The 56581-nt window shown below is 68.0% G+C and carries 56 protein-coding genes (2 of these 56 cut by a window edge); 31 read left to right on the forward strand and 25 right to left on the reverse strand.

Going from position 1 to position 56581, the window contains the following annotated elements:
- A protein-coding gene (locus ACZYVJ_RS24530; RefSeq protein WP_463833723.1) for an LLM class F420-dependent oxidoreductase crosses the window boundary here: on the reverse strand, positions 1–457 show its 5' portion. Its footprint begins 461 nt before the window's first position; 457 of the gene's 918 nt are visible here — the first part of the coding sequence; its start codon is at positions 455–457; the stop codon falls past the left edge of the window.
- Positions 458–594: 137 nt separating this feature from the next.
- Here ACZYVJ_RS24530 and ppc point away from each other — a divergent pair, with 137 nt between their 5' ends.
- The 3 genes from ppc to ACZYVJ_RS24545 all read left to right on the forward strand — a co-directional run bounded on the left by ppc (position 595) and on the right by ACZYVJ_RS24545 (position 5363).
- Entirely contained in the window at positions 595–3402 is a 2808-nt protein-coding gene (gene ppc, locus ACZYVJ_RS24535; protein ID WP_463833724.1) for a phosphoenolpyruvate carboxylase, read from the forward strand.
- Positions 3403–3477: 75 nt separating this feature from the next.
- Positions 3478–4269: a bestrophin-like domain gene (locus tag ACZYVJ_RS24540; protein WP_463833725.1), complete on the forward strand. Its 792-nt coding sequence runs from the start codon at positions 3478–3480 to the stop codon at positions 4267–4269.
- A gap of 107 nt (positions 4270–4376) precedes the next feature.
- Positions 4377–5363 (forward strand): aldo/keto reductase, encoded by a 987-nt coding sequence (locus ACZYVJ_RS24545; protein WP_463833726.1) that lies wholly within the window; start codon positions 4377–4379, stop codon positions 5361–5363.
- Between the two features lies 1 nt (position 5364).
- On the opposite strand, the gene ACZYVJ_RS24550 is transcribed toward ACZYVJ_RS24545, so the two are convergent.
- The 7 genes from ACZYVJ_RS24550 to tkt form a co-directional block, all read right to left on the reverse strand.
- Positions 5365–6294, reverse strand: coding sequence for a histone deacetylase family protein (locus ACZYVJ_RS24550; protein ID WP_463833727.1), 930 nt, complete (start codon positions 6292–6294; stop codon positions 5365–5367).
- 19 nt (positions 6295–6313) lie between these two features.
- Positions 6314–6712 (reverse strand): ATPase, encoded by a 399-nt coding sequence (locus tag ACZYVJ_RS24555; protein ID WP_463833728.1) that lies wholly within the window; start codon positions 6710–6712, stop codon positions 6314–6316.
- A gap of 88 nt (positions 6713–6800) precedes the next feature.
- Entirely contained in the window at positions 6801–7556 is a 756-nt protein-coding gene (gene pgl, locus ACZYVJ_RS24560; protein WP_463833729.1) for a 6-phosphogluconolactonase, read from the reverse strand.
- Positions 7553–8464, reverse strand: coding sequence for a glucose-6-phosphate dehydrogenase assembly protein OpcA (opcA, locus tag ACZYVJ_RS24565; RefSeq protein WP_463833730.1), 912 nt, complete (start codon positions 8462–8464; stop codon positions 7553–7555). Before opcA ends, pgl begins: the two co-directional genes overlap by 4 nt.
- Before the next feature lie 43 nt (positions 8465–8507).
- A complete protein-coding gene (gene zwf / locus ACZYVJ_RS24570; RefSeq protein WP_463833731.1) occupies positions 8508–10052 on the reverse strand; it encodes a glucose-6-phosphate dehydrogenase in 1545 nt (514 codons plus the stop codon).
- Positions 10049–11170, reverse strand: coding sequence for a transaldolase (gene tal, locus ACZYVJ_RS24575; protein WP_463833732.1), 1122 nt, complete (start codon positions 11168–11170; stop codon positions 10049–10051). The genes zwf and tal overlap by 4 nt, the downstream gene beginning before the upstream one ends.
- A gap of 16 nt (positions 11171–11186) precedes the next feature.
- Positions 11187–13286, reverse strand: coding sequence for a transketolase (tkt, locus tag ACZYVJ_RS24580; RefSeq protein ID WP_463833733.1), 2100 nt, complete (start codon positions 13284–13286; stop codon positions 11187–11189).
- Between the two features lie 254 nt (positions 13287–13540).
- Between tkt and ACZYVJ_RS24585 the strand changes: the two genes are divergently transcribed.
- The gene (locus tag ACZYVJ_RS24585; RefSeq protein ID WP_463833734.1) at positions 13541–14467 is read left to right on the forward strand and encodes a heme o synthase; all 927 of its coding nucleotides are present in this window, start codon (positions 13541–13543) and stop codon (positions 14465–14467) included.
- Positions 14468–14650: 183 nt separating this feature from the next.
- Here the strand turns inward: ACZYVJ_RS24585 and ACZYVJ_RS24590 are convergent, their stop codons facing one another.
- A complete protein-coding gene (locus ACZYVJ_RS24590) occupies positions 14651–15625 on the reverse strand; it encodes a quinone oxidoreductase family protein (RefSeq protein ID WP_463833735.1) in 975 nt (324 codons plus the stop codon).
- Positions 15626–15644: 19 nt separating this feature from the next.
- Between ACZYVJ_RS24590 and ACZYVJ_RS24595 the strand changes: the two genes are divergently transcribed.
- Positions 15645–16310: a hypothetical protein gene (locus ACZYVJ_RS24595; protein ID WP_463833736.1), complete on the forward strand. Its 666-nt coding sequence runs from the start codon at positions 15645–15647 to the stop codon at positions 16308–16310.
- Here ACZYVJ_RS24595 and ACZYVJ_RS24600 read toward each other — a convergent pair.
- From ACZYVJ_RS24600 to mptB, 4 genes are all read right to left on the reverse strand, one after another.
- Positions 16260–17201 (reverse strand): COX15/CtaA family protein, encoded by a 942-nt coding sequence (locus ACZYVJ_RS24600; RefSeq protein WP_463833868.1) that lies wholly within the window; start codon positions 17199–17201, stop codon positions 16260–16262. The genes ACZYVJ_RS24595 and ACZYVJ_RS24600 overlap by 51 nt on opposite strands.
- Positions 17202–17271: 70 nt before the next feature.
- Positions 17272–17982: an ABC transporter permease gene (locus ACZYVJ_RS24605; RefSeq protein WP_463833870.1), complete on the reverse strand. Its 711-nt coding sequence runs from the start codon at positions 17980–17982 to the stop codon at positions 17272–17274.
- A gap of 77 nt (positions 17983–18059) precedes the next feature.
- A complete protein-coding gene (locus ACZYVJ_RS24610) occupies positions 18060–19031 on the reverse strand; it encodes an ABC transporter ATP-binding protein (protein ID WP_463833737.1) in 972 nt (323 codons plus the stop codon).
- The gene (gene mptB, locus ACZYVJ_RS24615) at positions 19028–20734 is read right to left on the reverse strand and encodes a polyprenol phosphomannose-dependent alpha 1,6 mannosyltransferase MptB (RefSeq protein WP_463833738.1); all 1707 of its coding nucleotides are present in this window, start codon (positions 20732–20734) and stop codon (positions 19028–19030) included. The genes ACZYVJ_RS24610 and mptB overlap by 4 nt, the downstream gene beginning before the upstream one ends.
- 80 nt (positions 20735–20814) lie before the next feature.
- Between mptB and ACZYVJ_RS24620 the strand changes: the two genes are divergently transcribed.
- The 7 genes from ACZYVJ_RS24620 to ACZYVJ_RS24650 are packed head-to-tail and all read left to right on the forward strand — an operon-like array spanning position 20815 to position 27145.
- Positions 20815–21636: a helix-turn-helix transcriptional regulator gene (locus ACZYVJ_RS24620; protein WP_463833739.1), complete on the forward strand. Its 822-nt coding sequence runs from the start codon at positions 20815–20817 to the stop codon at positions 21634–21636.
- Positions 21633–23081: a Fe-S cluster assembly protein SufB gene (gene sufB / locus ACZYVJ_RS24625; protein ID WP_463833740.1), complete on the forward strand. Its 1449-nt coding sequence runs from the start codon at positions 21633–21635 to the stop codon at positions 23079–23081. Before ACZYVJ_RS24620 ends, sufB begins: the two co-directional genes overlap by 4 nt.
- Positions 23078–24283, forward strand: a complete 1206-nt coding sequence (gene sufD, locus ACZYVJ_RS24630; protein ID WP_463833741.1) for a Fe-S cluster assembly protein SufD — start codon at positions 23078–23080, stop codon at positions 24281–24283. Before sufB ends, sufD begins: the two co-directional genes overlap by 4 nt.
- Complete coding sequence (gene sufC, locus ACZYVJ_RS24635) at positions 24280–25062, forward strand: Fe-S cluster assembly ATPase SufC (protein ID WP_463833742.1); 783 nt, start codon at positions 24280–24282, stop codon at positions 25060–25062. Before sufD ends, sufC begins: the two co-directional genes overlap by 4 nt.
- A gap of 1 nt (position 25063) precedes the next feature.
- Positions 25064–26326: a cysteine desulfurase gene (locus ACZYVJ_RS24640; RefSeq protein ID WP_463833743.1), complete on the forward strand. Its 1263-nt coding sequence runs from the start codon at positions 25064–25066 to the stop codon at positions 26324–26326.
- A complete protein-coding gene (gene sufU / locus ACZYVJ_RS24645; RefSeq protein WP_075233623.1) occupies positions 26323–26823 on the forward strand; it encodes a Fe-S cluster assembly sulfur transfer protein SufU in 501 nt (166 codons plus the stop codon). The genes ACZYVJ_RS24640 and sufU overlap by 4 nt, the downstream gene beginning before the upstream one ends.
- Positions 26798–27145 (forward strand): metal-sulfur cluster assembly factor, encoded by a 348-nt coding sequence (locus tag ACZYVJ_RS24650; RefSeq protein ID WP_463833744.1) that lies wholly within the window; start codon positions 26798–26800, stop codon positions 27143–27145. Before sufU ends, ACZYVJ_RS24650 begins: the two co-directional genes overlap by 26 nt.
- A 34-nt stretch (positions 27146–27179) precedes the next feature.
- Here ACZYVJ_RS24650 and ACZYVJ_RS24655 read toward each other — a convergent pair whose 3' ends face one another.
- The 3 genes from ACZYVJ_RS24655 to ACZYVJ_RS24665 form a co-directional block, all read right to left on the reverse strand.
- Positions 27180–27923 carry a DUF5666 domain-containing protein gene (locus ACZYVJ_RS24655; protein WP_463833871.1) on the reverse strand — a complete coding sequence of 248 codons (744 nt, stop codon included), beginning with the start codon at positions 27921–27923 and terminating at the stop codon, positions 27180–27182.
- Positions 27924–28069: 146 nt separating this feature from the next.
- Entirely contained in the window at positions 28070–28846 is a 777-nt protein-coding gene (locus ACZYVJ_RS24660) for a DUF5666 domain-containing protein (RefSeq protein WP_463833745.1), read from the reverse strand.
- A gap of 81 nt (positions 28847–28927) precedes the next feature.
- A complete protein-coding gene (locus ACZYVJ_RS24665; RefSeq protein ID WP_463833746.1) occupies positions 28928–30754 on the reverse strand; it encodes an acyl-CoA dehydrogenase in 1827 nt (608 codons plus the stop codon).
- Positions 30755–30906: 152 nt separating this feature from the next.
- Between ACZYVJ_RS24665 and trxA the strand changes: the two genes are divergently transcribed.
- The 4 genes from trxA (at position 30907) to ACZYVJ_RS24685 (ending at position 34088) form a co-directional block, all read left to right on the forward strand.
- The gene (gene trxA, locus ACZYVJ_RS24670) at positions 30907–31260 is read left to right on the forward strand and encodes a thioredoxin (RefSeq protein ID WP_044485223.1); all 354 of its coding nucleotides are present in this window, start codon (positions 30907–30909) and stop codon (positions 31258–31260) included.
- A 55-nt stretch (positions 31261–31315) separates the two neighbouring features.
- Positions 31316–32125, forward strand: a complete 810-nt coding sequence (locus tag ACZYVJ_RS24675) for an enoyl-CoA hydratase (RefSeq protein WP_463833747.1) — start codon at positions 31316–31318, stop codon at positions 32123–32125.
- 26 nt (positions 32126–32151) lie between these two features.
- Entirely contained in the window at positions 32152–33789 is a 1638-nt protein-coding gene (locus ACZYVJ_RS24680) for an ABC-F family ATP-binding cassette domain-containing protein (RefSeq protein WP_463833748.1), read from the forward strand.
- A 101-nt stretch (positions 33790–33890) separates the two neighbouring features.
- Positions 33891–34088: a helix-turn-helix domain-containing protein gene (locus tag ACZYVJ_RS24685; protein ID WP_463833872.1), complete on the forward strand. Its 198-nt coding sequence runs from the start codon at positions 33891–33893 to the stop codon at positions 34086–34088.
- A 38-nt stretch (positions 34089–34126) separates the two neighbouring features.
- On the opposite strand, the gene ACZYVJ_RS24690 is transcribed toward ACZYVJ_RS24685, so the two are convergent.
- Both ACZYVJ_RS24690 and ACZYVJ_RS24695 read right to left on the reverse strand, forming a co-directional pair.
- Positions 34127–34717, reverse strand: coding sequence for a TetR/AcrR family transcriptional regulator (locus ACZYVJ_RS24690; RefSeq protein WP_463833749.1), 591 nt, complete (start codon positions 34715–34717; stop codon positions 34127–34129).
- Between the two features lie 24 nt (positions 34718–34741).
- Positions 34742–37573 (reverse strand): aconitate hydratase, encoded by a 2832-nt coding sequence (locus ACZYVJ_RS24695; RefSeq protein ID WP_463833750.1) that lies wholly within the window; start codon positions 37571–37573, stop codon positions 34742–34744.
- A 201-nt stretch (positions 37574–37774) separates the two neighbouring features.
- Here ACZYVJ_RS24695 and ACZYVJ_RS24700 point away from each other — a divergent pair, with 201 nt between their 5' ends.
- The 6 genes from ACZYVJ_RS24700 to ACZYVJ_RS24725 all read left to right on the forward strand — a co-directional run bounded on the left by ACZYVJ_RS24700 (position 37775) and on the right by ACZYVJ_RS24725 (position 44005).
- Positions 37775–38362, forward strand: coding sequence for an Rv1476 family membrane protein (locus tag ACZYVJ_RS24700; RefSeq protein WP_463833751.1), 588 nt, complete (start codon positions 37775–37777; stop codon positions 38360–38362).
- A 239-nt stretch (positions 38363–38601) separates the two neighbouring features.
- Positions 38602–40050 (forward strand): NlpC/P60 family peptidoglycan endopeptidase RipA, encoded by a 1449-nt coding sequence (gene ripA / locus ACZYVJ_RS24705; protein WP_463833752.1) that lies wholly within the window; start codon positions 38602–38604, stop codon positions 40048–40050.
- 25 nt (positions 40051–40075) lie between these two features.
- Positions 40076–40810 (forward strand): NlpC/P60 family peptidoglycan endopeptidase RipB, encoded by a 735-nt coding sequence (gene ripB, locus ACZYVJ_RS24710; RefSeq protein WP_463833874.1) that lies wholly within the window; start codon positions 40076–40078, stop codon positions 40808–40810.
- A 110-nt stretch (positions 40811–40920) separates the two neighbouring features.
- Positions 40921–42051 (forward strand): chaperone MoxR1, encoded by a 1131-nt coding sequence (gene moxR1 / locus ACZYVJ_RS24715; protein ID WP_463833753.1) that lies wholly within the window; start codon positions 40921–40923, stop codon positions 42049–42051.
- Positions 42052–42089: 38 nt separating this feature from the next.
- Positions 42090–43001, forward strand: coding sequence for a DUF58 domain-containing protein (locus ACZYVJ_RS24720; protein ID WP_463833754.1), 912 nt, complete (start codon positions 42090–42092; stop codon positions 42999–43001).
- Positions 42998–44005, forward strand: coding sequence for a VWA domain-containing protein (locus ACZYVJ_RS24725; protein ID WP_463833755.1), 1008 nt, complete (start codon positions 42998–43000; stop codon positions 44003–44005). Before ACZYVJ_RS24720 ends, ACZYVJ_RS24725 begins: the two co-directional genes overlap by 4 nt.
- A 102-nt stretch (positions 44006–44107) precedes the next feature.
- Here the strand turns inward: ACZYVJ_RS24725 and ACZYVJ_RS24730 are convergent, their stop codons facing one another.
- A complete protein-coding gene (locus ACZYVJ_RS24730; RefSeq protein ID WP_463833875.1) occupies positions 44108–44947 on the reverse strand; it encodes a hypothetical protein in 840 nt (279 codons plus the stop codon).
- 158 nt (positions 44948–45105) lie between these two features.
- Between ACZYVJ_RS24730 and fabG1 the strand changes: the two genes are divergently transcribed.
- From fabG1 to ACZYVJ_RS24745, 3 genes are read left to right on the forward strand one after another with little or no spacing between them, the layout of a single operon-like run.
- On the forward strand, positions 45106–45861 hold the full coding sequence (gene fabG1 / locus ACZYVJ_RS24735; RefSeq protein ID WP_463833756.1) for a 3-oxoacyl-ACP reductase FabG1: 756 nt from the start codon (positions 45106–45108) through the stop codon (positions 45859–45861).
- Between the two features lie 34 nt (positions 45862–45895).
- Positions 45896–46705 (forward strand): NADH-dependent enoyl-ACP reductase InhA, encoded by an 810-nt coding sequence (gene inhA / locus ACZYVJ_RS24740; protein WP_463833757.1) that lies wholly within the window; start codon positions 45896–45898, stop codon positions 46703–46705.
- A 6-nt stretch (positions 46706–46711) separates the two neighbouring features.
- Positions 46712–47749, forward strand: coding sequence for a ferrochelatase (locus ACZYVJ_RS24745; protein ID WP_463833758.1), 1038 nt, complete (start codon positions 46712–46714; stop codon positions 47747–47749).
- On the opposite strand, the gene ACZYVJ_RS24750 is transcribed toward ACZYVJ_RS24745, so the two are convergent.
- Positions 47746–48690 (reverse strand): hypothetical protein, encoded by a 945-nt coding sequence (locus ACZYVJ_RS24750; protein WP_463833759.1) that lies wholly within the window; start codon positions 48688–48690, stop codon positions 47746–47748. The genes ACZYVJ_RS24745 and ACZYVJ_RS24750 overlap by 4 nt on opposite strands.
- A gap of 57 nt (positions 48691–48747) precedes the next feature.
- Between ACZYVJ_RS24750 and ACZYVJ_RS24755 the strand changes: the two genes are divergently transcribed.
- The 3 genes from ACZYVJ_RS24755 to ACZYVJ_RS24765 are packed head-to-tail and all read left to right on the forward strand — an operon-like array spanning position 48748 to position 50718.
- Complete coding sequence (locus ACZYVJ_RS24755; RefSeq protein ID WP_463833760.1) at positions 48748–49185, forward strand: NfeD family protein; 438 nt, start codon at positions 48748–48750, stop codon at positions 49183–49185.
- A 33-nt stretch (positions 49186–49218) separates the two neighbouring features.
- Positions 49219–50352, forward strand: a complete 1134-nt coding sequence (locus ACZYVJ_RS24760) for an SPFH domain-containing protein (RefSeq protein ID WP_067132702.1) — start codon at positions 49219–49221, stop codon at positions 50350–50352.
- Positions 50353–50361: 9 nt separating this feature from the next.
- On the forward strand, positions 50362–50718 hold the full coding sequence (locus tag ACZYVJ_RS24765) for a DoxX family protein (protein WP_463833761.1): 357 nt from the start codon (positions 50362–50364) through the stop codon (positions 50716–50718).
- On the opposite strand, the gene ACZYVJ_RS24770 is transcribed toward ACZYVJ_RS24765, so the two are convergent.
- Both ACZYVJ_RS24770 and ACZYVJ_RS24775 read right to left on the reverse strand, forming a co-directional pair.
- On the reverse strand, positions 50715–51131 hold the full coding sequence (locus ACZYVJ_RS24770; RefSeq protein ID WP_463833876.1) for a nitroreductase family deazaflavin-dependent oxidoreductase: 417 nt from the start codon (positions 51129–51131) through the stop codon (positions 50715–50717). The genes ACZYVJ_RS24765 and ACZYVJ_RS24770 overlap by 4 nt on opposite strands.
- Before the next feature lie 158 nt (positions 51132–51289).
- Positions 51290–51685 carry a hypothetical protein gene (locus ACZYVJ_RS24775; protein WP_463833762.1) on the reverse strand — a complete coding sequence of 132 codons (396 nt, stop codon included), beginning with the start codon at positions 51683–51685 and terminating at the stop codon, positions 51290–51292.
- A 141-nt stretch (positions 51686–51826) separates the two neighbouring features.
- On the opposite strand from ACZYVJ_RS24775, the gene ACZYVJ_RS24780 reads away from it, so the two are divergent.
- The gene (locus tag ACZYVJ_RS24780; protein WP_463833763.1) at positions 51827–52537 is read left to right on the forward strand and encodes a response regulator transcription factor; all 711 of its coding nucleotides are present in this window, start codon (positions 51827–51829) and stop codon (positions 52535–52537) included.
- Complete coding sequence (locus ACZYVJ_RS24785; RefSeq protein WP_463833764.1) at positions 52534–54012, forward strand: sensor histidine kinase; 1479 nt, start codon at positions 52534–52536, stop codon at positions 54010–54012. The genes ACZYVJ_RS24780 and ACZYVJ_RS24785 overlap by 4 nt, the downstream gene beginning before the upstream one ends.
- A 63-nt stretch (positions 54013–54075) precedes the next feature.
- On the opposite strand, the gene ACZYVJ_RS24790 is transcribed toward ACZYVJ_RS24785, so the two are convergent.
- The 3 genes from ACZYVJ_RS24790 to ACZYVJ_RS24800 all read right to left on the reverse strand — a co-directional run bounded on the left by ACZYVJ_RS24790 (position 54076) and on the right by ACZYVJ_RS24800 (position 56310).
- Entirely contained in the window at positions 54076–54318 is a 243-nt protein-coding gene (locus tag ACZYVJ_RS24790) for a hypothetical protein (RefSeq protein ID WP_463833765.1), read from the reverse strand.
- A gap of 181 nt (positions 54319–54499) precedes the next feature.
- Positions 54500–55477 (reverse strand): S1 family peptidase, encoded by a 978-nt coding sequence (locus ACZYVJ_RS24795; RefSeq protein ID WP_463833766.1) that lies wholly within the window; start codon positions 55475–55477, stop codon positions 54500–54502.
- A gap of 65 nt (positions 55478–55542) precedes the next feature.
- A complete protein-coding gene (locus ACZYVJ_RS24800; protein WP_463833767.1) occupies positions 55543–56310 on the reverse strand; it encodes a TVP38/TMEM64 family protein in 768 nt (255 codons plus the stop codon).
- A 180-nt stretch (positions 56311–56490) separates the two neighbouring features.
- Between ACZYVJ_RS24800 and mutA the strand changes: the two genes are divergently transcribed.
- Positions 56491–56581, forward strand: partial view of a methylmalonyl-CoA mutase small subunit gene (gene mutA / locus ACZYVJ_RS24805; RefSeq protein ID WP_463833768.1) — the start only. It continues 1787 nt past the right edge of the window; only the first 91 of its 1878 coding nucleotides appear in the window; its start codon is at positions 56491–56493; the stop codon falls past the right edge of the window.

Here is a 56581-nt window from a genome sequence, read left to right on the forward strand (position 1 = left end):
CGGGCACCTGCACCGGCCAGCTCGGGCTGGCGCTGAGTTCGCTGCCGTGAAAGTCGACGCCGCCGGTGTTGAACACCGACGCCAGTATCGTCAGGTGCTCGCGCAGCCGGGTGATGGTGTTGGGCCATTCGGTGCCGAACGCGGGACCTTCCACTTGGCGGGCACCCAGTCCCAGCCCCAGACTGAAGTTTCCGTGCGCGGCGGCCTGCGCCGTTTGCGCCAATGAGGCGATGATCAACGGGTGCCGGGGGTTGATCGGCACCACCGAGGTGCCCACGCCGAGCCCGGGCACGGCGGCTCCGACGACCGCGGCGAGCGCGATGGCGTCGTAATTCTGCTGCTGGGGCAGCCACACCTGCGCCACCCCGAGCTCGTGGGCGCGTTTGGCTTGGGCTATCACGTCATCGACCAGATTGGGGGCGTCAGGACGGGCCATGAGAATTATTCCGGCGGACATGTTGCCAACCAACACGCTCAGCCGGCCGATCATTCCTGTCAAATCACGGTGATCTGACCCACTGGGCGCCATGGTGATTCGCGGCTGCGGGTGATCCCGACGGGCGGACGCCGACATCCGCGTCGATACTGGGTCCCATGGCTGAGGCATCCGAGGGCACGCTGGAACCGATCGGCGCCGTGCAGCGCACCCTGGTGGGTCGTGAGGCGACCGAACCGATGCGGGCCGACATCAGGCTGCTGGGCGCGATCCTGGGCGACACGGTCCGCGAGCAGAACGGGCACGAGGTGTTCGAGCTCGTCGAGCGCGCCCGGGTGGAGTCGTTCCGGGTGCGCCGCTCCGAGATCGACCGCGCCGAGCTGGCGCGGATGTTCGATGGCATCGACATCCACCAGGCCATCCCGGTCATCCGGGCATTCAGCCACTTCGCCCTGCTGGCCAACGTGGCCGAAGACATCCACCGGGAGCGCCGCCGGGCGATTCACGTCGCCGCCGGCGAAGCGCCGCAGGACAGCAGCCTGGCCGCGACCTACGCCAAACTCGATCGGGCGCAACTGGATTCGGCCACCGTCGCCGACGCGCTGAAGGGCGCGGTGGTGGCCCCGGTGATCACCGCGCACCCGACCGAGACCCGCCGGCGCACCGTATTCGTCACCCAGCACCGGATCACCGAGCTGATGCGGCTGCACGCCGAGGGGCACGAGGAGACCGACGACGGCCGCAACATCGAACTCGAGCTGCGCCGCCAGGTCCTCACGCTGTGGCAGACCGCGCTGATCCGGTTGTCCCGGCTGCAGATCACCGACGAGATCGAGGTGGGGCTGCGCTACTACGCCGCCGCGTTCTTCAGGGTGGTCCCGCAGGTCAACGCCGGGGTGCGCGACGCGCTGCGGACCCGCTGGCCCGACGCCGACCTGCTCAACCAGCCGATCCTGCAGCCCGGGTCCTGGATCGGCGGTGACCGCGACGGCAATCCGAACGTGACGGCCGACGTGGTGCGCCAGGCCACCGGCAACGCCGCGTTCACCGCGCTGGCGCACTACCTGGCCGAGCTGACCGCCCTGGAACAGGACCTGTCGATGTCGGCGCGCCTGGTCGCGGTCACCCCCGAGCTGACCGAGCTGGCCGAGGGCTGTGGCGAGAAGGCCCGCGCCGACGAGCCGTACCGGCGCGCGGTGCGGGTGATCCGCGCCCGGCTCACCGCGACGGGCGCCGAGATCCTGGACCGCCGGCCGCAGCACGAGCTGGACCTGGGGTTGACACCGTATGCCGGCCCGGCCGAGCTGCAGGCCGACCTGGACACCATCGATGCGTCGCTGCGCGCCCACGGCAGCACGCTGCTGGCCGACGACCGCCTGGCGCTGCTGCGAGAAGGCGTGCGGGTCTTCGGCTTTCATCTGTGCGGCCTGGACATGCGGCAAAACTCCGACGTGCACGAGGAAGTGGTCGCCGAGCTGCTGGCGTGGGCGGGGGTGCATCCGGATTACGGTTCGCTGCCCGAAGACGAGCGGGTCGAGCTGTTGGCCGGCGAGCTGGCCACCCGCCGACCGCTGGTCGGCGACCGCGCAGAACTGTCCGAGCTGGCGCACAAAGAGCTGGGCGTGGTGCGCGCGGCCGCGCACGCCATCGAGCGCTACGGACCGTCCGCCGTACCCAATTACGTGATCTCCATGTGCCGTTCGGTCTCCGACGTCCTGGAGGCCGCGATCCTGCTCAAGGAGGCGGGCCTGATCGACGCGTCCGGGGATGCGCCGTACTGCCCGGTGGGAATCTCGCCGCTGTTCGAGACCATCGACGATCTGCACAACGGCGCGACGATCCTGCACGCGATGCTTGAACTCCCGATCTACCGCGCGCTGGTGGCCGCGCGCAACGACAGCCAGGAAGTGATGCTGGGCTATTCCGATTCCAACAAGGACGGCGGATATCTGGCCTCCAGCTGGGCGGTGTACCGTGCGGAGCTGGCCCTGGTCGAGGTGGCGCGCAAGACCGGAATCCGGTTGCGGCTCTTTCACGGCCGCGGCGGCACCGTCGGCCGCGGCGGCGGCCCGAGCTACGAAGCCATCCTGGCGCAGCCGCCCGGGGCGGTGAATGGCTCGCTGCGGCTCACCGAGCAGGGCGAGGTGATCGCCGCGAAATACGCCGAACCGCAAGCGGCGCAACGCAACCTGGAGAGCCTGCTGGCCGCCACCCTGGAATCGACGCTGCTGGATGTGGAGGGATTGGGCGACGCCGCGGAGCCGGCGTATGCGGTGCTCGACGAGGTGGCCGTGCTGGCGCAGCGTGCCTATGCCGAATTGGTGCACGACACACCGGGTTTCGTCGACTACTTCATGGCCTCCACGCCGGTCAGCGAGATCGGTTCGCTGAACATCGGCAGCCGGCCGACCTCCCGCAAGCCCACCCAGTCCATCTCGGACCTGCGCGCCATCCCGTGGGTGCTGGCGTGGAGTCAGTCGCGGGTGATGCTGCCCGGCTGGTATGGCACCGGGTCGGCATTCGAGCAGTGGATCGCGGCGGGCCCGGAAAGCGAAAGCGAGCGGGTGGACATCCTGCACGACTTGTACCGGCGCTGGCCGTTTTTCCGCAGCGTGCTGTCGAATCTGGCCCAGGTGCTGGCCAAGAGCGACCTCGGCCTGGCGGCGCGCTACGCCGAACTGGTGGACGACGAGGAGTTGCGGCACCGGGTCTTCGACAAGATCGTCGACGAGCACCGGCGCACCATCGCCATGCACAAGCTCATCACCGGTCAGGACAACCTGCTGGCCGACAACCCGGCGCTGGCGCGTTCGGTGTTCAACCGTTTCCCGTACCTCGAGCCGCTGAATCACCTGCAGGTGGAGTTGCTCCGCCGCTACCGGTCCGGCGATGACGACGAGCTGGTGCAGCGCGGCATCTTGCTGACGATGAACGGGCTGGCCAGCGCGCTGCGAAACAGCGGGTGATAACCCCACGAATCGGTCACCGGCCCGACCGGTCGCGAATACCCTGAATCGACGCGGCGTCGACCAAGGAGAGCAGTGAGCGGATCCGGACTACCCCAGTGGCTACTTCTGGTTGCGGTGATCGCCGTCGCGATCGCGATCGCGGTGGGCTTCATCTGGGTCGGGAATCGTCTCCTGCCGGCGGAGCGCTATGGGAAAGAACCGAATTCGGCGATCGCCTCGTTCCTTACCGTCGTTGGATTCATCTACGGCGCCCTGCTGGGTTTCACCGTGGTGGCCACCTGGGAACACTTCTCGTCCACCCAGGTCGTCGTGTCCGGCGAGGCGTCGGCGCTGACGACCATGTATCGGCAAACCGTCGCCATGCCCGAACCGGAGCGCACCGAAGTGCAGGAGCTGTTGCGCAAGTACGCGAGCGCGGTGGCGGGCCCGGAGTGGAACAGGCAGAACAACGACGGCGCGCGCGCCGCGATCACCCGGATGTATCGCACCGTCGGGCGCCAGCAGCCCAATGTCGCGGCGAAGCCGGTCAATCAGCAATTTCTCAACCAGTTGAGCGTGCTGGCGTCCGACCGTAACGAGCGCATCGTCGGCACCAAGCCCCGGATAACCGGCCTGATGTGGACCGGCTTGATCTTCGGTGCGGTTGTGCTGGTTGCGTTTACGGGTTTCCTGCGGATGGGCAGCATCGTCGGCCACGTCATCGTGTCCAGCACGGTCGCGGTTCTGCTGGGTCTGCTGCTGTGCGTCGTGTACCAGCTCGACCACTCGTATGCGACGGAACAGCGCATCACGTCCGGGCCGTTCCAGCACGCGCTGGACATCTTCGATTCGGTCGACAACGACAGCCGCTACTTCCCGCGCTGAGCACTGACGTTGCGGGCCGCGGTACCGGCCTGGTTATGGTTGAGTTCGGGGGCTCGGCCGCACCGGCGGCATACGCAGTGGACGTCTATGCAACGGGGAGGGTTGGCGTGAAGACCATCACATTCGGCAAGACAGGGCTCGAGGTTTCCCGGTTGGCGTTCGGTACCTGGGAGTTTTGCAGTGACTGGGGCCATGCCGACGAGGAGGCCGCGATCGCCATGATCCGGAGCGCCCGCGAGCTCGGCATCAACTTCTTCGACACCGCACAGCAATACGGGTTCGGCGCGTCCGAACGCCTGCTGGGCAAGGCCCTTCGCGACGACCTCAAGAACTCCCGGGACGAGGTGGTGATCGCCACCAAGGGCGGCCTGCGTGCCACCGACAACGGCCTGGTGCGCGACGGCAGCCGCAAATGGTTGCGGGAAGGCGTGGAGTCCAGCCTGAACGCGCTGGGCATCGACCACATCGACGTCTACCTGGTGCACTGGCCGGACCCTGACACCCCGGCAGCCGACACCGCCGGGGCGCTCGCAGAACTGGTGTCGGAGGGCAAGATTCGCCACGTGGGTGTGTCGAACTACGAAACCGCGCAGGTGCGTGAGTTCTCCGAGACGCTTCCGGTGGAAGTGGTGCAGCCGCCCTACCACCTGTTTCGGCGTGATATCGAAGACGAGCTGCTGCCGTATGCGCGCGAGCACGAGATCGGGGTGATGGTGTACGGGCCGCTGGCGCACGGTCTGCTGACCGGCACGATGAAGGCTGACACTAGTTTCGCCGCCCAGGACTGGCGCGGCAAGAGCGACATCTTCAGCGGCGACGGCTACCTGCGCAACCTGGAAGTTGTTGCGCGCCTTGAGGGTCTGGCCGCCGGCCTCGGCGTGACGGTCAGCCAGCTGGCCATCGCGCGGGCCATCGCGCAGCCGGGTGTGCACGTCGCCATCGTCGGGGCCCAGCGCCTGCAATACCTGCAGGAAAGCTCCCGCGCGGCCGACGTCACCTTGTCCGAGGGCGACCTGGTGGCCATCGACGAAATCCTGGGGGCGGCGACACCGGTCGGCGGCCCCTACCCCGAGATGCACCAGAAGGCGAGCTAACTCAGCCCTTAAGCAGCTCGCCGACATGCGCGGTGACCGAATCGGTCAGGCCCTGCAGGTCGTAACCGCCTTCGAGCACCGCCACCAACCGGCCGCCGCACAGCTTTTCGGCTGTCGTCATCAATTCCCTGGTGACCCAGGCGAAGTCGGTGGCCGTCATGGTCAGCGAGCCGAGCGGATCGCGTTCGTGGGCGTCGAAACCCGCCGACACGATGATCAGCTCGGGTGAAAACGCCTGCAGCGCAGGCACTATCCGGTCCTGGAAGGCCGCACGCAATTCGGCGCCGCCGTCACCGGGTGCCAGCGGCGAATTGAAGATGTTGCCGACGCCGGTTTCTCGCACCGCACCGGTCCCGGGGAACAGCGGCATCTGATGCGTGGACGCATAGAGCACACTCGGGTCGGAGTAGAAGATCTGCTGGGTGCCGTTGCCGTGATGGACGTCGAAATCGACGATGGCGACCCGCAGCAGCCCGTGTTTTCGCTGTGCGTGACGCGCGCCGATGCTGATGTTGTTGAACAGGCAGAAGCCCATCGCCCGCTCGGTCTCGGCATGATGGCCCGGCGGGCGGCACGCGACGAACGCGTTCTGCGCGTCACCGGCAAGCACCCGGTCCACGGCCTGCAGCGTGGCGCCCACCCCGCGCAGCGCCGCCTCCCAGGTCGAGGGGTCCATCATGGTGTCACCGCCGTCGAGGTACACGTAACCGGCGTCGGGCCGCGCGGATTCCAGGGCGTCCACGTAGCGGTTGGAGTGCACGTAGCGCGTCGCGGCGAGATCGGCGGGCTCGGGCTCCTCGCGCACCAGCGCGTCGAACTGCGGCCGGCTCAGCGCCGCCTCCACCGCGCGGTAGCGGTCCGGCCGCTCCGGATGACCGGGAGCCGTCCGATGGGCGGCGAAGGCGGGGTGGTGCAGCAGCAACGTGGCCATCGAGGGTCCTGCCGAGGCGCTACTGGAAGGTCCGGTTGCGCAGCCTGTCCACGAAGCCGCGCACCGCGTGTTCGGTCATTGCCAGCGGCGAGATCATGGTCTCGCCCACCCGCACCATGTCGTCGACCCGCGCGACGATGGCTTCCACCGGCTCGACCAGCACGATCAGCCGCTTGGCCAGGTCGTCCAGGCTGGTCATGGTGCCGTCGAGGTGATCCAAGCCCGCCTCCAGGCGCTCGACGGTGGCGTTCAGGGCGGAGAGTGAACTGCTGAGCTCCTTCATGGTGGTGCTCAGACCGTCGAGGACGTCTTCGACCTGCTCCACCGTCTTGTCGGCGTTCAGCGCGGCCTGGGTGAGCGTCTTGATCCGGCTTCGCTCTTGCCCCCCGCGCACGGTTCTATCTGCCATGTCCGTCATTATGACCCGGCCGGCGCGGGCGGGAGCCCGAAGGCATGCACGACTATCGAAAGCGCCAGCGGATGCGCTAGCGCATTTCAGGGCTGAGTCACGCTACGCCCGACGGGTTCGACGGCAGCTTGGCCGCGGCGTCCTCGTCGAGCAGCCACAGCGTGGTGTCCAGTCCGACCGCCCCGGCGGCCGGCACCGAGACCGGCGCAGCGCCCCCGATGGCGGCGGCCACCGCGTCGGCCTTGCCGCCGCCGGTCACCAGCAGCCAGACCTCGCGCGACCGCGCGATGGCGGGCAGCGTCAAGGTGATTCGTTGCGGTGGCGGCTTGGGGGAGTCGTCGACCGACACCACCATGCGGGTGGTTTCGAGCACGGCCGGGGTGTCGGGGAACAGCGAGTTGATGTGGCCCTCGGGCCCCATGCCCAGTAGGTGCACGTCGAAATTCGGAACGGGCTCGCCGGGTGCGGCGTTGGCGGCCAGCAGCTGCTCGTAGGCCAGCGCCGCCGCCGCGAGGTCGCTGCCGAACTCGCCGTCGCTTGCGGGCATCGGGTGCACCTGGCTGGACGGGATGTCGACGTGCGAGAGCAACGCGGCCCGGGCCTGCTTGTCATTGCGTTCGTCGTCGTCCTCGGGGACGTAGCGTTCATCGCCCCAGAACAGATGCACCTTCGACCAGTCGATGTCGCGTCCCACCAACGACTGCAACAACCCGATGCCGTTGCTGCCGCCGGTCAGCACGATGAGCGCTGCGCCCCGCGCCGCCACGGCGTTCGCGATGGTGTCGGTCAGCCGCGTCGCGGCGGCGTCGACCATGGTCTGGCTATCCGGGAAAATTTCGATGCTGGTGCTCACACGTATTGCACTTTCTCGATGCCTTCGAGCGCTGATTGGTATATCTCGTCGGGATCCAGTCGGCGCAGGTCTTCGGCGAGGCACTCACCGGTTTCCCTGCGCGCCAAGGGGAGTAGGGCGTCCGGCCGGGACGTCCGGCTCAACGTGGCCGTCCTCCCTTCCTGCGGGCGGCTCAAGACGATGGTCTCGCTCTTGCGCACCAGTTCGACCTTGAGCTCGCCGACCGCTCGGCGCACCGGGCCGTCGATCCGGCTGGCCAGCCACCCCGCCAGGACGTCCAGAGCGGGCTCGGTTGCTAGACCGGATACCAGCGCCGACTCGATCGGTTCGTGCGGCGTCAGGTCGACTGCGGAGGTGAGCAGCGCGCGCCAGTAGGTGATGCGCGCCCAGGCGAGGTCGGTGTCACCCGCGGTGTATCCGGGCAGCCGGCTCTTGATGGCCGCCAACGGGTCGACCCCGTTCGTCGCGTCGGTGACGCGCCGAATCGCCAACCGGCCCAACGGATCTTGCGCCGGGACCGCCGGCGCGACATCGGGCCACCAGACCACCACCGGGATGTCGGGCAACAAGAAGGGGGTGACCACGCTGGCGGCGTGCCCGGCCAGCGCCCCGGACAGCCGTAGGACCACGACTTCGCTGGCGCCGGTGTCGCCGCCTGCGCGCAGCTGCGCGTCCAGGCGTGGCTTGTCCGCGAACGGGTTGCCCCTCATCGTCACGATGATCCGGCTGGGGTGTTCATGGCTGGCGTCGTTGGCCGCCTGCAGCGACTCTTCGAAGATCTCCTCGCTGTCCGGCGCGATGATCAGGGTCAGCACCCGGCCCATCGCGACGGCACCGACGTTTTCCCGCAGTTCGTCGAGTTTCTTGTTGACCGCCGTGGTGGTGGCGTCCGGCATATCAACGATCACGGGCGTCGCTCCTCCTCATCGCTGCGCTCTGCATCGTCACGGATCACGGGCGTCGCCATTCCCGCCCGGTGCGGCGCAGCATCTCGAACGCGGCGTCCGGACCCCAGGTGCCCGACTCGTATGGTTCGGGTTTGCCACCGGCTGCCCAGTTGTTGAGTACGGGATCGAGTATGTCCCAAGCCAATTCGACCTCTTCATTGACCGGAAACAGGGACGGCTCGCCCAGCAGCACGTCGAGGATCAACTGTTCGTAAGCTTCCGGCGACTCCTCGGCGAACGCCGAGCCGTAGGAGAAGTCCATGTTGACGTCGCGGACTTCCATCGCGGTGCCCGGCACCTTGGACCCGAACCGCAACGTGACGCCTTCGTCGGGCTGCACCCGGATCACCATGGCGTTGGCGCCGAGCTCGTCGGTCATGGTCGCGTCGAACGGCAGATGCGGCGCCCGCTTGAAGATCAGCGCGATCTCGGTCACCCTGCGGCCCAGGCGTTTTCCGGTACGCAGGTAGAAGGGAACACCGGCCCAGCGGCGGGTGTCCACCTCGAGCGTGATGGCGGCGAACGTTTCGGTGGTCGAGTCCTTGGCGAACCCCTCCTCGTCGAGCAGCCCGACGACTTTCTCGCCGCCCTGCCAGCCCGCGGCGTACTGGCCGCGGCTGGTGGTCTGGTCGAGGGGCTCGGCGAGGTGGGTGGCCGAGAGCACCTTGATCTTCTCGGCCTGCAACGCCGACGGGCTGAAGCTGACCGGCTCCTCCATCGCGGTCAGGGCCAGCAGCTGCATCAGGTGGTTCTGGATGACGTCGCGCGCGGCACCGATGCCGTCGTAGTAGCCGGCCCGGCCGCCCAGACCGATGTCCTCGGCCATGGTGATCTGCACGTGGTCGACGTAGTGCGCGTTCCAGATCGGATCGAACAACTGGTTGGCGAACCGCAGCGCCAAGATGTTGCGGACGGTCTCCTTGCCGAGGTAGTGGTCGATCCGGAACACCGCCTCCTCCGGAAAGACCGCGTTGACGGCCTTGTTCAGGGCCTGCGCGCTCTCCAGGTCGTGACCGAAGGGCTTCTCGATGACCACCCGGCTCCACCGTTCGCCCTGCGGGCGCGCCAGACCCGACTTGTGCAACTGCTCACACACCACCGGGAAGGACTTGGGCGGGATCGCCAGATAGAAGGCGTGATTGCCGCCGGTGCCGCGTTCGGCATCCAGCTTGTCCAAGGTCTCGGCCAGTCGGCCGAACGCCTCATCGTCGTCGAAAGCGCCTGGCACGAAACGGAATCCCTCGGCCAGCCGATCCCAATTCTCCTGCCGAAACGGAGTTCGGCAGTGTTCCTTGACGGCTTCGTGCACCACCTTGCCGAAATCCTGCGTGCTCCAATCCCGTCGGGCGAAGCCCACCAGGGAGAAGCTGGGCGGCAGCAGACCGCGATTGGCCAGGTCGTAGATCGCCGGCATGACCTTCTTGCGGGCCAGGTCGCCCGTCACGCCGAAGATCACCATCCCGCACGGTCCCGCGATCCGCGGGAGCCGCTTATCGCGCTTGTCCCGTAACGGGTTATGCCATTGTTGCGCGGTGCGGGCTGGGCTCATTTGGAGCTGGAACCCAGCTGCTTCTGCGTTTCCTCCAGCAGCTCGGTCCAGGAATCCACGAACTTCTCCACGCCCTCGTTCTCCAGCACCTTGAATACGTCGGTCAGATCGACGCCGACCCCCGAGAGCTTGTCGAACACTTCCTGGGCGGCATCGGCGGTGCCGGTGACCGTGTCACCCTTGATCTCGCCATGATCGGCGACGGCGTCAATGGTCTTCTCCGGCATGGTGTTCACCGTGTTGGGCGCCACCAGCTCCGTGACATAGAGGGTGTCTGAGTAGTCGGGGTTCTTGACGCCCGTCGACGCCCACAGCGGACGCTGGACGCGGGCCCCGTCGGCCTTGAGCGCCGCAAAGCGATCGCCACCCTCGAACACCTCCTGGTAGGCCGCATACGCCAGGCGGGCGTTGGCGACTCCGGCCTGGCCGGCCAGCGCCTTTGCGTCGTCCGAGCCGATCTTCTCCAACCGCTTGTCCACCTCGGTGTCCACCCGGGACACGAAAAACGATGCGACGGAATGGATCTTGGACAGGTCGTGGCCGGCCTCGCGAGCCTTCTCCAGGCCGGCCAGGTAGGCGTCCATCACCTGGCGGTGCCGTTCGACGGAGAAGATCAGCGTGACGTTGACCGAAATACCTTCGGCCAGAACGGCGGTGATGGCCGGGATGCCCGCCTTGGTGGCCGGGATCTTGATGAACAGGTTCGGCCGGTCGACGATCTTCCACAGCTCGACGGCCTGCGCGACGGTCTTGTCGGTCTCGGCCGCCAGGCGCGGGTCGACCTCGATGGACACCCGCCCGTCCACCCCGTCGGAAGCCTCCCACTCACGTTTCAAGACATCGCAGGCGTTGCGGACGTCGTCGGTGGTGACGGTGCGGATTGTGGCGTCCACATCGGCGCCGCGCTCGGCCAGCTCGGCGATCTGGTCGTCGTAGGAATCGCCCTCCGCCAACGCTTTCTGGAAGATCGACGGGTTGGTGGTCACGCCGACGACGCTCTTGGTGTCGATCAGCTCCTGCAGGTTGCCCGACTGCAGCCGCTGTCGCGACAGGTCGTCAAGCCACACCGATACGCCGGCGGCGGACAGCGCCGCCAGATTCGGGTTCTGAGCGGTCATCTGAATTACCCTTTCCTCAGTTATCCACTACTTCTTCCGCGGCGGCCGCGACGGCTTCGGCGGTGAAGCCGAATTCACGGAATAAGGTCTTATAGTCGGCGGATTCGCCGTAGTGCTCGATCGAGACGATCTTGCCGGTGTCACCGACCAGCTTGTGCCAGCTCTGCGCGACGCCGGCCTCGACGGCCACCCTGGCCGACACGGTCGGGGGCAGCACGCTGTCGCGGTAGTCGTCGGGCTGGGACTCGAACCATTCGACGCACGGCATGGAGACCACCCGTGCGACGATGTCCTTGTCCGCCAACAACTTCTGCGCCTCGACCGCGAGCTGGAGCTCCGAGCCGGTGGCGATCAGCACCACGTCGGGGTCTTGACCCGCGTCCTCGCCGCCCGAGCCCAGGATGTAGCCGCCCCGGGCGACGCCGTCGGCGCTGGTGCCCTCGAGCACCGGCAGACCCTGGCGAGTCAGGCACAGGCCGACCGGGCCGCTGCCGTTGCCGCGGGCCAGGACAGTGCGCCAGGCATAGGCCGTCTCGTTGGCATCGCCCGGGCGAACCACCGAGAGATTCGGAATGGCCCGCAACGCCGCGAGGTGCTCGATCGGCTGGTGGGTCGGGCCGTCCTCGCCCAGACCGATGGAGTCGTGGGTCCACACGTAGATGGTGTCGATGTCCATCAACGATGCCAACCGGACGGCCGGGCGCATGTAGTCGGAGAATTGCAGGAACGTGCCACCGTAGGCCCGGGTCGGACCGTGTAGCACGATGCCGGACAGGATGGCGCCCATCGCGTGCTCGCGCACACCGAAGTGCAGCGTGCGGCCGTACCAGTGCGCCGTGTAGTCCTTGGTCGAAATAGACGGCGGCCCAAAGGAATCAGCGCCCTTGATGGTGGTGTTGTTGCTGCCCGCCAGGTCGGCCGAACCGCCCCACAGCTCCGGCAGTTTCGGTCCGACCGCGTTGAGCACCTCGTTGGAGGCCTTGCGGGTGGCAATCTGGTCGGAGCCGGGTTCCCAGTGCGGCAGGTCGGCGTCCCAGCCGTCGGGCAGCTCCTCGGCCGTCAATCGGTCCAGCAGTGCCTTGCGTTCGGGTTGCGCCTGCGCCCAGGCGTCGAAATCCACCTGCCATTTCTGGTGCGCTTCCTTGCCACGGTCCACCAACTTGCGGGTGTGGGCGATCACCTCGTCGCGTACCTCGAAGTTCTTGTCCGGGTCGAAGCCGAGGATCTCCTTGACGGCCGCCACTTCCTCGTCGCCCAGGGCCGCGCCGTGCGCCTTGCCCGTGTTCATCAGCTTGGGCGCGGGATAGCCGATGATGGTGCGCAGCGAGATGAACGAGGGCCGGTCGGTGGCCGCCCTGGCGTTGGCGATGGCCTCCTCGATCGCGACGACGTTCTCGCCGCCCTCGATCTCCTGCACGTGCCAGCCGTAGGCCCGGTACCGCGCGGCGGTGTCCTCACACAGCGCGATGTTCGTGTCGTCCTCGATCGAAATCTCGTTGTGGTCGTAGAAAACGATGAGATTGCCCAGCTGCTGGACGGCCGCCAGCGACGAGGCCTCCGAGGTGACGCCCTCTTCGATGTCGCCGTCGGAGGCGATCACGTAGATGAAATGGTCGAACGGGCTGCTGCCGGGGGCCGCGTCGGGATCGAACAGGCCACGCTCATAGCGGGCGGCCATCGCCATGCCCACCGCCGAGGCCAGGCCCTGCCCTAGCGGGCCCGTGGTGATCTCAACGCCCTTGGTGTGCCGGAACTCCGGGTGCCCGGGGGTCTTGGATCCCCAGGTGCGCAGCGACTCGATGTCGGACAGCTCCAAGCCGAAACCACCGAGATACAGCTGCAGGTACAGCGTCAGGCTGCTGTGCCCGCAGGACAGCACGAACCGGTCGCGGCCCAGCCAGGAGGTGTCGCTGGGATCGTGGACCATCGCCCGCTGGAACAAGGTGTAGGCCAGGGGCGCCAGGCTCATCGCCGTCCCGGGATGGCCGTTGCCGACCTTTTGCACCGCGTCGGCGGCCAGCACCCGGATGGTGTCGACGGCGGCCGAGTCGAGCTCGGACCAGTCGTCGGGGAGGTGCGGTTGGGTCAGCGTAGAGATCTCTTCGAGTGTCGTCACAGACATTGTCCTTGGGTCATCGAGCTGATCAATCCCACCCTAGTGCGGGAGGGCCGGCTCTTGCAGCGCAGGATTTGGGGTACCCACGGCCGGCACGTGTGAAAATTACGCGCCCGTCGAAAGTGTTTAACATTCAGCTCGGAAATCTGGAGAAATCTGCGGGAACGGACCCGCGGGCGGGCAATCGCCACTACGCGGTCTACCATCGTGTGTAGTAGATGCTGCGCGCCGCTGCGACCCCAAGGAGTTATTGCGTGAGCGTTCGCGGGCGCGTCGCGCCGAGCCAATTGCCAAGCCGAATACGAGGCACGGTGCTGGCTTATCTGGCGCTGACCAAGCCGCGGGTCATCGAACTGCTGCTCGTCACCGCCATCCCGGCGATGCTGCTGGCGCAGCGCGGCACGGTGAACCCGCTGCTGATCGTCAACACCCTGATCGGCGGGATGCTGGCCGCCGGGGGAGCCAACACGCTTAACTGTGTGGCCGACGCGGATATCGACAAGGTGATGAAGCGCACTGCGCGGCGGCCGCTGGCCCGCGCGGCGGTGCCCACGCGCAACGCGCTGGTGTTCGGCCTGGTGCTGACGGTGGCCTCGTTCGTCTGGCTCTGGTGGACGACGAACCTGCTGTCTGGGCTGCTGGCCCTGGCGACGATTGCGTTCTACGTGTTCGTCTACACGCTGCTGCTCAAGCGCCGCACCTCGCAGAACGTGGTGTGGGGCGGCGCGGCCGGCTGCATGCCGGTGATGATCGGCTGGTCGGCCGTCACCGGCACCATTCAATGGCCCGCGCTGGTGATGTTCGCCATCATTTTCTTCTGGACGCCGCCGCATACCTGGGCGCTGGCGATGCGCTACAAGGACGATTACAAGGCGGCGGGCGTGCCGATGCTGCCGGCCGTGGCGACCGAGCGTCAGGTGACCAAGCAGATCCTGATCTACACCTGGCTGACGGTGCTGGCCACGCTGGCGCTGGGGCTGGCGACGGGCTGGCTGTACGCGGCCGTCGCCGTGGTCGCCGGGGTGTGGTTCCTGGCGATGGCCCACCAGCTCTACGCCGGGGTCCGCGCCGGCCAGCCGGTCAAGCCGCTGCGGTTGTTCCTGCAGTCGAATAACTATCTGGCCGTGGTGTTCTGCGCGCTGGCCGTGGACTCGGCCATCGGGCTGCCGCATTTGTTCTGACTGACGCCGCAACCGGGCGACCAGTCACACCGGCCACTTGAGTCTCTGGATGAGACGGGCCGTGAATTGCCCGCCTTCACAGCGACAACCGCCCGCCCTGACCGGGTTGTCGCTCGAAGGCGGGCAACTGCCCTAATGCCCTAATGCCCTAGGGCCGCTGCGGCCGCTGTGCTTGCACCGCCCCTAGGGCAGCAGCACGATCGAGCCCGCCGTCTTGCGGCCCTGCAGATCCTGGTGGGCGCGGGCCGCCTCGGCCAGCGGGTAGCGCCCGCCCACCTCGACGGTGATGTCGCCGCCGGCGATCGCGGTGAACAATTCCTCTGCCCGCCAGCTGAATTCCTGACCGGTCCGCACGAAATGCGCCAGCGACGGCCGGGTCAGAAACACCGAGCCGGCGGCGTTGAGGCGCTGCGGGTCGAACGGGGGGACAGGCCCGCTGGCCGCGCCGAACAGCGCCAGCGTGCCCCGGATGGCCAGGCTGGCCAGGCTGGCGTCGAAGGTGGTCGCGCCCACGCCGTCGTACACCGCGGCCACGCCGGCGCCGTCTGTCAACGAGCGAATCCGCTCGCCGAACGCTTTCGCGTCCTCCGGGTAGGGGAGCACCTCGTCGGCGCCCGCCCGCCGGGACAGCCGCTCCTTGTCCGGGGTGGAGACCGTGGTGATCACCCGCACACCGAGCAGGTGGGCCCACTGCGTCAGGATCAGGCCGACGCCGCCCGCGCCGGCGTGCACCAGCACCGTGTCGCCCGCCTGCACCGGAAACACCGACTTCAACAGGTAATGAGCGGTCAACCCCTTGAGCAGCGCCGCGGCCGCCACGGCGGCCGTCACGCCGTCGGGCAGCTCAGCCGTCAAATGTGCTGGGGCCGTAGCGTATTCGGCATATCCGCCGGACGCCGCGGCGCTGACCACACGCTCCCCAACACGCAACCCGTCGACGCCGTCGCCGAGAGCTTCGATGGTGCCGGCCAATTCCGAGCCGAGGACGAACGGCAACTCCCGCGGGTACTGCCCCGAGCGGAAATAGGTGTCGATGTAGTTGACGCCGATGGCCTCGGCCTTGATCAGCACCTCGCCCGGCCCGGGGGTGGGCGCAGGCGTGTCGACGTAGCGCAGCACCTCGGGGCCGCCGGTCTCGCTGACTTCGATTGCGTGCATCTGCTTATCATGCCCGGGCATGAAACTCGCTCGCCCGAACGTCTTCCATCCCCGCATCGTGCTGGCGGGGGCGGGCGACGGCGCGGGCGAGACGGGCGACGACGCCGGTCTGGTGGGCGCCCTGCGGCGGCGCGGCCTGCACGCGCGCTGGCTGCCCTGGGACGATCCCGACACCGCCAGCGCGGATCTGGTGATACTGCGGGCCATCGCGGGCACCCCTGATCGCCCCGACGAATTCCTGGCCTGGGCCCGGCGCGTGCGGCATCTGCTCAACCCGCCGGCCACGGTGGCCTGGAACCTCGACGAGCGGTATCTGCGCGACCTCGAGCACGACGGAGTGCCGACGACCGATCCGGACACACTGCCCGACGCGTCGTTGATCTTCCTGGGCGGCGAGCGGTCGCACGCGTGGCCGGTCGATCCGGAATTCGAGTCGTGGGACCTCGGCCACGCCGCGCTCGCCGCTTCCGCAAAGCGCTGCGGCATCGCCGTCCGGGAGCTGCTCTGCGCGCGTGTCGACGTCGCCGGCGACCGGCTGGTAGGGCTCGACCTCGCCGCGCCGTCGTTGGGCTGGCGCCGGCTGAACCCCGCGGCCCGCGACCTCGCGCAGCACCGGTTCGCCCTGGCGGTGGAGTCAGCCTGCGAGCGGCTCGGGCTCGGCCCGCTCTCGCATCGACGCCCATAGCGCCGCGGTGGCCGCCGTGCACGCCGCAGCCCCGGCGACGTGCAGGGCGACCAACACGGCGGGAACCCCGGTGTAGTACTGCGCGGTGCCGACCGCGGCTTGCGCGAACACCAACACCAGCAGCACCGCGAGCCGCAGCCGCACGGGGCGGTCGGCGCGCACCGCCAGCAGCCCGAAGCCCAGGCCCACCAGCAGCGTCAGGTAGGCGATCAGCAGTGACGAGTGCATGTGCACCAGCGTGTCGACCTCGACTTTCAGCCGCGGCACCGTCCGGGTGGGGCTGCGATCACCCGCGTGCGGGCCGGCGGCCGTCACCAGCGTGCCGGTCACCAGCACCGCGGCCAGGTTCAGGCCGGTCAGCGCGGTCAGCGCGCGCAGCGGCCTGACTACTCGCTCGCGAACCACTCCGTCGTCGGGCTCGCCGACCTTCACGTAGAGCAGCACCGCCAGCCACACCATCGTCATCGACGTCAGCAGGTGGATGGCCACCGTCCACCACAGCAGCCCGGTGCGCACGGTGATGCCACCGATCACCGCCTGCACGACGGTGGACACCGGCATCAGCCAGGCGTAGACCAGTACCTCGCGGCGTCGCCGCGCCCGGGTGACGGCCAGCACGGCCAGCGCCGCGGTGATCACCACGGCGAAGGTGACCATCCGGTTGCCGAATTCGACGGCCTGGTGGACGCGCGGCACCTCGGCGTGGGCGACCGGAACGAAGCTGCCCGGAAAGCACTGCGGCCAGGTGGGACAGCCCAGCCCCGAGGCGGTGACCCGGACGATCGCGCCGGTGATGGCGATGCCGCCCTGGGTGAGGATGACGGCCGCGGCGATCAGGCGCTGCACACCCAGACTGGGGTTGGGGAGCAGGTCCACCACGCGCAGCAGCATCCGTCCAACCACGGCCCGATCCTAAGGCACCGAAAACTACGACTTGTAGTACGGCCGGTGCGCACCCAGGTCAGGTGAAGCGGAACCAGCGCAGCGCGCTCAGCGCGCCCACCGCGCCCCAGGCCAGCAGAACGACCACGCCGAACCAGTCCACCGACATGGTCATCGCCTGCGAGAGCGCCTCGGTGAGCGCGCCGGACGGGGTCAGCCGGGCCGCGAGTTTGACCGCCGCCGGGGTGATCCCGGTTTCCAGGGTGAGCGCGCCCAGGCCGGCGAAGACGAACCACAGCAGGTTGGCGACCGCCAGCACGATCTCGGCGCGCAGCGTCCCGCCGAGCAGCAGCCCCAGCGCCGCGAACACCGCGGTGCCCAGCGCGATGACCGCCGCGCCCAGCGCCAGCGCCGTCGGCGTGGGGCGCCAACCCAGCGCAAAACCGATGACGCCCAACAGGATTGCCTGGAGGAACACCACGGTGACCACGGCCAGCGACTTGCCCGCGATGATGCCCCACACCGGAAGCGGGGTGGCGCCCAGCCGCTTGAGCGCGCCGTAGCGCCGATCGAAGGCGACGGCGATCGCCTGCCCGGTGAACGACGTCGAGATCACCGCCAGCGCCATGATGACCGGGGTGAAGGTCGCCGCGCGGTGCTGGCCGAACGAACCTAGCGGCAGCAGCGTCAGCCCCACCAGCAGCGTGATCGGGATGAACATGGTCAGCAGCAGTTGTTCGCCGTTGCGCAGCAGCAGCTTGAGCTCCAAACCGAATTGCGCGGCAAGCATTTTCGGCACCGCGCTGGGCCGCGGGTCGGGAGCAAAGGTGCCGGCGGGGAACACGCTCGATCGAGTCTCGTTGTCCGTCAAGGCCGTAACTTCCTGCCGGTGAGGTCGAGGAACACATCCTCGAGGCTGCGTTGCTCGACGCGCATGTCGGTGGCCAGCACGTCGATCCGCGCGCACCAGGCGGTGACGGTCGCCAGCACCTGGGGGTCGACGTGCCCCTCGACCAGGTACTCGCCCGGCGTCACCTCGGTGGCCTTATAGTCTTCCGGCAGGGCGGCGGACAGCAACGACAGATCGAGGCGCGGCGGTGCGCTGAACCGCAATTGGTCCTTGGCCCCGCTGCGCGTCAGCTCCGTGGGCGTGCCGGAGGCCACCGTGGCCCCGTGGTCGATGATCACCAGCCGGTCGGCGAGCTCCTCGGCCTCCTTGAGCTGGTGGGTGGTCAGCACTACAGTCACGCCGTCGCGGCGCAGCGCGTCGATCAGTTCCCAGACCAGCAGCCGGGCGTGGGCGTCCATGCCCGCGGTGGGCTCGTCGAGGAACACCAGTTCGGGACGGCCGACCAGCGCGCACGCCAGCGCCAGCCGCTGCTGCTGGCCGCCGGAGAGCCGACGGTAGGTGGTGCGGGCGGCGTCGGTGAGGCCCAGCGTGTCCAGCAGCCAGGCCGGGTCCAGCGGGTCGGCGGCATAGGCGGCCACCAGGTTGAGCATCTCGCCCGCCCGGGCCGCGGGGTAACCGCCGCCGCCCTGCAGCATCACCCCGATCCGCGCCCGCAGCCGCGCGTTGTCGGCGATCGGGTCCAGGCCGAGCACCTCGATGGTGCCGGCGTCCGGGCGCACGAAGCCCTCGCACATCTCGACCGTCGTCGTCTTGCCGGCGCCGTTGGGGCCGAGCAGGGCCAGCACCTCGGCGGTGTACACCTCGAGATCGAGATTGGAGACGGCCTCCACGGCCGTCGCGCCGGATCCGTATTTCTTGGTGACTCCGCGCAGCCGCACCACTGCGTCGGGGGATTCGCGCGCTTCGCGGACGGGAAAGGCCGAGCTCACGTGGAATCAGCGTAGGCGTCATGCGCCGGCGCCGGGCGGGGGGTCGGCGGAGTTACCGGCGTCGCCGCCGTGTCGTTGACCGGTTCGCCGTCGGATTCGGTGTCCTGGACCGGCGGGCGGCGCCACGGCAGGCGGGTGTAGGTCAACGCGATGAGCGCGACGACGATGACCGTGCTGGCCAGGGTGGCGTCGATGATCTGGAACAGCGCGAACCGGTCGCCGTTGGCGGTCGGGCCGAAGATCCCGACGACCAGGCTGATGACGATGGCCGCCACCCGGAAGCCGGTCCGGGTCGCCCAGGCCGCCAGCGGGATGATGGCCCACAGCAGGTACCAGGGCTGCACGACGGGGAACAGCAGCACCGTGATGCCCAGCGCGACGCCCAGCCCGCCGATCGGGTGCAGCCGGCCGCGGAAGACGGCCAGCAGCAACCACGCCACCATGACCGTGATGATCAGCACGCCGATCCCACGGGTCAGCCCCAGCACCGCGGTGGTGTGATCGCCCAGGCCCAGCAGGATGCCGACCTGCCCGGTGCCGAGCGCCAGCAGCGTCGGTGGCGACATCCAGCTGCGCACCACGTTGGCGGTGCCCAGCGTGTAGACCCAGCCGAATCCGAGGCCGCTGGCCCAGCCGACCAGCGCCATCACCGCCAGCGACAACGTCGCCATGCCGCAGCCCGCCAGCAGCAGTGCGCGCAGGGTGCCGCCGCAGCGGTAGGCCAGCGCCATCGTGACGAAGCCCAGCGCCAGCAACGACGGCAGCTTCACCTGCGACGACAACACGATCAGCACCGAACCGGCGAACAGCATGCCCAGCGGTTCCCAGTCCGGGCCCAACCGCTTCCACGACGCCGGCAGCAACCGGGGTGCGTCGATGCCGCGCAGCGCGAACTCGGCCCCGGCCAGCATCAGTCCCAGCATCAGCGCCTCGTTGTGGGCGCCGGCCACCAGATGCATGATCAGCAGCGGGTTGGCCGCCCCCAGCCACAGCGCGCTGACCTCGGCGACGCCGCAGCGCCGGGCCAGCCGCGGGGTCGCCCAGACGATCAGTCCCACCCCCAGCAGCTCCACCAGCCGGTGGCACAACACCGCGGCGACGATGTTCTCCCCGGTGATCGCGGAGATGCCGCGCCCGATCCACAGGAACAGCGGCCCATAGGGTGCGGGCGTCTCGCGCCACAGCGTCGGCACCGACAGCGTGAAGATGTGCGACAGGCCCAGGCCCGACGCCGGGCCCACTCGGTAGGGGTCCAGACCCTCCAGCGAGATCTGGCTCTGCGCCAGGTAGGAGTAGACGTCCTTGCTGTACATCGGCGGGGCGATCAACAGGGGCAGGACCCAGAGCAGCAGGGTGCGGTCCAGGTCGCCGCGCGACATCCGCCGGTTTCCCAGCGCGAACCGGCCGAGCATCAACCAGGCCAGCGCCATCATGACCGCGCCGGTGGTCGTCATGGTCAACGACACGGTCTGGATGCGCGACGGCAGGTTGAGCAGGCGCACCCCGAACGTGGGGTCCTGCACGACGGGCCGGGCGCCGGCGCCCAGCGCGCCGATCGCCATCACCACCGTGCCGGTCGCGCCGAACAGCCGGATGCGGCGCAGCGCGGTGAGCTCGGTATCGTTCAGCGGCGAACCCACCGGTTGCTCGTCGCCGTGCAGACTGGCGATCGATGAGCTCAGCGTGTGGTGGCGGGCTGCCATCAGAGCAGCGTAGCCGCCGGATGGATAGGGTCACCGCCGCGCCGTGGCTGTGAGCAGCGCAACGCCAGGACAGGGGACCCTTGCTAGACCGATCCCCGGAATTGCGTCACACTGGTGTTGTGAAAATCCGAACCAGCCCCGATGGGGCCACTGGTGTCGGCGTAGCCGCTACCGCGGCGGACGTCGGCGCATCGGTGCCGGATGGTCACACCCGCCGCGCGATCGTGCGGCTGCTGCTGGAATCCGGATCGATCACCGCCGTCGAGATCGGTGACCGGTTGGGTCTGGCGGCCGCCGGCGTGCGACGGCATCTCGACGCCCTGATCGAGGCGGGCGACGCCGAGTCCACGGCGCCCGCGGCGTGGCAGCACGTGGGGCGCGGGCGTCCCGCCAAGCGCTATCGGCTCACCGCGGCAGGCCGGGCCAAGCTCGACCACGCCTACGACGACCTGGCGGCGGCGGCCATGCGGCAACTCCGCGAGATCGGTGGTGAAGAGGCGGTGCAGGCCTTCGCCCGGCAGCGCATCGACACCATCCTGGCCGACGTTCCCGCCGCCGACAGCGCGGCGGACACCGACGTCGAGGCGGCGGCCGACCGGATCGCCACCGCGCTGACCAAGGCCGGCTACGTCACCACCACCACGCAGGTCGGCGGGCCGATCCACGGCGTGCAGATCTGCCAGCACCACTGCCCGGTGTCGCACGTCGCCGAGGAGTTCCCCGAGCTGTGCGACGCCGAGCAACAGGCCATGGCCGAGGTGCTGGGCACCCACGTCCAGCGATTGGGGACCATTGTCAACGGCAACTGCGCCTGCACCACGCACGTACCCCTGACCCAGCCATCAAGCACGGCGCCCAGCCCGCGCCGCGACACCACGAGCATCAAAGGAGCGTCTCGATGACACTCACACCCGAGGCCAGCAAGACGGCGACCGTGCCGTTGACCCAGGAAGAGGCGATCGCCTCCCTGGGCAAGTACGGCTACGGCTGGGCGGACTCCGACGTCGCCGGGGCCAGCGCCCAGCGCGGCCTGTCCGAGGCCGTCGTCCGCGACATCTCGGCGAAGAAGAACGAGCCCGAATGGATGCTGCAGACCCGGCTGAAGGCGCTGCGCATCTTCGACCGCAAGCCGATGCCGAACTGGGGCTCGAACCTGGGCGGCATCGACTTCGACAACATCAAGTACTTTGTGCGCTCCAGCGAGAAGCAGGCGGCGACGTGGGACGATCTGCCCGCGGACATCAAGAACACCTACGACAGGCTGGGCATCCCGGAAGCCGAGAAGCAGCGGCTGGTCTCCGGCGTCGCGGCCCAGTACGAGTCGGAGGTCGTCTACCACTCCATCCGTGAAGACCTGGAAAAGCAGGGCGTCATCTTCCAGGACACCGACACGGCGCTGCGCGAACACCCCGAGTTCTTCCAGGAGTACTTCGGCACCGTGATCCCGGCCGGGGACAACAAGTTCTCCGCGCTGAACACCGCGGTGTGGAGCGGCGGCTCGTTCATTTACGTCCCGAAGGGCGTGCACGTCGACATCCCGCTGCAGGCCTACTTCCGGATCAACACCGAGAACATGGGCCAGTTCGAGCGGACGCTGATCATCGCCGACGAGGGCTCCTACGTGCACTACGTCGAGGGCTGCACCGCTCCGATCTACAAGTCGGACTCGCTGCACTCGGCGGTGGTCGAGATCATCGTGAAACCCAATGCGCGCGTTCGCTACACGACGATCCAGAACTGGTCGGGCAACGTCTACAACCTGGTCACCAAGCGGGCCCGCGCCGAGGCAGGCGCCACCATGGAGTGGATCGACGGCAACATCGGTTCGAAGGTCACCATGAAGTATCCGGCGGTCTGGATGACCGGCGAGCACGCCAAGGGCGAGGTGCTCTCGGTCGCCTTCGCCGGCGAAGACCAGCACCAGGACACCGGGGCGAAGATGCTGCACCTGGCGCCGAACACGTCGAGCAACATCGTGTCCAAGTCCGTGGCGCGCGGCGGCGGCCGCACCTCCTACCGCGGCCTGGTGCAGGTGAACAAGGGCGCGCACGGATCGCGTTCCAGCGTGAAATGTGATGCGCTGCTGGTGGATACGATCAGCCGCAGCGACACCTACCCCTACGTCGACATCCGCGAGGACGACGTCACCATGGGCCACGAGGCCACCGTGTCGAAGGTCAGCGAGAACCAGCTGTTCTACCTGATGAGCCGCGGCCTGACCGAGGACGAGGCGATGGCCATGGTGGTGCGCGGCTTCGTCGAGCCGATCGCCAAAGAGCTGCCGATGGAGTACGCCCTGGAGCTCAACCGGCTGATCGAGTTGCAGATGGAGGGCGCTGTCGGATGACGCGCGCCGGTGACAATCTGACTTCGGCCGTCGAGGGGAGTTCGCTTACCGCATTGAATAAGGGGGAGTTGTTCTCCTCGTTCGATGTGGACGCGTTCGAGGTCCCGCACGGCCGCGACGAAATCTGGCGGTTCACCCCGCTGCGCCGGCTGCGCGGCCTGCACGACGGCTCTGCGCGCGCCACCGGCAAGGCCGGGATCAGCGTCAGCGAGCAGCCCGGCCTGCGGGTCGAGACCGTCTCCCGCGGCGACGAGCGGCTCGGCCAGGCCGGCGTGCCGACCGACCGTGTTGCCGCGCAAGCATTTTCATCGTTCAACTCCGCGACCCTGATCACCGTCGAGCGCGACACCCGCATCGCCGACCCGATCGGAGTCACCGTCACCGGCCCCGGCGAGGGCGCGGTGGCCTACGGGCACCTGCAGATCCGGGTCTCCGAGCTCGCCGAGGCCGTCGTCGTCATCGACCACGGGGGCAGCGGAACCCTGGCCGACAACGTCGAATTCGTCGTCGACGACGCCGCCCGGCTCACCGTGGTGTGGCTGGCCGACTGGGCCGACGACGCCGTGCACGTCAGCATGCAACACGCCAAGCTGGGCAAGGACGCGGTGCTGCGCCACGTCGTGGTCATGCTCGGTGGCGAAGTGGTGCGGCTGACCGCCAACGTGCGGTACCTGGGCCCCGGCGGCGACGCCGAGTTGCTCGGCCTGTACTTCGCCGACGACGGGCAGCACCTGGAGTCGCGGCTGCTGGTGGACCACGCCCACCCCAACTGCAAGTCGAATGTGCTGTACAAGGGTGCGCTGCAAGGCGATCCGGACTCCGCGTTGCCCGACGCGCACACGGTCTGGATCGGCGACGTGTTGATCCGCGCCGACGCCGCCGGCACCGACACCTTCGAGGTGAACCGGAACCTGGTGCTCACCGACGGGGCGCGCGCCGACTCGGTGCCCAACCTGGAGATCGAGACGGGCGAGATCGTCGGCGCCGGGCACGCCAGTGCCACTGGGCGTTTCGACGACGAGCAACTGTTCTACCTACGCTCCCGCGGCATCCCCGAGGAGCAGGCGCGCCGCCTGGTCATCCGCGGCTTCTTCGCCGAAATCATCTCCAAGATCGCGGTGCCCGAGATACGGGAACGCCTGACCGCAGCCATCGAACACGAACTGGCCATCACGGAAAAGACGGAAACAACAACCTTATGACCACTCTGGAAATCAAAGATCTGCACGTCAGCGTCGTCAACCCGAACGCCGCTGATTCCGAGCGCGAGATCCCCATCCTCAACGGCGTCGACCTGACGGTGAAATCCGGTGAGACACATGCCTTGATGGGCCCCAACGGGTCGGGCAAGTCGACGCTGTCCTACGCCATCGCCGGGCACCCCAAGTACACGGTGACCTCGGGCTCCATCACGCTGGACGGCCAGGACGTGCTGGCGATGAGCATCGACGAGCGCGCCCGGGCCGGAATCTTCTTGGCCATGCAGTATCCCGTCGAGGTGCCGGGAGTGTCTGTGTCGAACTTCCTGCGCTCGGCGGCGACCTCCGTGCGCGGCGAGGCTCCGAAGCTGCGGCACTGGGTCAAAGAGGTCAAGGCGGCCATGGGCTCGCTGGAGATCGACCCGGCCTTCGCCGAGCGCAGCGTCAACGAGGGCTTTTCCGGCGGCGAGAAGAAGCGCCACGAGATTCTGCAGCTGGAATTGCTCAAGCCCAAGATCGCGATCCTCGACGAGACCGACTCCGGCCTCGACGTCGACGCGCTGCGGGTGGTCAGCGAGGGCGTGAACCGCTATGCGGAAACAGAGCATGGGGGCATCCTGCTGATCACGCACTACACCCGCATCCTGCGCTACATCCATCCGGAATACGTGCACGTGTTCGTCGGCGGGCGGATCGCCGAATCCGGCGGTCCGGAGCTGGCCGACGAACTCGAGCAGAACGGCTACGTCCGCTTCACTCAAGCGGCGGCAACCGGGGCCTGACATGGCTACACCTTCGGCGGCGGTCTCACCCCTGGATGTCGCGGCCATCCGCGCCGATTTCCCCATCCTCAAGCGCGTCATGCGCAGCGGAAATCCGTTGGTGTACCTGGATTCCGGTGCGACGTCGCAGCGGCCGCTGCAGGTGCTCGACGCCGAGCGGGAGTTTCTGCTGACCTCCAACGGCGCCGTGCACCGGGGTGCGCACCAGCTGATGGAGGAGGCCACCGACGCCTACGAGCAGGGGCGCGCCGACATCGCGGCGTTCGTGGGCGCCGACGCGCACGAGCTGGTGTTCACCAAGAACGCCACCGAGGCGCTCAACCTGATGTCATATGTGCTGGGGGACCAGCGTTTCGGCCGTGCGGTCGGCCCCGGCGACATCATCGTCACCACCGAGCTCGAGCACCACGCCAATCTGGTTCCGTGGCAGGAACTCGCCCGGCGCACCGGGGCGACGCTGCGCTGGTATGGCGTGACGGACGACGGGCGCATCGACCTCGACTCGCTGCAGCTCGACGAACGCGTCAAAGTCGTTGCCTTCACCCATCATTCGAACGTCACCGGCGCTGTGGCCCCGGTGGCCGAGCTGGTCAGCCGCGCCCGGGCAGTGGGCGCGCTCACCGTGCTCGACGCCTGTCAGTCGGTGCCGCACCAGCCCGTCGACTTCCACGCCCTCGATGTGGACTTCGCCGCGTTTTCTGGACATAAGATGTTGGGCCCCAACGGCATCGGCGTCCTGTACGGCCGGCAAGAGGTGCTGTCGTCGCTGCCGCCGTTCTTGACCGGTGGCTCGATGATCGAGGCCGTGACCATGGAAGGGTCCACCTATGCGGCAGTGCCGCAGCGGTTCGAGGCCGGCACTCCGATGACCTCGCAGGTGGTCGGGTTGGGCGCGGCCACGCGCTATCTCGGCGCCCTGGGTATGGAGGCCGTGCAGGCCCACGAGCGCCAGCTGGTCGCCGCGGCCATCGACGGCCTGTCCGGCATCGACGCCGTGCGCATCGTCGGGCCGCTGTCCATGGAGAACCGCGCCTCGCCGGTGTCTTTCGTCGTCGACGGCGTGCACGCCCACGACGTAGGGCAGGTGCTCGACGATGAGGGCGTCGCGGTGCGGGTGGGACACCACTGCGCCATGCCGCTGCATCGCCGGTTCGGCCTCGCGGCCACCGCCCGGGCGTCCTTCGGGGTGTACAACACCGCCGAGGAGGTCGAGCGTTTGGTGGCCGGTGTGCGCCGCACTCTGGATTTCTTCGGGAGAGGCTGACATTGCGTCTCGAGCAGATGTATCAGGACGTGATCCTGGATCACTACAAGCACCCGCAGCATCGCGGGCTGCGGGAGCCGTTCGGCGCCGAGGTGTTTCACGTCAACCCCGTCTGCGGTGACGAGGTCACCCTGAGGGTGGCGCTGTCCGAGGACGGCGAGACGGTCGCCGACGTGTCCTACGACGGGCAGGGCTGCTCCATCAGCCAGGCCGCGACCTCGGTGCTCACCCAACAGGTGATCGGTCAAAGCGTCGGCGAGGCGCTCAAGACCATCACCGCGTTCACCGAGATGGTGTCCTCGCGCGGCACCATCGAGGGCGACGAGGACGTGCTGGGCGACGGGATCGCGTTCGCCGGGGTGGCCAAATACCCGGCGCGGGTGAAATGCGCACTATTGGGCTGGATGGCGTTCAAAGATGCTTTGGCCAAAGCTTGTTCGGACCAGGAAGCAGACTTCGAGGAGGTCACAGATGAGCGAAACCACCGCGCAGGGTGAGGAATTCCTTGCCGACCTCGAGGAGGCGATGCGTGACGTCGTCGACCCCGAACTCGGCATCAACGTCGTCGATCTGGGGCTCGTTTACGGGCTGAACGTCGAGGACGGCGAGGGGGGCACGGTCGCGCTGATCGACATGACGCTGACGTCGGCGGCCTGCCCGCTGACCGATGTGATCGAAGACCAGTCACGCAGCGCGTTGGTGGGCGCGGGCCTGGTGGACGACCTGCGGATCAACTGGGTGTGGAACCCGCCGTGGGGTCCGGACAAGATCACCGAGGAAGGCCGCGAGCAGCTGCGCGCCCTCGGCTTCACCGTCTGAGGCAGGATTCTGCCTGCACTGCCGTTGCCCGTCCCTAGAGGTGGATGTGCGGAAGGTGAGGCAGGTGCAGGTGGGGGTGCGGGCGTCCCATGGGTGGGCACGTCTCCACACTGATCATCGTCGCGTGCAGGGCGCCACCGTCTTGAATTCCTTGGGCCCCAATGCATTTACCGTTCGTGATCGCCTCGGTGTCCGACGGCGTCTGCCGCTGGTATGAGGTCGAGTCGGCGACGGTCACGTTGGTAGTGGCGCCCGGCCCGCCCGGGCCCAGACCGTTGACGGCGATCGTGTTGCCCGATACCGACGCCACGGTGCCGTAGAAGCCGGCGGGCGGCGGGCATTTGCCGTCCGCGGATTGGGTGACCGTCACCGCCTGCGCGGTGATGGCACCGGGGGGCGGCGCGCTCTGCGGGGTGGCTTTGACGTTCACGCAACTGCCGGGCATCACATCGGTCAGCTTCGCCGGGGTGACGTCGACGACCCTGGTCTGCGGTGTGTAGTCGACGGTCGCCGAGCCGGATCGCGTCCGAAGCGCGACCGTGCCATTCGAATTCGACTGCACCATGCCCTCGACGTAGTCCTTGCCGACCGGAGGTGGCGGGGGTGGCGGGGGCCCTGGCGGCGGCGCGGCGCTGGGGGCGGCGCTCGGCGGGACCGCCGTGGCGGCCGGCGGGGCGCTGCTGGTCGACGCGTCGTGTGAGGAGCCACACATGACGATGCACAGCGCGACGAAGGCAACAATGACGCCGAGCGCGATCTGTGTCCGCCGGGTCTTCAACGATAGGGCAGGCACAGAACTCATCTCCGATCAAACGTTTCGCCGCCCTAAGCAATTACCCCCGCCGGGCGCGGTTCTCACGCCGCGCCGGCAGGAGTGACGACAATCTCAGTCAGCCCGAGCCGGGGTCAGCCGCCCTGGCCGGGCTACTTGGGCTTGCCGCATTTGCCATCGACGGCCTGCCGCAACTTGATGCTCGTCGCTTGCAGCGCGCCGCCGTTGTCCTGGGTTCCGCGCGCGGACAGGCATTTACCCGGCGTGATCGCGTCGGTGTTCGCGGACGACTGCTTGCTGTATTTGGTCTTGTCATCGACCGTCACGGTCGTTTGCGTCGTGTTGCCGCTGGGATCGGTGTTGGTCAAGTTGATGGTGTTACCAGACACCGACGCCACCGAGCCGCGGACCCAGGCCGGCTTCGCGGGCGCCTGCGACGGCGGAAGGGACGGCGGCGTGGTGGTCGACGCGCCCGGCGCGGACTGCGGGGGCTTGGGGCAGGCGCCGTTCACGGACTCGCTGATCTTCACCGACGCGGCCGTGACCGCCTGGCCGGGTGCCGGCGTCGATCCCTCCGCCGGCTTCACGCTGACACAGCTGCCCGGGGTGACGTCCGGAAGCCCGGCCGGAACGGCTTCGGTGATCTTGGTGGTGGAGGTGAAGTTGACCGAGGCGGTCGCGTTGTCTTCCTTGGTGACCTGGATGGAGTTGCCGGCCACCGAGGCGATCAGACCACTGACCCGCGCTTCGGCGTTAGGGGCGGGCGACGTTTTCGTCGACGTGATGGTGGACGTCGACGTTGAGGTGGAAGTTGACGTGGAACTGGTGTTGTTCGAAGAGCCGCAGGCGGACAGGGACAATGCGGTGGCTCCTGCGACGGCGAAGACCGCGAAGCGAGTGAGCCGGGGCACTTGACAGCTGGCAGACATCAACGTTTCTCCATTCGTCGGTTAGAGCCAACGTCATGGTTTACCCGTTTAAACTGTGCCTAACCTGTGTATCTGGCGCGCTCAGAACGCCTCTTCGGCCACCTTCATGATCTCGTCGTCGACGGCCCCGATGACGCCGCGCAGCGAGGTGAGCTTCGGCAGCATGTTCTTGGCGAAGAACCCCGCGGTCGCGACTTTGCCCCGGTAAAACGCTTCGTCGTTCCCGGCCCCATCGGCCAGCGCACGGGTCGCGATCTGGGCCTGCACCAGCAGCCGCCAGCCGATCAGCAGATCGCCGACCGCGAGCAGATAGCGCACCGATCCCAGCCCCACCTTGTAGATCTCTTCTGCGTGTTGGGTCGCGGACATCAGGTAGCCGGTCAGCGCACCCGTCATGGCCGTGACATCGTCGTACGCGGTCTGCACCAGCTGGGCGATCGGCTTGAGCGACTCGTCGCAATCGTCGATGGTGGCGGTGATCTGAGTCGTCAAGAACTGCAGGGCCTGACCCCGGTCGCGCACGATCTTGCGGAAGAAGAAGTCCAGCGCCTGGATGGCGGTGGTGCCCTCATAGAGCGAATCGATCTTGGAATCGCGGATGTACTGCTCGAGTGGATAGTCGGCCAAAAAGCCGGAACCGCCCAGCGTCTGCAGCGACTCGGTCAGTACCTCGTAGGCCCGCTCCGAGCTGACCCCCTTGACGATCGGTAGCAGCAGATCGTCGATGCGGTGCGCCATCTCGGGATCGGCGCCCGAAACACGTTGGGCCACAGCGCCATCCTGGTGAGCGGCGGCATACATGTAGAGCGCGCGCAGGCCCTCCGCGTACGCCTTCTGGGTCATCAGGCTGCGGCGGACATCGGGATGGTGGATGATCGTGACTCGCGGCGCGGTCTTGTCGGACATCTGCGTCAGGTCTGCACCCTGCACCCGTTCCTTGGCGAAGGCCAGCGCGTTCAGGTACCCCGTGGACAGCGTGCCGGCGGCTTTGACGCCAATCGTCATGCGTGCCTGCTCGATCACGGTGAACATCTGCGCGATACCCCGGTGCTCGTCGCCGACCAGGTAGCCGACGGCGGGCACATCCGTTGCGCCGAAAGTCAATTCGCACGTGGGGGAGGACTTGATGCCCATCTTGTGTTCCACCCCGGTGACGTAAACGCCGTTGCGGGGGCCGAGCTCGAAGGTGTCGGGGTCGAACAGGAAGTTCGGCACGTAGAACAGGCTCAGTCCCTTGGTGCCCGGTCCGGCGCCCTCCGGGCGGGCCAGCACCAGATGGAAGATGTTCTCGGCGGTATCGCCCACGTCGCCGCCGGAGATGAAACGCTTCACGCCCTCGATGTGCCAGGTGCCGTCGGGTTGTTCGATGGCTTTGGCGCGGCCGGCGCCGACGTCGGAACCCGCGTCGGGCTCGGTGAGCACCATGGTGGCCGCCCAGCCTCGCTCCACGCCCTGCGCGGCCCATTGCCGTTGCTGCTCGTTGCCCTCGACGAACAACGCCTGAGACATGAACGGGCCCAGGCAAAAGAAATTCGCCGACGGGTTGGCGCAGATGAGCATCTCGTTGACCGCCCACGCCAGCGGCGGCGGGGCGGGCATGCCGCCGATCTCTTCGGCCATGCCCAGCCGCCACCAGCCGGCCTCCTTGAGCGCCGCCACCGTCTTGGCCAACTCGTCGGGCACCGTGATCTTGTGCTCGGCCGGGTCGAATACCGGTGGATTGCGGTCGGCGAAGGCGAAGGATTCGGCGACGGGGCCCTCGGCGAGGCGAGCGGCTTCGGCCAATATCGTTTTGACCGTGTCCTCGTCGAGGTCGCTGTAGCCGCCGGTGCTCAAAACGGCGCCGATATCGAGCACTTCGAAAAGGTTGAACTCGATATCACGCACGTTTGCGATGTAGTGGCCCAACGCGATTCCCTCACTGGTCCTCGAGGCGGCGGATCGTCAGGCACAGTCTGTCGGACGCGGGAAAACGTACGCAACCGTAACCAGCGCGGGGCCGGGCGGCGCAATCCCGCGCGACGGGGAACATCGCTTCAGCCCCGGGCGTTCCAACACATGTGACAACACTTGATCTCACCGCTGAGAAGTTCAACGAAACCATCGAGGGCAACGACATCGTTCTCGTCGACTTCTGGGCGTCCTGGTGCGGGCCATGCCGCCAGTTCGGTCCTACTTTCCAGGCGTCGGCGGAAAAACACCCCGACATCGTGCACGCGAAAGTCGACACCGAGGCCGAACAACAGCTGGCCGCGGCCGCCCAGATCCGGTCAATTCCCACGCTGATGGCCTTCAAGAAGGGGAAACTGCTGTTCAACCAGCCCGGTGCCCTGCCGCCGGCCGCCCTTGAGGACCTGGTGCAGCAAGTCCGCGCCTTCGACGTCGACGCCGCCGAGGCCGGGCAGGCCGAATAAGCCGCACACCGCGCTGTCCGCAGTACCACGGTTAGCTACGCGCTAGGTTGCATGGGTGAGTTTGGTACTGGTAGACCAGCCGCGCCCCGGCGTAGCGCTGATAACGCTGAATCGGCCCGAGCGGATGAACTCCATGGCGTTCGACGTCATGCTTCCGCTCAAGGAGGCCCTGGAGAAGGTCACCTACGACAATTCGGTGCGCGTGGTCGTGCTGACCGGGGCCGGTCGAGGCTTCTCCTCCGGCGCCGATCACAAGTCCGCGGGCTCCGTGCCCCACGTCGGGGGGCTGACCCGCCCGACCTACGCGCTGCGCTCCATGGAGATCCTCGACGAGGTCATCCTGGCGCTGCGCCGGCTGCACCAGCCGGTGATCGCAGCGGTCAACGGCCCCGCGATCGGCGGCGGCTTGTGCCTGGCCATGGCCGCCGACATCCGGGTGGCCTCGACCAGTGCGTACTTTCGCGCCGCCGGCATCAACAACGGGCTGACCGCCAGCGAACTGGGCCTGTCTTACCTGCTGCCGCGGGCCATCGGCTCGTCCCGCGCCTTCGAGATCATGCTGACCGGTCGGGACGTCACCGCGGAGGAGGCCGAGCGCATCGGGCTGGTGTCCTGCCAGGTGCCCGAGGAGCAGTTGCTGGACACCTGCTACGCCATCGCCGCGCGGATGGCGGCCTTCTCGCGCCCGGGCATCGAGTTGACCAAGCGCACGCTGTGGAGTGGACTGGACGCCGGTAGCCTGGAAGGGCACATGCAAGCCGAAGGCTTGGGACAGCTTTTCGTCCGCCTGCTCACCGCCAACTTCGAAGAAGCGGTTGCCGCGCGCGCAGAACGACGACCACCGGTGTTCACCGACGACAAATAGGCGTCTTTTCAACAAGGAGAGCGATCGTGATCACGGCCACGGACCTCGAGGTCCGCGCTGGCGCGCGCATCCTGCTCTCCCCGGACGGTCCCGACCTGCGCGTGCAGCCCGGCGACCGCATCGGCCTGGTGGGCCGCAACGGCGCCGGTAAGACCACCACGCTGCGCATCCTGGCGGGGGAGACCGAGCCCTATGCGGGCGCAATCAACCGCGTCGGCGAAATCGGTTATCTGCCACAGGATCCCAAAGAGGGTGACCTCGACGTGCTGGCCCGCGACCGGGTCCTGTCGGCCCGCGGGCTCGACGTGTTGCTGACCGACCTGGAAAAGCAGCAGGCGTTGATGGCCGAGGTGGCCGACGACGACGCCCGCGACCGCGCGATCCGCCGGTACGGGCAGCTGGAGGAGCGTTTCGTCGCCCTGGGCGGCTACGGCGCGGAGAGCGAAGCGAGCCGCATCTGCGCGAGTCTCGGCCTGCCGGAACGGGTGCTGACGCAGCAGCTGCGCACCCTGTCCGGCGGCCAGCGCCGCCGGGTGGAGCTGGCCCGCATCCTGTTCGCCGCGTCGGAAGGCGGCGCGGGGATGTCGGGCTCGTCGACCACGCTGCTGCTCGACGAGCCGACCAACCACCTGGACGCGGATTCCATCGGCTGGCTGCGCGATTTCCTGCGCGCGCACACCGGCGGACTGGTGATCATCAGCCACAACGTCGAATTGCTCGCCGACGTCGTCAACCGGGTGTGGTTCCTGGACGCGGTGCGCGGCGAGGTCGACGTCTACAACATGACGTGGCAGAAATACCTCGACGCCCGGGCCACCGACGAGCAGCGCCGGCGCCGGGAACGCGCGAACGCCGAACGCAAGGCCACCGCGCTGCGTTCACAGGCCGCCAAGCTCGGCGCCAAGGCCACCAAAGCCGTTGCCGCGCAAAACATGTTGCGTCGCGCCGACCGGATGATGGCCGCGCTCGACGACGAGCGGGTGGCTGACAAGGTGGCCCGCATCAAGTTTCCCAACCCGGCCGCGTGCGGGCGCACGCCGCTGGTGGCCAGCGGGCTGAGCAAGTCTTACGGGTCGCTGGAGGTGTTCACCGGTGTCGACCTGGCGATCGACCGCGGCTCGCGGGTGGTGGTGCTGGGCCTCAACGGCGCCGGCAAGACCACCCTGCTGAGAATCCTGGCCGGCACCGAAGCCCCCGACACTGGCGGACTCGAGCCGGGGCACGGGCTGCGGATCGGCTACTTCGCCCAGGAGCACGACACGCTCGACAACGATGCGACCGTGTGGGAGAACATCCGCCACGCCGCACCGGATTCGGGCGAGCAGGACCTGCGCGGCCTGCTGGGCGCGTTCATGTTCAGCGGCCCCCAGCTCGACCAGCCGGCGGGCACGCTGTCCGGCGGCGAGAAGACCCGGCTCGCGCTGGCGGGTTTAGTGGCCTCCACCGCCAACGTGCTGCTGCTCGACGAGCCGACGAACAACCTCGACCCGGCCTCGCGCGAGCAGGTGCTCGACGCGCTGCGCAGTTACCAGGGCGCGGTGGTGTTGGTGACGCACGACCCGGGAGCCGCCGAGGCGCTCGACCCGCAGCGCGTCGTGCTGTTGCCCGACGGCACCGAGGACTTCTGGTCAGACGAATATCGGGATCTCATCGAGCTCGCCTGATTTCGCGGGCGATTTGGCGAAATCGGCCCGCGGTCGCCAGCGGCTTCTTACTCTGGGTGCTTGCGATCGTGTCCCGCGCCGGAGGAGCCATGAAGAGAACACTGCAAAGGTCGGCCAAGACACGCGACCAGTTGTTGGACGAGCTGCGCCACGCCTACGAAGGCGGCGCCAGCATCCGCAGCCTGGTCGCGAAGACCGGCAGGTCCTATGGGTCGGTTCATAGCCTGCTACGGGAGTCGGGCACCACGATGCGCAGCCGTGGCGGCCCCAACCGGACCGCCAAAACCGTGCGGGCGTAGCGTCACTGCGAAATCTCGTCCCCTTGTTCGCAGTGACGTTACGATCGCTTCTCAGAGTCCCCAGAATCACTGCGGCGCACCGAGTTTTCCACCAGATCCAGGACCGCGGATAGGCGCTGCGGGTCCTCGCCGGACGCCGACCTGGCCACCAGGCCGTCGAGCACCAACTCCAGATAGCACTGCAGTACGTCGCCGGGCACATCGTCGCGCACCCGGTGTGCCTCCGTCTGCCGACGCAACCGATCGGTGGTCGCCGCCGCCAGCTCGGCCGAACGTTCCGCCCATCCCTGGCTGAACGCGGGATCGTTGCGCAGCTTGCGGGCGATCTCCAATCTGGTGGCCAGCCAGTCGAACTGGTCCGGCGCGGCCAGCATGTCGCGCATCACCTGGATGAGTCCGGCGCGGGAGGCCACGTCGGCCATCCGCTCGGCGTCCTCGTGAGCGAGGGCGAAAAACAGCGCGTCCTTGTCCCGGAAGTGGTGGAAGATCGCGCCGCGCGACATCCCGATCGCCTTCTCCAGCCGGCGCACCGTCGCTTTCTCGTAGCCGTATTCGGCAAAGCAACGGCGGGCGCCGTCGAGGATCTGGCGGCGGCGCGCCGCCAGATGGTCCTCGCTGACCTTTGGCATGGGGTGATCTGGATCGGGTTGGGGTTAGCCCGACTTGAGCATGTTGCGCAGCACGTACTGCAGGATGCCGCCGTTGCGGTAGTAGTCGGCCTCCCCGGGGGTGTCGATGCGCACCACCGCGTCGAACTCGACTGTGCCATTGTCGGCAGCCTTGCCGTCCGATTTGCTTGCCTTGACGTGCACCGTCTTTGGCGTCTTGCCGTTGTTGAGCTCTTCGATCCCGGTGATGTCGAACACCTCGGTGCCGTCCAGACCCAGGTCGGTTGCCGACTTGCCGTCGGGGAACTGCAACGGGATCACCCCCATGCCGATCAGGTTGGAGCGGTGGATGCGCTCGAAAGACTCGGCGATCACCGCGCGCACGCCCAGCAGCCGGGTGCCCTTGGCGGCCCAGTCGCGGGACGAGCCTGACCCGTATTCCTTGCCGCCCAGCACCACCAGCGGAATGTCTTGTGCCGCATAGTTTTGCGCCGCGTCGTAGATGAACGCCTGCGGCCCGCCGTCCTGGGTGAAGTCGCGGGTGTAGCCGCCGGACACGTCGTCGAGCAGCATGTTGCGCAGCCGGATGTTGGCGAACGTGCCTCGGATCATCACCTCGTGGTTGCCGCGCCGCGACCCGAAGGAGTTGTAATCCTTGCGTTCCACGCCGTGCTCGTCGAGGTACTGCGCCGCCGGGGTGCCCGGCTTGATGCTGCTGGCGGGGGAGATGTGGTCGGTGGTCACCGAGTCGCCCAGCAACGCCAGCACTCGCGCGCCGGTGATGTCGGCGACCGGCTCGGGCTCGGCCGGCATGCCGTCGAAATACGGGGGCTTGCGGACGTAGGTCGAATCCGCGTTCCACTCAAAGGTATTGCCGCTCGGGGTGGGCAGGTTGCGCCACCGCTCGTCGCCCTTGAACACGTCGCCGTAGTTCTTGGTGAACATCTCCTGATTGATCGCCGAGGCGATCGTGTCGGAGACATCCTGCTGCGACGGCCAGATGTCTTTCAGGAAGACGTCGTTGCCTTCTTTATCGGTGCCCAGCGGCTGCGACTCGAAGTCGAAGTCCATGGTGCCGGCCAGCGCGTAGGCGACCACCAGCGGCGGCGACGCCAGGTAGTTCATCTTGACGTCGGGGTTGATGCGGCCCTCGAAGTTCCGGTTACCCGAGAGCACGGCGGTCACAGACAGGTCGTTGTCGTTGATGGCCTTCGAGACTTCGTCGGGCAGCGGACCGGAGTTGCCGATGCAGGTGGTGCAGCCGTAGCCGACCAGGTAGAAGCCGAGCTTCTCCAGATACGGCCACAGGCCGGCTTTGTCGTAGTAGTCGTTGACCACCTGCGAGCCGGGCGCCATGGTGGTCTTCACCCACGGCTTGGACGCCAGGCCCTTCTCGACGGCGTTGCGGGCCAGCAGCGCGGCGCCCAGCATCACCTCGGGGTTGGAGGTGTTGGTGCACGACGTGACCGCGGCGATCACCACCGCGCCGTGGTCGAGCACGAATTCGCCTCGCTCGTCGGACTTTACGGTCACCGGGTTGCTTGGGCGGCCCTTGGCGTGTGCGGCCGCCGAGTGCACCTCGGGGACGTCGTCGGCATGTCCGTTCGACACCGCGCCGGGATCGCTGGCCGGGAAGGTCTCTTCAACCGACTCGTCCAGCTTGGAGTAGCCCTGCTGGGCGTCCGTGTCACCGTCGACGTAGCTGAAGATCTGCTCGCGGAACGTGGACTTGGCGGCCGACAAGGCGATTCGGTCCTGCGGGCGCTTGGGGCCGGCGATCGACGGCACCACCGTGGACAGGTCGAGCTCGAGGTACTCCGAGAACGCGGGCTCGTGGTCGGGGTCGTGCCACAGCCCCTGCTCCTTGGCGTAGGCCTCCACCAGCGCCAGTTGCCGGTCGGTGCGGCCGGTGAACTTGAGGTAGGAGATGGTCTCCTCGTCGATGGGGAAAATGGCTGCGGTGGAACCGAATTCGGGGCTCATGTTGCCCAGTGTGGCGCGGTTGGCCAGCGGCACTTCGGAAACACCCTTGCCGTAGAACTCGACGAACTTGCCGACGACACCGTGCTTGCGCAGCATCTCGGTGACGGTCAGCACGACGTCGGTGGCGGTGACGCCGGCCTGGATCTCACCGGTCAGCTTGAAGCCGACGACGCGCGGGATCAGCATCGACACCGGCTGGCCCAGCATCGCGGCCTCGGCCTCGATGCCGCCGACGCCCCAACCCAGCACGCCCAGGCCGTTGACCATCGTGGTGTGCGAGTCCGTTCCCACACAGGTGTCCGGGTAGGCCACGCCGTCGCGCTCCATGACCACGCTGGCCAGGTACTCGATGTTGACCTGGTGCACGATGCCGGTGCCCGGGGGCACCACCTTGAAGTCCTGGAAAGCTCCCTGGCCCCAGCGCAGGAACTGATAGCGCTCGCCGTTGCGCTGGTACTCGATCTCGACGTTGCGCTCGAACGCGTCGGGCGTGCCGAACAGGTCGGCGATCACCGAGTGGTCGATCACCAGGTCGGCCGGCGCGAGCGGGTTGACCTTGTCCGCCTTGCCGCCGAGTTCGCCGATGGCCTCGCGCATGGTGGCCAGGTCGACGATGCAGGGGACGCCGGTGAAGTCCTGCATCACCACGCGGGCGGGGGTGTATTGGATCTCAATGCTGGGTTCCGCCTTGGGATCCCAGTTCGCGATGGCCTCGATGTGGTCTTTGGTGATGTTGGTGCCGTCCTCGTTGCGCAACAGATTCTCGGCCAGCACCTTGAGGCTGTAGGGGAGCTTCTCTGTGTTGGGGACGGCGTCGAGACGATAGATCTGGTAACTCTGGTCGCCGACCTCGAGGGTGTCGCGGGCTTCGAACGAATTCACAGAATCAGTCACTTCAACTCCAGAGTCTTTAGTTCTCCCACCGCGACGGGCTGGCGTCGGCGGGTCGTCGAAACGATCATGCAACTTTAACAGTACGCTTGTCCTGCATTACGGCGGCACTCCTGATTTCAGTCTTGTCGGCGCGGCCGGCGGTTTAAACCCCCGACGTTGAAGTCGCGTACGGTGCCTCTAGCACTACCGCAGGAGGCGCAGATGACCGTGCACGATTCGTTCGTTGCACCGCTACCGCAAGACACCGCGTTCTCGCACTCGACGCTGCCGCTCTACATTCCGGTGGACGTCGACATGACCATGGTGAAGGCTCAGGTCGCCGCCACCGGAGTCAGTGCGCCGCCGTCGGCGATGCCGGGACTGCTCGATGTGGTCAACCAGGCGCACGCCGACGGCATCAATCTGAAGATCGTGCTGCTCGACCACAACCCGCCGAACGACACCCCGTTGCGCGACATCTCGACGGTGGTTGGTGCGGACTATCACGACGCGACGGTGCTGACGCTCAGCCCGAGCTATGTCGGCAGCTACAGCACGCAGTTCGCCCGCGTCACGCTCGAGGCCGGCGAGGACAACGCCAAGACCGGCAATCCGGTGGTCTCCGCGCAGCATTTTCTGCATGAGTTGGACACGCCCGAGTTTCCCTGGACCGGCCTGACGATTTTCCTGTTGATCGCCGTCTTCGCGGCGGCCGTCGGCACCCGGTTGTTGCAGTTGCGTAGCAAGCGCTCAGCAACGCAGGACGACACCGCGGCAACTTCCGCCCTCGACACCAATACCGCCGTGTAACCACCGGTATTCGCTTCTTCGGGTTCCGTCGACGAACCCTCACGGCCGACTGCGGCAAACCGAGCAGGTCACCGTTCGGTCACATTAAACGCACGTAGAGAGTGCGATTTCGGTGGAGCGTTTGCACGCCCACCTGTGTGACGTACGGTGCAAATGATGCTGGTGTTGTCTTTGGCGCCTTTCGGGGAATCTGTGGCTGGCGCCGCCCGTCGTGTTGAGCCGTAGGAGACCTGAGTCGAATGAGACGCTCACGCTGGGGGTCTTCTGCGCGACCGGCCGCAAGGTTGGTGCGGCCCGTCGTCCCGTCCGTTCTGAGCCTGGCGCTGTTGATTGCGACGCCGGGCCTCGCGGAGGCCGATCCCACCGCCGACAACCTGGCCGCACTCATCGCCAACGTCGCCAAGGCGAACCAGCGGCTGCAGAACCTGAGCGCCGAAATCCAGACCGAACAAGAAAGCGTCAACAAGGCCCTGGTCGACGTCGAGACGGCACGGGACAACGCGGCCACCGCCGAGCACGATGTGGAGGCCAGCCAACAGGCGGTCAAAGACGCCAACATCGCCATCGCCGGGGCGCAGCGCCGCTTCGATACATTCGCCGCAGCCACCTATATGAATGGCCCGTCGAACAGCTACCTGACGGCGAGCAGCCCCGACGACATCATCGCGACCGAAGCCGCCGCCAAGAATTTGACCGCGAGCTCGCAGACCGTGATGGCCAAGCTGCAGCAGGCCCGCACCGAGCAGGTGAACAAGGAATCGGCGGCGCGGCTGGCCAAGCGGAATGCCGACAAGGCCGCCGCCGACGCCAAGTCCAGCCAGGACGCAGCAGTGGCGGCGCTGACCAACTCCAAGCAGAAGTTCGACCAGCAGCGCGAAGACATCATTCGCCTTGCCGCCGAACGGGATCAGGCTCAGGTCAAGCTCGAGGCGGCCAAGCGCGAGGCCGCGCGGCGGTGGTCCGCCGGTGCCGGCGGGCCTGGTGCGCCCGCATCGGGCGACCGGTGGGAGACCGGATCGCCGGGTGGGCCGGCGCCGTCGTCCGGGGGGCGTCAGTGGGATGGCGCCTGGGACCCGACGTTGCCGATGATCCCGAGCGCCAACGTTCCGGGCGACCCGATCGCGGTGATCAACCAGGTGCTCGGCATCTCGGCCACCTCGACTCAGGTCACCGCCGGTCTGGGCCGCAACTTCCTGCAGCAGATGGGCATCCTCAAGCCCGACGACACCGGCATCACCAACGCGGCGCCCGGTGGCGTCGGCGGTCGCATTCCGCGGGTGTACGGCCGGCAGGCCACCGAATACGTGATCCGGCGCGGCATGTCGCAGATCGGCGTGCCCTACTCCTGGGGCGGCGGCAACGCGGCCGGTCCGAGTAAGGGCATCGACTCCGGGGCCGGCATCACCGGCTTCGACTGTTCGGGTCTGGTGCTGTATTCGTTTGCCGGGGTGGGCATCAAGCTGCCGCACTACTCGGGCTCGCAGTACAACCTGGGCCGCAAGATCCCGTCCTCGCAGATGCGCCGCGGCGACGTCATCTTCTACGGCCCGGGCGGCAGCCAGCACGTCACGATCTACCTCGGCGACGGTCAGATGCTCGAGGCTCCCGACATCGGGTTGAAGGTCCGCGTCGCCCCGGTCCGCACCAGCGGCATGACGCCCTACGTGATCCGATACATCGAGTGGTGATCGAGTGAGTACTGAACGGACAGCCATGCGCCGCAACCGGTTTCGTCTCATCAACTTCGCCTGGATCACCGCAGTGGTGTCCGGGCTGATGTTTTCTGTGGCGGCCCCGGCTCCGCTGGCCGGTGCCGACCCGGGCCAGTGGGACCCCACCCTGCCGGCCCAGATCAGTGCCGGCGCGCCCGGCGACCCGCTCGCCGTCGCCAACGCCTCGCTGCAGGCCACCGCCCAGGCCACCCAGACCACGATGGATCTGGGCAAGCAATTCTTGAGCGGGCTCGGGATCAACCTCGGTGGCGATCCTCCCGCCGCGGCGGCCACCCCGAGCAACCCCGGCGCCAAAATTCCGCGGGCAAACGGCCGGCAGGCCATCGAGTACGTGATTCGCCGGATGGGCTCCCAAATGGGGGTGCCGTATTCGTGGGGCGGTGGCTCGTTGGACGGCCCGAGCAAGGGCGTCGGCGACGGCGCCAACATCAACGGCTTCGACTGCTCGGGCCTGATGCGGTACGGATTCGCCGGCGTCGGCGTGCTGATCCCGCGGTTCTCCGGCGACCAGTACAACGCCGGGCGCCACATCCCGCCGGACCAGGCCCGGCGCGGCGACCTGATCTTCTACGGCCCGGGCGGCAGCCAACACGTCACCATGTACCTGGGCAACGGCCAGATGCTCGAGGCGTCAGGCAGCGCCGCCAAGGTTACGGTCAGCCCGGTTCGTAAGCCCGGCATGACGCCGTTCCTGACCAGGATCATCGAGTACTGATCCAGGCCAGCGAACCCGCGCCGTCGACGGAATTCGACGGGCCTGGAATAGTTGGACGCGGGCACGTCGCTGCCCGGCAGTCGTGTCCGTTTGAGCGTGGAGGGTTCTTGATGACAGCAGCAGGTGGGCCGCCGCCAGGCGCCAGCGGTTACGCGGGCCCGGGTGGGCAATCCGGCCCGGCGCACGAAGCGCCGGCAGGCGGCGGCAACGGCCTTGCCGCCGAGGTTCAGACCCTCGAACGGGCCATCTTCGAGGTCAAGCGCATCATCGTCGGCCAGGACCAGCTCGTGGAGCGCATGCTCGTCGGCCTGTTGTCCAAGGGCCACGTGCTGCTCGAGGGTGTGCCCGGCGTGGCCAAGACGCTGGCCGTCGAGACCTTCGCCAAGGTGGTCGGCGGGACGTTCGCACGCATCCAGTTCACCCCCGACCTGGTGCCCACCGACATCATCGGTACCCGCATCTACCGGCAGGGCAAGGAAGAGTTCGACACCGAGCTCGGCCCGGTAGTCGCCAATTTCCTACTCGCCGACGAGATCAACCGTGCGCCGGCCAAGGTGCAGTCGGCGCTGCTGGAGGTCATGCAGGAACGCCAGGTCTCGATCGGCGGCAAGAGGTTCCCGCTGCCCAACCCCTTCCTGGTGATGGCGACGCAGAACCCCATCGAGCACGAGGGTGTGTACCCGTTGCCCGAGGCCCAGCGCGACCGCTTCCTGTTCAAGATCAACGTCGGCTACCCGTCGCCGGAGGAGGAGCGGGAGATCATCTACCGGATGGGCGTGCGCCCGCCGGAGCCCAAGCAGATCCTCAACACCGGCGACCTGCTGCGGCTGCAGGACATCGCGGCCAACGGCTTCGTCCACCACGCACTGGTGGACTACGTCGTGCGCGTGGTGACCGCCACCCGTCATCCCGAGCAGCTCGGCATGAACGACGTCAAGACGTGGATCTCGTTCGGGGCTTCCCCGCGCGCGTCGCTGGGCATCATCGCCGCGTCCCGGTCGCTGGCCCTGGTCCGCGGCCGTGACTACGTCATTCCGCAAGATGTGGTGGACGTCATTCCCGACGTGCTGCGCCACCGGCTGGTGCTGACCTACGACGCGCTGGCCGACGAGATCTCACCGGAGATCGTCATCAACCGGGTGCTGCAGACGGTGGCCCTACCTCAGGTGAATGCCGTTCCGCAGCAAGGTCATTCGGTGCCCCCGGTGATGCAACCCGCCGGCGCGGCCAGCGGTCGGTGACCGAACCCACCAGGCCGTCGGCTGTCCATCCCCCGTCGATGCAACGGGGGCAGATCGATGACCCGAAGCTCTCGGCGGCGCTGCGCACCCTCGAACTCACCGTCAAACGCAAGCTCGACGGTGTGCTGCACGGCGATCACCTCGGCCTGATCCCGGGCCCGGGCTCGGAACCGGGGGAGTCGCGCGAGTACCAGCCCGGCGATGACGTCCGCCGGATGGACTGGGCCGTCACCGCGCGCACCACCCACCCGCACGTGCGGCAGATGATCGCCGACCGCGAGCTGGAAACCTGGCTGGTGGTCGACATGTCGGCCAGCCTGGACTTCGGCACCACCGTGTGCGAGAAGCGCGACCTGGCCGTCGCGGCCGCGGCCGCCATCACGTTCCTCAACAGCGGGGGCGGCAACCGGCTGGGCGCGATCGTCTCCACCGGCGCCACCATCACCCGGGTGCCCGCCCGCTCCGGGCGCCAGCACGAGCACACGCTGCTGCGCACCATCGCCACCACGCCCCGCGCACCGGTCGGGGTGCGCGGCGACCTGGCAACGGCGATCGACTCGCTGCGCCGCCCGGAACGCCGCCGCGGCATGGCGGTGATCATCAGCGACTTCCTCGGACCGATCAACTGGATGCGCCCGTTGCGCGCGGTCGCCGCCCGGCACGAGGTGCTGGCCGTCGAGGTGCTGGATCCACGCGACGTCGAGCTGCCCGACATCGGCGACGTGGTGCTGCAGGACGCCGAGTCCGGCGTCACCCGCGAATTCACCATCGACGCCCAGCTGCGGGACGATTTCGCCAAGGCCGCCGCGGCGCACCGGGCCGACGTGGCGCGCACCATCCGCAGCTGCGGGGCCCCGATCCTGACGCTGCGCACCGACCGTGACTGGATCGCCGACATCGTGCGCTTTGTCGAATCCCGCCGGCGCGGTGCATTGGCAGGGCGGCAGTGACACTGCCGCTACTCGGCCCAATGTCGTTGTCGGGCTTTGAACATTCGTGGTTCTTTCTATTCCTGCTCGTCGTCGTCGGGCTGGCCGCGCTCTACATCCTGATGCAGTTGGCGCGGCAGCGGCGCATGCTGCGGTTCGCCAACATGGAGCTGCTGGAAAGCGTTGCCCCCAAACGGCCTTCGACCTGGCGCCACGTGCCGGCGATCCTGCTCATCGCGTCGCTGGTGCTGTTCACCATCGCGATGGCGGGCCCGACGAACGACGTCCGGATTCCCCGCAACCGCGCGGTGGTGATGCTGGTCATCGACGTCTCGCAGTCCATGCGTGCCACCGACGTGCAGCCCACCCGGATGGCGGCTGCCCAGGAAGCCGCCAAGCAGTTCGCCGACGAGCTGACCCCGGGCATCAACCTCGGGCTGATCGCCTATGCGGGGACCGCGACGGTGTTGGTGTCGCCGACGACCAACCGCGAATCGACCAAGACCGCGCTGGACAAGTTGCAGTACGCGGACCGCACCGCCACCGGGGAGGGCATCTTCACCGCCCTGCAGGCCATCGCGACGGTCGGTGCGGTGATCGGTGGCGGCGACAAACCGCCGCCGGCGCGCATCGTGCTGTTCTCCGACGGCAAGGAGACGATGCCGACCAACCCGGACAACCCGAAGGGCGCGTTCACCGCCGCACGCACCGCCAAGGACCAGGGCGTGCCGATCTCAACCATCTCGTTCGGCACCCCGTACGGCTTCGTCGAGATCAACGACCAGCGCCAGCCGGTGCCCGTCGACGACGAGACGCTGAAGAAGGTCGCTCAGCTCTCGGGTGGAAACGCGTACAACGCAGCGTCATTGCAGGAATTGAAATCGGTGTACGCGACGCTGCAGGAGCAGATCGGCTACGAGACCATCAAGGGCGATGCCAGCGTGGGCTGGGTGCGGCTGGGTGCGCTGGTGCTGGCGCTGGCGGCGCTGGCGGCGTTGCTGATCAACCGGCGCCTGCCGACGTAGGCGTCGCCCGTTCGGCCGTTCGCCCTCGCCCGTAACCCCTCCCCCTTTTTGGCCGCGAGCGTAAGCACAATGCGAATTTCGGCCCGAATTTCCACAGTGGGCTTACGCTCGCGAAGCGCGGGCCTTGCGCACACGGCGGATGATCTCGTCGCGGTGATGCTCTGCGATGACCCTGACGACGATCCACCCGTGACGTTCGATCATCTCCAGCCGGCGGATGTCCTTGACGTACTGATAGCGACTCGATCGATGCTGATCGCCGCCGTACTCCACGGCCACTTTGATGTCCTCCCAACCCATGTCCAAATAGGCTTCTGCCCAGCCCCATTCGTTGCGGACTGGAATCTGTGTCTGGGGAGCGGGAACGCCGGCCGCAATCAACAGCAGGCGCAGCCAGGTCTCCTTGGGGGACTGCGCTCCACCGTCGGCGAGCTCGAGGGCGGCGCGAGCGGCCTTTATGCCTCGGCGCCCGCGATACCGCTCGACCAACAACTCGACGTCGGCCATCTTCAGATCGGTCGCCCGCACGAGTGCGTCGACCGCAGCGACCGCGGCACCCAGCTGGCATCGCCTGGCCAAATCGAGCGCGGTTCGAGCGGGTGTGGTGACTCGCATGCTGTCGACGACGGCGATCTCGTCGGCCTCGATCCGCTCTTCCCAAACATGCACGCCCGCGGCAGGCCACCGGTTGGTGTCGATGATCGCGGCGGGCAGCGCTGGGTCGATCCACTTCGAGCCGTGCAGCGCCGAGGCCGAAAACCCGGCGAGTATGCCGCGCCGGCGTGATCGCAACCAGCAGGCCTTCGCGCGCAACACCGCCGTCAGCTCGAGGTCTCTGTCCACGTACACGTCTTTGTGCAGCGCCGTATACCGCTTGCGCAGCTCATGCGGAGTCACTGCGCCGACGGCTAGGGCTTCGCTGCCCAAAAAGGGGCCTGTCATGCCCGTCATGGGCGGAAGTGTGCTCCGCCACACCGACAGAGCTCCGCGAGCGTAAGCACACGGTGGAATTCCGGGCCGAAAGTCGCAGCCTGCTTACGCTCGCGGTGCTAACGGGGGGAGATTTCAGGCCCACCGCACCGAGGCGATAAGTTGGCCGGGTGACTGACGCAGCCACCGAACTCGCCGCCAACGGCGTCAAACCGGCATTCGTATCCCGTTCAGTCCTGGTCACCGGCGGAAACCGGGGAATCGGGCTGGCGATTGCACAGCGGCTGGCCGCCGACGGCCACAAGGTTGCCATCACGCACCGCGGATCCGGAGCGCCCGAGGGACTGTTCGGTGTCGAGTGCGACGTGACCGACAACGACGCCGTCGACCGCGCCTTCAAAGAGGTCGAGGAGCACCAGGGTCCGGTCGAGGTGCTGGTGTCCAACGCCGGCGTCTCCGCGGACGCGTTCCTCATCCGGATGACCGAGGAGCGGTTCGAGAAGGTCATCAACGCCAACCTCACCGGCGCGTTCCGGGTCGCCCAACGGGCATCGCGCAGCATGCAGAAGAAGCGGTTCGGCCGGATGATCTTCGTCGGCTCGGTCTCCGGCAGTTGGGGCATCGGTAACCAGTCCAACTACGCCGCCTCCAAGGCCGGTCTCATCGGCATGGCCCGTTCGATCTCCCGGGAGCTGTCCAAGGCCGGGGTGACCGCGAACGTGGTGGCCCCCGGCTACATCGACACCGAGATGACGCGCGCGCTGGACGAGCGGATTCAGGCCGGGGCGCTGGAATTCATCCCCGCGAAGCGGGTCGGCACCGCCGCGGAGGTCGCCGGGGTGGTCAGCTTCCTGGCTTCGGAGGACGCGAGTTACATCGCCGGTGCGGTCATCCCGGTCGACGGCGGCATGGGCATGGGCCACTGACTTCAACCACGACATAAGGATATTGAGGACGGACATGGCAGGACTGCTCGACGGCAAACGGATTCTGATCACCGGGATCATCACCGATTCGTCGATTGCTTTTCACATCGCCAAGGCGGCCCAGGAGGCGGGTGCGCAGTTGGTGCTCACCGGGTTCGACCGGTTGCGCCTGATTCAGCGCATCGCCGACCGGCTGCCGGAGAAGGCGCCGCTGATCGAACTCGACGTGCAAAACGAGGAGCACCTGAACTCGCTCGCCGAGCGGATTACGGCCGAGATCGGCGAGGGCAACAATCTCGCCGGTGTGGTTCACTCGATCGGTTTCATGCCGCAGACGGGGATGGGCATCAACCCGTTCTTCGACGCGCCGTATGAGGATGTCTCCAAAGGCATTCACATTTCGGCATATTCGTACGCCTCGCTGGCCAAGGCGGTGTTGCCGATCATGAACCCCGGCGGCTCCATCGTGGGCATGGACTTCGACCCCAGCCGGGCGATGCCGGCCTACAACTGGATGACCGTGGCCAAGAGTGCGCTGGAATCGGTCAACCGGTTCGTGGCGCGCGAGGCGGGCAGGTCCGGTGTGCGCTCCAATCTCGTTGCCGCGGGCCCCATCCGGACGCTGGCCATGAGCGCCATCGTCGGCGGTGCGCTCGGCGAAGAGGCCGGCGCGCAGATGCAGCTGCTGGAAGAGGGCTGGGACCAGCGCGCCCCGATCGGCTGGAACATGAAGGACCCGACGCCGGTCGCCAAGACGGTGTGCGCGTTGCTCTCGGACTGGCTGCCGGCGACGACGGGCACCATCATCTACGCCGACGGTGGCGCAAGCACCCAATTGCTGTAAACGGCAATGGAATTCGACGCGGTCCTGCTGCTGTCCTTCGGTGGGCCGGAAGGTCCCGAGCAGGTTCGGCCGTTCTTGGAGAACGTCACCCGGGGCCGCAACGTGCCACCGGAACGTCTCGATGATGTCGCCGGGCACTACCTGCATTTCGGCGGGGTGTCGCCGATCAACAACATCAATCGCGCGTTGGTCACGCAACTGGAAGCCGAACTGCATAACCGCGGCTTGGACCTGCCGGTCTACTTCGGCAACCGCAACTGGGCACCCTACGTCGAAGACACCGTCGCGACGATGCGGGACAACGGGATTCGCCGGGCCGCGGTGTTCACCACGTCGGCATGGAGCGGCTATTCCAGCTGCACGCAATACGTCGAGGACATCGCGCGGGCACGCGAGGCTGCTGGACCCCAAGCGCCCGAATTGGTCAAGCTGCGGCCCTATTTCGACCACCCGCGGTTCGTGCAGATATTCGCCGACACCATCGGTGCGGCGTCGGGCGCGCTGACCGCCGAACAACAGGCCGGCGCGCGTCTGGTGTTCACCGCGCATTCCATCCCGGTGGCCGCCGACGACCGGCTGGGCCCGCAGCTGTACAGCCGCCAAGTCGCCTATGCCGCAAGCCTTGTGGCGGCCGCAGCCGGATACCGCGACTACGACCTGGCGTGGCAGTCCCGGTCGGGGCCGCCCCAGGTTCCGTGGCTGGAGCCCGACGTCGCCGACCTCCTGGCCGAGCTGGCACAGGCCGGCACCAAGGCCGTCATCGTCTGCCCGATCGGGTTTGTGGCCGATCACATCGAGGTGGTGTGGGACCTCGACAACGAGTTGGCGGCCCAGGCGGAGGCGGCGGGCGTGGCGCTGGTGCGGGCGTCAACACCCAACGCCCACCCGCGTTTCGCGCAACTGGGCGCGGACCTGATCGACGAACTGCGCTACGGCCGGGCGCCCGAGAGGGTAGCCGGGACGGACCCGGTGCCGGGCTGCCTGGCCAGCGTCAACGGCGCGCCGTGCCGCCCGCCGCACTGCGCGGCCGGCACCAGCCCCTAGTCGCCCCAGGCGGAATGCAGGATCGCGGTCACCGCCGCCATCCGCGCCGAACGCACCACGGCGGTCAGCGGACGCAACGCATCACTGGCGATGCGCGCCTCGGACGATGATTGGGTTCCCAACGGCTCCAGGCCGGCGGCGACGGGCGCGGTGAAACGGTCCGGGGAGTCGGATCGGCTCAGCCCCGCGCTGACCGCGATGATGGCGTCGACGTGCGCGGCGTTCTCCAGCACCCGCAGCGCGCGCGTCGGCGCGTGGTCGGGAATGCGGTGTTGCCGTGCGGATTCCAGCAGTTGCTCGACCAGTCCGCGCGGGTCGTCGACGTCGGCCGCGGCGGCTCCCAGCCCGATGGCGCCCAGCGCGTCGGCGGCCGAGCGCACCGCCGACCGCAGCGTGTACTCGGCGTCGCCGAGCTCGTAATGTTCCAGCACCGGCGCACCGGGCAGCGAATACACCGTCCAGGTCAGCGCGCACAATTCCGCCAGCCGCGTCTCGTAGTCCTCGGGCGCGTCCTCGTCGTCCTCGTAGGAGAATTCGGGCACCAGGCCGACGGCGGTGGCGGGATTGCGGGGATTGGCGATGATCACCGCTTCGCCGGCGGCCAGGGCGTCCCGCTCGAACTGCGTTCCGGGGGCCAGCCCGCGCACGTCGCCGGGTACCGGCAAAATCACGTTGATCGTCCCGCGCATCAAACCGAGGGCATCCGGCGTCGACGTCGGCCGGCCGATCGCGGCGCGCAATGTCTGCAGCAGCGTGACCGTTCCGGCATCGTGCACGTCGGGCCAGGGCAGCCCGATGTGGCCCGCGGCGACGGCATCATACGCGGTCACCGATTGCTTTGGCGCCCAAACGGATAACGCGTCCAGGACGTCGTCGGGCGCGGCCTTTCCCGCGAGCCAGGCATTGGCCCACAGGGACAGCGAAACACTGGGACACCACACGAGAACGCAGTGTAGTTGTTTTGCCCGGCAAAGGCGGATCACGCGTATTCTTGCCGCATGCCCGCCGCGCTGCTTTGGCTAATATCCGCGCTGGTGCTGGCCGGTGCGGAGGCACTAACCGGCCATTTGTTTTTGGTGATGCTCGGTGGGGGCGCACTGGCCGCCTCGCTAACCAGTTGGCTCACCGACTTGCCGGTGTGGGCCAACGGCGCGGTGTTCCTGATCGTCTCGGTGCTGCTGTTGGTGCTGGTTCGCCCGCCGCTGAAGCGACGGCTGACGCCGGCCGGGATGCCGCGCTTGGGAATCGAGGCGCTGCAGGGCAAAACCGCGCTGGTGCTCGAGCGGGTCGCACGCGACGAGGGCCAGGTCAAACTCGACGGCCAGGTGTGGACCGCGCGCCCGCTCGACGACGCCGAGGTCTACGAACCCGGCGAGCCGGTCACCGTCATGCAGATCGAGGGCGCCACCGCGGTGGTCTTCAAGAGCAGTCTGTAGCAGCGAGAAACGCTGCGAAGGAAAGGAAGTCCGATGCAAGGTGCGGTTGCTGGGTTAGTGCTGCTGGCCGTCTTGGTGATTTTCGCCATCGTCGTGGTGGCCAAGTCGGTTGCGCTGATACCTCAGGCAGAGGCCGCGGTGATCGAACGGCTGGGACGATACAGCCGCACGGTCAGCGGGCAGCTGACGTTGTTGGTGCCGTTCATCGATCGGGTTCGCGCCCGGGTTGATCTGCGCGAGCGGGTGGTGTCGTTCCCGCCGCAGCCGGTGATCACCGAGGACAACCTGACCCTCAACATCGACACGGTGGTCTACTTCCAGGTCACCGTGCCCCAGGCGGCCGTCTACGAGATCAGCAACTACATCGTCGGCGTCGAGCAGCTCACCACCACCACGCTGCGCAACGTCGTCGGCGGCATGACGCTCGAGCAGACGCTGACGTCGCGCGACCAGATCAACGGGCAGCTGCGCGGCGTGCTCGACGAGGCGACCGGCCGCTGGGGGTTGCGGGTCGCCCGGGTCGAATTGCGCAGCATCGACCCGCCGCCGTCGATCCAGGCGTCGATGGAAAAGCAGATGAAGGCCGACCGCGAGAAGCGCGCGATGATCCTGACCGCCGAAGGCAACCGGCAAGCGGCAATCATGCAGGCCGAGGGACAGAAGACTGCGCAGATCCTCGCCGCCGAGGGTGCCAAGCAGGCCACGATCCTGACCGCCGAGGCGGACCGGCAGTCCCGGGTGCTGCGCGCACAGGGCGAGCGCGCCGCCGCCTACCTGCGGGCGCAGGGGCAGGCCAAGGCCATCGAGAAGACGTTTGCCGCGATCAAGGCCGGCAGGCCCACTCCGGAGATGCTGGCCTACCAGTACTTGCAGACGCTGCCCGAGATGGCGCGCGGCGACGCCAACAAGGTGTGGGTGGTGCCCAGTGACTTCAGCGCGGCATTGCAGGGATTCACCAAGCTGTTGGCAACCCCGGGTGAGGACGGCGTGTTCCGCTTCCAGCCGTCGCCCGTCGATGACGCGCCCAAGCACAGCGCCGACGACGACGCTGAGGTCGCCGACTGGTTCTCCACCGAAACCGATCCCTCGGTCGCCCAGGCGGTAGCCAAGGCCGAGGCAATCGCCGGCAAGCCCGCAGACGGCTCGACTGCGGAGCTGACTCCCTAGGATTAGCGCATGAGTGTGTTGACTTCCCCGAAGACCTATACGGCGCTCGGCGTGTTCCACGCCGTCGACGCGGTGGCGTGCGGCGTTCAGGTGGCCCCGATCAAGAAGGTCCTCGATGACGTGGGTGTGCCGGAGAACATCCGGCCGGTGCTGCCGGTGGTGAAGGCGGCCGCCGCGGTCGGTTTGCTGTCGGTTCATCGCTTTCCGGCGTTGGCGCGGTTGACGACGGCGATGCTGACGTTGTACTTCGTGCTGGCGGTCGGCGCGCACGTTCGGGTGCGCGACAAGGTCGTCAACGGCCTTCCAGCCGCGGTGTTTCTGGCGCTGGTCGCCGCGATGACGATCAAGGGGCCGGACCAGAATTAGTCGAGGCGCAACTCGACCATGGGCAGGGCGGTGTCGGTCTCGGTGATCGGCGCCCCGAGCGTTTCCTCCAGTACCGGCCTCATCTTTTCCCAGGCCTTGCGATGACGGCTGAGGTAGCCGGCCAGCGCGCGGTCGGCCTCGTGTTGGTCGAGGACCCGCGCGGTGGCGCGCCTGGGCGCGTGGCTGCCCGCGTAGACACGCACACCCGGGTTGGCCTGGATGTTGCGGAACCACTGCGCCTTTCGGCCGAAGCCCGACGCGACGACGTAGCTGTCCGGCGAGGAGTGTTCTAGCACCTCCAAGACCACATAGCGTGGTGCGCCGGATTTGCGGCCGATGTGCTCGAGCATCAGGATGCGCGAGCCGAACAGCGCTCCGGCGCGCGCCTTGTAGATCCGGATCGGTGCGCGCATCAGGCGGCGCGAGCGCAGCACGCGTGCGCCGAGGCTGGCAAGAAACGACACCGGTTGCCCTGCGCTCTCCACGGTCGTCGGGATAACCGAGACGGTACTGGGCCGACGCCTGTCGCCGTCACGATTTCAAAGCATCGTGACGGCGACAGGTTCAGTTGTCAGGGATGCGGCGTGGGGGACGCCGGCGTCGGCGCGGGCGGTGTCGGGAATCCCTCACCCGGGGGCGGCGTCCAGACGCCCCGCGGGGGCCCCGATGGCCCGGGCGGCGTGAATCCGAAACCGCCCGGCATCGGGCCACCCATCGGTGGGGGCGGGGGACCGTGGAACGGCGCCGCGAACCCCGGCGGCGGCCCGGGAGGCGGCGGCGGGGGTGGCCCGACGCTGACGATCCAGGCGAAGGCGATCGCCGCGACGGTGCCGACGGCGCCCAGCAGCACGCCCGCCACTCCGGCGCCGATCACCACGCCGGTGGGGTGACGGCGTCGCTCGGGTGCTTGGTAGGCGACCGGCGCCGGCGGGGGTGTATTGGTGTTGATGTCGTCGTTCGTGGTCATGTCACGGACGTTAAGAGCCGGGGCTGAAATGGATCTGAAGAAATTGGTCCTCTGTGACGAAGTGACGATGGTGACGACGGTGATGTCTGGTACGCCACCGCCCTTCAGGTTCGTTTCAGCACCGGTGCTGACAATGGGGGCATGACGGATTGCATCCGCGCCGCCGGCCAGTTCAGCGTCGGCACGCCCCGGGTGCTGGTCGTCGAGGACTCTGAGACCATCCGGGAGATGGTCAGCGAGGCGCTCGCCGATGTCGGGTATCACACCGACGCCCGCTGCGACGGCGATGGTCTGGAAGAAGTTCTCGACGGGATGCGGCCCGACCTGGTGGTGCTCGACGTGATGTTGCCCGGGCGCGACGGGTTCGAACTGATCGACGTCATCCGCGAATGGGGCGACATCGGGATCGTCCTGATCACGGCGCGCGACGGGCTGCCCGATCGGCTACGTGGACTCGACGGCGGGGCCGACGACTACGTCATCAAGCCGTTCGAGCTGGCCGAACTGGTGTCGCGGGTCGGTGCGGTGCTGCGCCGTCGCGGCCGGCTTTCTCAGGTGATTCAGGTGGGTGACGTCACCCTGGACCTCGGCGCCGGCGTGGCCGCACGCGGCGGTCACCGGCTGGATCTGACCGCGACCGAGCTGCGGGTGCTGGCTTTCCTGGTAGAGCAGCGCGGCCGGATCGTCAGCGCGGGCCAGATCCTGAACGGGGTGTGGGGCTACGACGCCTACGACCCCAACCTGGTGCAGGTCCATGTCAGCGGGCTGCGGCGCAAGCTCGAGGCGCACGGGCCGCGGATCCTGCACACCGTGCGCGGCATCGGCTACCGCCTGCAGGCCGGGCGGTCATGACGGCCGCGTCGACGACGCCGACGCCGTCGTTGCAACGTCGCGTGACGCTGGTGGTGCTGGCGTTGCTGGCCGTCCTGTTGGTGGTGCTCGGAGTCACCATCGACATCACGATGGGTGTGCTCGCCCACCGCAATCTGCACGATCGGCTGCTGGCCGCGACCTCGCGCGCCGACGCGTTGAGCGCCGCCCACACCTCACCCGATCTGCTCGCCGCCGAGCTCAACGGCGGCGGTATCCGGGCGCTCGTGATCACGGCCGACGGCACCGCGTACGGTGACCGCGGGATCAGCCCCGAGCTGAGCGACGGGGAGGTCGAACCGCCGCCGTTCTATCCTCCGCCGCCTCCATATCCACCGCCGCCTTATCCGCCGCCGCCTTATCCACCGCCGTATCCGCCACCGCCGTACGCACTTCCGCCGCCGCCCGGCCCTCCGCCGGATGCCACCGCGACGGCCGTCGTGCACCCGCTGCCCAATGGCAGCCGGCTCATCCTGGTCGCCGATACCACGCAGACCACCCAGATCGCGCATCAGTTGCGCGGGTTGATGATCGGGGTGGGCCTGGTGACCCTGCTCCTCGCGGCGCTGCTACTCATCGCGGTCAGCCGGGCGGCGCTGCGTCCGCTGGATCGGCTCACCGCGCTGGCCAACGCCATCACCACCGGGGACCGCGGCCAGCGGCTGCGCCCAGACCGCACGAACACCGAACTCGGCCGCGCCGCAAGCGCTTTCGACGGCATGCTGGACGCACTGGAACTGTCCGAACACCGGGCCCGGCACGCCGCCGACACCGCGCAGCGCGCGGAGACGGCGACCCGGCGATTTCTCGTCGACGCCGCCCACGAGTTGCGCACCCCGATCGCCGGCATTCAGGTCGCCGCCGAGCAGGTCGCCCACAGCGCCTCCGATCACCAGGACGACGGGCAATACCGCCGGGCGAGCCTGTTGCTCTCCGACGCTCGGCGCGCCGGACGACTGGTTTCCGACATGCTGGATCTGAGCCGCATCGACGCCGGGCTCGCCCTCGAGCTGCAGGACGTGGATGTGGCCGCGGTGCTCGACGGCGAAGCCGACAGAGCCGCGATGCTGGGGCCACAGGTCAGCGTCACCCGCACCGGTTTGACCACGCTGCACCTCGACGCCGACGCGACCCGTCTGTCGCAGATCGTGTCCAACGTGCTCGACAACGCCCGCCGGTACACACCCGCCGGCGGAGCCATCACCGTCGACCTTCGCGCACTCGATGGCCTCGCGGAGATCACCATCACCGACACCGGCCCGGGCATCCCGGATGACCAGCGGGACAACATCTTCGAGCGGCTGGTACGGCTGGACCCCGGCCGGGCCCGCGACCACGGCGGCGCCGGCCTGGGGCTGGCGATTGCGCGGGCGCTGGCGCGTGCCCACGGCGGCGAACTGGCGTGCCTGCCGCACCAGGGCGGCGCACAATTCCGGCTCACGCTGCCGCGGGAATGAGGCCGAGCGGTGACCGCCCATCTGAGGCGGCCACCGCTCGGCACGGCTAGCGCAGGGCCGGCGTCAGAACCCCGGCGGTGGCGGACGGAACTGTCCACCGGGACCGCCGGGCGGCGGCGGAGCAAGCGGTCCGCCCGGTGGCGGGGGCGGGCCGCCGGGCCCACCTGGCCCCGGTCCCCAGGGTTGCCCCGGTCCGGGCGGCGGTGGCGGCGGATCCGCGCTGGCCACCGCGGCACCGATCCCGGCCGCGGCCACCCCGAGGGTTCCCGCGATCAACGAACCAGCGATCAGTTGCTTGATCTTCACTGGGCCCATCCATCCTCTCTGTCGACGGTTTCTTTCCCGGTCGGCGCGAAATCGTGCTACTCGCACCGCTTTTACCGGTCACCGCGCCCTCGGCGTCGCCGCGTCGGAGGCGATGACGCGACGGTAGGAAGTCAGCCTGAAGCCGACCTGAAGATGGCAGGAGCCGCGTGGCGAGGGTCTCTCAGCGCGGGGAAGCCGGCGCGGTCGCGGCCGTCAGGTGCCACTTGTCCAGCCAGGGCCGCACCAACTCGGCGACGGAGAATTTCGCCCGCGCGGCGCACCCGGCTTTCGTGGTGTAGGGATCGCCGCCGCGAATGAGGATGCCGACGGCGCTGACGGTGCCGTCCTTTTCGTACAGGTACACCGGTCCGCCCGAATCCCCGCACCGGCCGCTCGCCAGGAACACGACCTTGCTGCCGGTGATCTGCACGATCTGTCCGCAGGCGTCCGTGCCGGAGCCCATGCCGAACTTGCACAGCTGCTGGCCGAGCCGCAGGTTGGTGGCGACACCGCTGACCGGCAACGACGAGGCGATCGCCGAGGACTGGGGAACGTTGTCAGCGTCCAGCGTGATCAGGCCGATGTCGTGCTGTTCGTCGTGGACTCCCTCGCTGACCGTCTCGCTGAACGTGCCCAGCGTCGCGTAGGGCAAAACGCCGCCCAGGTTCATCGTCACCTTGCTGGGTTCTCCGGGACGGTTGCAATGCCCGGCGGTGAGGACCGCGGGCCTGCCGCTGCTGGTGTGCACCAGAAACCCTGCGGTACAGCCCATTCCGCCGGAGCCGTCAGCGTAGTCGACATAGATTCCGGCACCCGGGCCCGCGGCGCTGGCGGCGGGCAGATCGATGGGTGCCAGGACGGGCGGCGGTGACGGCGCCGACTGCTGCGCGGGCGTGGCGGGCCCGGGGAACACGCAGACGGCCGCCACCAGAGCGGTGATGCTGCACACCACCGCGAGGCTGAGCAATGAGGTGTGGATCTTGGCGCGGCGGGGCTGCACGTGCAAGGCCGCGAAAAGGTTCCTCTTCGGCCTGCGACGCCGCTCGTCCGGACCGGGTAGGAAGCCCATCACGGCGAGCACCGCCAACACCAGGGCACTCAGCGGCAACGCGACGGTACGAGCCGGCGAGTACTGCGTCCCCCAGCTCGCGACCTCCATCGCGTACACCACTCCATTAGATCGATCTTTGGCGCGCCGCGCGGCGGTCTGAACGAAGTAGGTGATCAGCCGATGGCGGCCGGTTCGGGGGTGTGCTCGTCGTCGAGGTGACGGTGCGCGCGGCGGTGGTGCCGACGGAAGTGACGGATCTCGATGATCAGCCCCGTGAGTCCCAGCGCGCTCGTGACCGCCGACACCAGATACAGCAGCGCGCTGATGTGACCGGCGAGCGCATCGCCGAGAACCACCACGGCGGTGGTGCCGGGCAGCAACCCGACCAGAGTCGCCACCGCATAGGGCAGCACCCGCACGCTCGACGCGCCCGCGGCGTAGTTGAGCGCGGAGAACGGCACCGCGGGAATCAGCCTCAGCGACAGGATGGCCAGCCAGCCCCGTTGTCGCAGGCGCGCTTCCACCGTCTCGATGGATCGGTGGCGCACCAGGCGGCTCAGCCGCCATCCGGCTGCACGCACCAACAGCAAGGCGATCATCGCGCTCGCGGTGCTGGCAACCACCGCGATGGCGACGCCCAGCAGCGGGCCGAACAGCAGGCCGGCGGCCAGGGTGAACGCCGTGCGCGGGATGGGCACCACCGTCACGACGATGTGGACGGCCAAGAACGCCAGCGGAAACCACGGTCCGACGGACTGCGCCCAGTCGCGCATCTGCACCGGCGAGGGCAGCGGCAGCCACGACGCCAGCACCAGCAGCGCTGTGATGCCCACCACTGTCCAGACGATCCGCGACCGGGACACACCTCGCGCGGCGACGCCGATGGCGCAGCCGAGATCGCGGAGCGTCTCGGTGATTTTGCTGGTGGCGGAACCCGTCACGCCTTCCTAGGGTACGGGGCGCAGATGAATAACCCGTTTCTCGAGGCTGGCGTTTCACCGGGAATCGAGCCCGCTCGCCGCACCTGGCGGTTTTTAGCGACGAGCGGTCATCAATTAGCCTCAGTAGCTAAGTGGTATCCCCAGAGCTGTAGCCCAAATGCTGGGAAAAGGGAGCAATCGGTGTCCATTGATGTACCCGAGCTCGACGACCTAGAACAGGTTCGCGGGCGTTGGCGCAGTGCGGTCGCCGGAGTGCTGGCTAAAAGCACCC

This window comes from Mycobacterium sp. IDUB_3, from assembly GCF_055419585.1.

Coding starts and splice junctions, on each gene's coding strand:
- ppc (WP_463833724.1), top strand. CDS start 595: ATGGCTGAGGCATCCGAGGGCACGCTGGAACCGATCGGCGCCGTGCAG.
- ACZYVJ_RS24550 (WP_463833727.1), bottom strand. CDS start 6,294: ATGGCCACGTTGCTGCTGCACCACCCCGCCTTCGCCGCCCATCGGACG.
- ACZYVJ_RS24555 (WP_463833728.1), bottom strand. CDS start 6,712: ATGACGGACATGGCAGATAGAACCGTGCGCGGGGGGCAAGAGCGAAGC.
- zwf (WP_463833731.1), bottom strand. CDS start 10,052: ATGAGCCCAGCCCGCACCGCGCAACAATGGCATAACCCGTTACGGGAC.
- tal (WP_463833732.1), bottom strand. CDS start 11,170: ATGACCGCTCAGAACCCGAATCTGGCGGCGCTGTCCGCCGCCGGCGTA.
- ACZYVJ_RS24590 (WP_463833735.1), bottom strand. CDS start 15,625: ATGCACGCAATCGAAGTCAGCGAGACCGGCGGCCCCGAGGTGCTGCGC.
- ACZYVJ_RS24595 (WP_463833736.1), top strand. CDS start 15,645: ATGAAACTCGCTCGCCCGAACGTCTTCCATCCCCGCATCGTGCTGGCG.
- ACZYVJ_RS24600 (WP_463833868.1), bottom strand. CDS start 17,201: ATGCTGCTGCGCGTGGTGGACCTGCTCCCCAACCCCAGTCTGGGTGTG.
- ACZYVJ_RS24605 (WP_463833870.1), bottom strand. CDS start 17,982: ATGCTTGCCGCGCAATTCGGTTTGGAGCTCAAGCTGCTGCTGCGCAAC.
- mptB (WP_463833738.1), bottom strand. CDS start 20,734: ATGGCAGCCCGCCACCACACGCTGAGCTCATCGATCGCCAGTCTGCAC.
- sufB (WP_463833740.1), top strand. CDS start 21,633: ATGACACTCACACCCGAGGCCAGCAAGACGGCGACCGTGCCGTTGACC.
- sufD (WP_463833741.1), top strand. CDS start 23,078: ATGACGCGCGCCGGTGACAATCTGACTTCGGCCGTCGAGGGGAGTTCG.
- sufC (WP_463833742.1), top strand. CDS start 24,280: ATGACCACTCTGGAAATCAAAGATCTGCACGTCAGCGTCGTCAACCCG.
- ACZYVJ_RS24640 (WP_463833743.1), top strand. CDS start 25,064: ATGGCTACACCTTCGGCGGCGGTCTCACCCCTGGATGTCGCGGCCATC.
- ACZYVJ_RS24650 (WP_463833744.1), top strand. CDS start 26,798: ATGAGCGAAACCACCGCGCAGGGTGAGGAATTCCTTGCCGACCTCGAG.
- ACZYVJ_RS24660 (WP_463833745.1), bottom strand. CDS start 28,846: ATGTCTGCCAGCTGTCAAGTGCCCCGGCTCACTCGCTTCGCGGTCTTC.
- ACZYVJ_RS24690 (WP_463833749.1), bottom strand. CDS start 34,717: ATGCCAAAGGTCAGCGAGGACCATCTGGCGGCGCGCCGCCGCCAGATC.
- ACZYVJ_RS24700 (WP_463833751.1), top strand. CDS start 37,775: ATGACCGTGCACGATTCGTTCGTTGCACCGCTACCGCAAGACACCGCG.
- ripA (WP_463833752.1), top strand. CDS start 38,602: ATGAGACGCTCACGCTGGGGGTCTTCTGCGCGACCGGCCGCAAGGTTG.
- ripB (WP_463833874.1), top strand. CDS start 40,076: ATGCGCCGCAACCGGTTTCGTCTCATCAACTTCGCCTGGATCACCGCA.
- moxR1 (WP_463833753.1), top strand. CDS start 40,921: ATGACAGCAGCAGGTGGGCCGCCGCCAGGCGCCAGCGGTTACGCGGGC.
- ACZYVJ_RS24720 (WP_463833754.1), top strand. CDS start 42,090: ATGCAACGGGGGCAGATCGATGACCCGAAGCTCTCGGCGGCGCTGCGC.
- ACZYVJ_RS24730 (WP_463833875.1), bottom strand. CDS start 44,947: ATGACAGGCCCCTTTTTGGGCAGCGAAGCCCTAGCCGTCGGCGCAGTG.
- inhA (WP_463833757.1), top strand. CDS start 45,896: ATGGCAGGACTGCTCGACGGCAAACGGATTCTGATCACCGGGATCATC.
- ACZYVJ_RS24745 (WP_463833758.1), top strand. CDS start 46,712: ATGGAATTCGACGCGGTCCTGCTGCTGTCCTTCGGTGGGCCGGAAGGT.
- ACZYVJ_RS24755 (WP_463833760.1), top strand. CDS start 48,748: ATGCCCGCCGCGCTGCTTTGGCTAATATCCGCGCTGGTGCTGGCCGGT.
- ACZYVJ_RS24760 (WP_067132702.1), top strand. CDS start 49,219: ATGCAAGGTGCGGTTGCTGGGTTAGTGCTGCTGGCCGTCTTGGTGATT.
- ACZYVJ_RS24765 (WP_463833761.1), top strand. CDS start 50,362: ATGAGTGTGTTGACTTCCCCGAAGACCTATACGGCGCTCGGCGTGTTC.
- ACZYVJ_RS24770 (WP_463833876.1), bottom strand. CDS start 51,131: ATGCGCGCACCGATCCGGATCTACAAGGCGCGCGCCGGAGCGCTGTTC.
- ACZYVJ_RS24775 (WP_463833762.1), bottom strand. CDS start 51,685: ATGACCACGAACGACGACATCAACACCAATACACCCCCGCCGGCGCCG.
- ACZYVJ_RS24780 (WP_463833763.1), top strand. CDS start 51,827: ATGACGGATTGCATCCGCGCCGCCGGCCAGTTCAGCGTCGGCACGCCC.
- ACZYVJ_RS24785 (WP_463833764.1), top strand. CDS start 52,534: ATGACGGCCGCGTCGACGACGCCGACGCCGTCGTTGCAACGTCGCGTG.
- ACZYVJ_RS24795 (WP_463833766.1), bottom strand. CDS start 55,477: ATGGAGGTCGCGAGCTGGGGGACGCAGTACTCGCCGGCTCGTACCGTC.